This window comes from Myxococcus faecalis, assembly GCF_050039385.1.
GTDB classification, from domain to species: Bacteria; Myxococcota; Myxococcia; order Myxococcales; family Myxococcaceae; genus Myxococcus; species Myxococcus fulvus.
Map to the genome: position 1 here is coordinate 8,343,907 of NZ_CP144336.1, position 55,188 is coordinate 8,399,094.

General features: G+C 69.5%; 52 protein-coding genes and 1 tRNA gene (2 of these 53 cut by a window edge). 29 read left to right on the forward strand and 24 right to left on the reverse strand.

All coding sequences use genetic code 11. From position 1 onward, the window contains the following. The 3 genes from serC to VZQ01_RS33725 all read left to right on the forward strand — a co-directional run. Positions 1-1,045 carry the 3' portion of a 3-phosphoserine/phosphohydroxythreonine transaminase gene (gene serC, locus VZQ01_RS33715; RefSeq protein ID WP_267700234.1) on the forward strand. It extends 44 nt beyond the left edge of the window, so 1,045 of the gene's 1,089 nt are visible here — the last part of the coding sequence; its start codon lies off the left edge, out of view; it ends in the stop codon at positions 1,043-1,045. Positions 1,046-1,086: 41 nt separating this feature from the next. Next, positions 1,087-1,662, forward strand: a complete 576-nt coding sequence (locus VZQ01_RS33720) for a chalcone isomerase family protein (RefSeq protein WP_046715011.1) — start codon at positions 1,087-1,089, stop codon at positions 1,660-1,662. A gap of 174 nt (positions 1,663-1,836) precedes the next feature. After that, positions 1,837-2,085 (forward strand): GlsB/YeaQ/YmgE family stress response membrane protein, encoded by a 249-nt coding sequence (locus VZQ01_RS33725; protein ID WP_046715010.1) that lies wholly within the window; start codon positions 1,837-1,839, stop codon positions 2,083-2,085. 6 nt (positions 2,086-2,091) lie between these two features. On the opposite strand, the gene VZQ01_RS33730 is transcribed toward VZQ01_RS33725, so the two are convergent. Both VZQ01_RS33730 and VZQ01_RS33735 read right to left on the reverse strand, forming a co-directional pair. Continuing rightward, entirely contained in the window at positions 2,092-3,129 is a 1,038-nt protein-coding gene (locus VZQ01_RS33730; protein ID WP_426745683.1) for a PA0069 family radical SAM protein, read from the reverse strand. 86 nt (positions 3,130-3,215) lie between these two features. Then, entirely contained in the window at positions 3,216-3,680 is a 465-nt protein-coding gene (locus VZQ01_RS33735; protein WP_426745684.1) for a hypothetical protein, read from the reverse strand. 155 nt (positions 3,681-3,835) lie between these two features. Between VZQ01_RS33735 and VZQ01_RS33740 the strand changes: the two genes are divergently transcribed. From VZQ01_RS33740 to VZQ01_RS33750, 3 genes are all read left to right on the forward strand, one after another. Further along, positions 3,836-4,360, forward strand: coding sequence for a hypothetical protein (locus VZQ01_RS33740; RefSeq protein WP_426745685.1), 525 nt, complete (start codon positions 3,836-3,838; stop codon positions 4,358-4,360). A 163-nt stretch (positions 4,361-4,523) separates the two neighbouring features. Further along, the gene (locus tag VZQ01_RS33745; RefSeq protein ID WP_426745686.1) at positions 4,524-6,182 is read left to right on the forward strand and encodes a hypothetical protein; all 1,659 of its coding nucleotides are present in this window, start codon (positions 4,524-4,526) and stop codon (positions 6,180-6,182) included. A 9-nt stretch (positions 6,183-6,191) separates the two neighbouring features. After that, positions 6,192-7,616 (forward strand): hypothetical protein, encoded by a 1,425-nt coding sequence (locus tag VZQ01_RS33750; protein ID WP_426745687.1) that lies wholly within the window; start codon positions 6,192-6,194, stop codon positions 7,614-7,616. A gap of 96 nt (positions 7,617-7,712) precedes the next feature. Here the strand turns inward: VZQ01_RS33750 and VZQ01_RS33755 are convergent, their stop codons facing one another. Next, on the reverse strand, positions 7,713-9,776 hold the full coding sequence (locus VZQ01_RS33755; RefSeq protein WP_223784076.1) for a M36 family metallopeptidase: 2,064 nt from the start codon (positions 9,774-9,776) through the stop codon (positions 7,713-7,715). Between the two features lie 341 nt (positions 9,777-10,117). On the opposite strand from VZQ01_RS33755, the gene VZQ01_RS33760 reads away from it, so the two are divergent. Beyond that, positions 10,118-10,190 (forward strand) — tRNA-Gly (locus tag VZQ01_RS33760). Between the two features lie 59 nt (positions 10,191-10,249). Here VZQ01_RS33760 and VZQ01_RS33765 read toward each other — a convergent pair. The 4 genes from VZQ01_RS33765 to VZQ01_RS33780 form a co-directional block, all read right to left on the reverse strand. Further along, entirely contained in the window at positions 10,250-10,525 is a 276-nt protein-coding gene (locus tag VZQ01_RS33765; protein WP_267700237.1) for a hypothetical protein, read from the reverse strand. Positions 10,526-10,554: 29 nt separating this feature from the next. Continuing rightward, positions 10,555-10,794, reverse strand: a complete 240-nt coding sequence (locus VZQ01_RS33770; protein WP_052771173.1) for a hypothetical protein — start codon at positions 10,792-10,794, stop codon at positions 10,555-10,557. Between the two features lie 276 nt (positions 10,795-11,070). Continuing rightward, entirely contained in the window at positions 11,071-11,823 is a 753-nt protein-coding gene (locus VZQ01_RS33775; RefSeq protein ID WP_426745688.1) for a tetratricopeptide repeat protein, read from the reverse strand. Positions 11,824-11,933: 110 nt separating this feature from the next. Beyond that, positions 11,934-12,845: a LysR substrate-binding domain-containing protein gene (locus tag VZQ01_RS33780; RefSeq protein WP_267700238.1), complete on the reverse strand. Its 912-nt coding sequence runs from the start codon at positions 12,843-12,845 to the stop codon at positions 11,934-11,936. 112 nt (positions 12,846-12,957) lie between these two features. Here VZQ01_RS33780 and VZQ01_RS33785 point away from each other — a divergent pair, with 112 nt between their 5' ends. Both VZQ01_RS33785 and VZQ01_RS33790 read left to right on the forward strand, forming a co-directional pair. Beyond that, complete coding sequence (locus VZQ01_RS33785; RefSeq protein WP_223745672.1) at positions 12,958-13,311, forward strand: cupin domain-containing protein; 354 nt, start codon at positions 12,958-12,960, stop codon at positions 13,309-13,311. Then, positions 13,308-14,156 carry an MBL fold metallo-hydrolase gene (locus tag VZQ01_RS33790; RefSeq protein ID WP_223745673.1) on the forward strand — a complete coding sequence of 283 codons (849 nt, stop codon included), beginning with the start codon at positions 13,308-13,310 and terminating at the stop codon, positions 14,154-14,156. The genes VZQ01_RS33785 and VZQ01_RS33790 overlap by 4 nt, the downstream gene beginning before the upstream one ends. Positions 14,157-14,182: 26 nt before the next feature. Here the strand turns inward: VZQ01_RS33790 and VZQ01_RS33795 are convergent, their stop codons facing one another. Beyond that, positions 14,183-14,617: a hypothetical protein gene (locus VZQ01_RS33795; protein ID WP_426745689.1), complete on the reverse strand. Its 435-nt coding sequence runs from the start codon at positions 14,615-14,617 to the stop codon at positions 14,183-14,185. An 8-nt stretch (positions 14,618-14,625) separates the two neighbouring features. Next, positions 14,626-15,075 carry a hypothetical protein gene (locus VZQ01_RS33800; RefSeq protein ID WP_408889798.1) on the reverse strand — a complete coding sequence of 150 codons (450 nt, stop codon included), beginning with the start codon at positions 15,073-15,075 and terminating at the stop codon, positions 14,626-14,628. A gap of 171 nt (positions 15,076-15,246) precedes the next feature. On the opposite strand from VZQ01_RS33800, the gene VZQ01_RS33805 reads away from it, so the two are divergent. Beyond that, positions 15,247-16,122, forward strand: a complete 876-nt coding sequence (locus VZQ01_RS33805; RefSeq protein ID WP_426745690.1) for a hypothetical protein — start codon at positions 15,247-15,249, stop codon at positions 16,120-16,122. Between the two features lie 9 nt (positions 16,123-16,131). On the opposite strand, the gene VZQ01_RS33810 is transcribed toward VZQ01_RS33805, so the two are convergent. Continuing rightward, positions 16,132-16,800: a Vgb family protein gene (locus VZQ01_RS33810; protein ID WP_426745691.1), complete on the reverse strand. Its 669-nt coding sequence runs from the start codon at positions 16,798-16,800 to the stop codon at positions 16,132-16,134. Between the two features lie 27 nt (positions 16,801-16,827). Then, complete coding sequence (locus VZQ01_RS33815) at positions 16,828-18,162, reverse strand: helix-turn-helix domain-containing protein (RefSeq protein ID WP_426745692.1); 1,335 nt, start codon at positions 18,160-18,162, stop codon at positions 16,828-16,830. A 113-nt stretch (positions 18,163-18,275) separates the two neighbouring features. On the opposite strand from VZQ01_RS33815, the gene VZQ01_RS33820 reads away from it, so the two are divergent. After that, entirely contained in the window at positions 18,276-18,983 is a 708-nt protein-coding gene (locus VZQ01_RS33820) for a DUF899 domain-containing protein (protein WP_223784084.1), read from the forward strand. A gap of 299 nt (positions 18,984-19,282) precedes the next feature. Here VZQ01_RS33820 and VZQ01_RS33825 read toward each other — a convergent pair whose 3' ends face one another. Further along, positions 19,283-19,528 carry a hypothetical protein gene (locus tag VZQ01_RS33825; RefSeq protein ID WP_223745680.1) on the reverse strand — a complete coding sequence of 82 codons (246 nt, stop codon included), beginning with the start codon at positions 19,526-19,528 and terminating at the stop codon, positions 19,283-19,285. Between the two features lie 407 nt (positions 19,529-19,935). Between VZQ01_RS33825 and VZQ01_RS33830 the strand changes: the two genes are divergently transcribed. The 4 genes from VZQ01_RS33830 (at position 19,936) to VZQ01_RS33845 (ending at position 23,398) form a co-directional block, all read left to right on the forward strand. Beyond that, the gene (locus tag VZQ01_RS33830; protein ID WP_223784085.1) at positions 19,936-20,286 is read left to right on the forward strand and encodes a hypothetical protein; all 351 of its coding nucleotides are present in this window, start codon (positions 19,936-19,938) and stop codon (positions 20,284-20,286) included. A gap of 603 nt (positions 20,287-20,889) precedes the next feature. Continuing rightward, positions 20,890-21,423, forward strand: coding sequence for an SMI1/KNR4 family protein (locus tag VZQ01_RS33835; protein ID WP_408889801.1), 534 nt, complete (start codon positions 20,890-20,892; stop codon positions 21,421-21,423). Positions 21,424-21,473: 50 nt separating this feature from the next. Next, the gene (locus VZQ01_RS33840) at positions 21,474-21,866 is read left to right on the forward strand and encodes a hypothetical protein (protein ID WP_426745693.1); all 393 of its coding nucleotides are present in this window, start codon (positions 21,474-21,476) and stop codon (positions 21,864-21,866) included. 110 nt (positions 21,867-21,976) lie between these two features. Continuing rightward, complete coding sequence (locus tag VZQ01_RS33845; protein WP_426745694.1) at positions 21,977-23,398, forward strand: hypothetical protein; 1,422 nt, start codon at positions 21,977-21,979, stop codon at positions 23,396-23,398. 3 nt (positions 23,399-23,401) lie between these two features. Here VZQ01_RS33845 and VZQ01_RS33850 read toward each other — a convergent pair whose 3' ends face one another. Both VZQ01_RS33850 and VZQ01_RS33855 read right to left on the reverse strand, forming a co-directional pair. Continuing rightward, the gene (locus VZQ01_RS33850; RefSeq protein ID WP_426745695.1) at positions 23,402-26,146 is read right to left on the reverse strand and encodes a YncE family protein; all 2,745 of its coding nucleotides are present in this window, start codon (positions 26,144-26,146) and stop codon (positions 23,402-23,404) included. 156 nt (positions 26,147-26,302) lie between these two features. Next, positions 26,303-28,045, reverse strand: a complete 1,743-nt coding sequence (locus VZQ01_RS33855) for a SulP family inorganic anion transporter (RefSeq protein WP_426745696.1) — start codon at positions 28,043-28,045, stop codon at positions 26,303-26,305. A gap of 233 nt (positions 28,046-28,278) precedes the next feature. Between VZQ01_RS33855 and VZQ01_RS33860 the strand changes: the two genes are divergently transcribed. The 7 genes from VZQ01_RS33860 to VZQ01_RS33890 all read left to right on the forward strand — a co-directional run bounded on the left by VZQ01_RS33860 (position 28,279) and on the right by VZQ01_RS33890 (position 34,708). Next, complete coding sequence (locus VZQ01_RS33860; RefSeq protein ID WP_223745687.1) at positions 28,279-29,787, forward strand: HAMP domain-containing sensor histidine kinase; 1,509 nt, start codon at positions 28,279-28,281, stop codon at positions 29,785-29,787. Further along, positions 29,784-31,205, forward strand: a complete 1,422-nt coding sequence (locus VZQ01_RS33865) for a sigma-54-dependent transcriptional regulator (protein WP_426745698.1) — start codon at positions 29,784-29,786, stop codon at positions 31,203-31,205. Before VZQ01_RS33860 ends, VZQ01_RS33865 begins: the two co-directional genes overlap by 4 nt. 74 nt (positions 31,206-31,279) lie before the next feature. Continuing rightward, positions 31,280-31,675, forward strand: coding sequence for a hypothetical protein (locus tag VZQ01_RS33870; protein WP_223745689.1), 396 nt, complete (start codon positions 31,280-31,282; stop codon positions 31,673-31,675). Positions 31,676-31,774: 99 nt separating this feature from the next. Beyond that, positions 31,775-31,939, forward strand: a complete 165-nt coding sequence (gene rpmG / locus VZQ01_RS33875; RefSeq protein ID WP_046714983.1) for a 50S ribosomal protein L33 — start codon at positions 31,775-31,777, stop codon at positions 31,937-31,939. Beyond that, a complete protein-coding gene (gene zigA / locus VZQ01_RS33880; RefSeq protein ID WP_223745690.1) occupies positions 31,936-33,180 on the forward strand; it encodes a zinc metallochaperone GTPase ZigA in 1,245 nt (414 codons plus the stop codon). Before rpmG ends, zigA begins: the two co-directional genes overlap by 4 nt. Further along, positions 33,180-33,830 carry a DUF1826 domain-containing protein gene (locus tag VZQ01_RS33885; RefSeq protein WP_223784090.1) on the forward strand — a complete coding sequence of 217 codons (651 nt, stop codon included), beginning with the start codon at positions 33,180-33,182 and terminating at the stop codon, positions 33,828-33,830. Before zigA ends, VZQ01_RS33885 begins: the two co-directional genes overlap by 1 nt. Before the next feature lie 92 nt (positions 33,831-33,922). Further along, positions 33,923-34,708, forward strand: a complete 786-nt coding sequence (locus VZQ01_RS33890; RefSeq protein WP_426745699.1) for an endonuclease/exonuclease/phosphatase family protein — start codon at positions 33,923-33,925, stop codon at positions 34,706-34,708. A gap of 22 nt (positions 34,709-34,730) precedes the next feature. On the opposite strand, the gene VZQ01_RS33895 is transcribed toward VZQ01_RS33890, so the two are convergent. Further along, a complete protein-coding gene (locus tag VZQ01_RS33895) occupies positions 34,731-35,051 on the reverse strand; it encodes an FHA domain-containing protein (RefSeq protein ID WP_223745693.1) in 321 nt (106 codons plus the stop codon). Between the two features lie 185 nt (positions 35,052-35,236). On the opposite strand from VZQ01_RS33895, the gene VZQ01_RS33900 reads away from it, so the two are divergent. Then, entirely contained in the window at positions 35,237-36,823 is a 1,587-nt protein-coding gene (locus VZQ01_RS33900; protein ID WP_426745700.1) for a DOMON domain-containing protein, read from the forward strand. A gap of 14 nt (positions 36,824-36,837) precedes the next feature. On the opposite strand, the gene VZQ01_RS33905 is transcribed toward VZQ01_RS33900, so the two are convergent. Next, positions 36,838-37,608 carry a DUF695 domain-containing protein gene (locus VZQ01_RS33905; RefSeq protein WP_223745695.1) on the reverse strand — a complete coding sequence of 257 codons (771 nt, stop codon included), beginning with the start codon at positions 37,606-37,608 and terminating at the stop codon, positions 36,838-36,840. After that, complete coding sequence (locus VZQ01_RS33910) at positions 37,605-39,614, reverse strand: ABC transporter substrate-binding protein (protein ID WP_426745702.1); 2,010 nt, start codon at positions 39,612-39,614, stop codon at positions 37,605-37,607. Before VZQ01_RS33910 ends, VZQ01_RS33905 begins: the two co-directional genes overlap by 4 nt. Positions 39,615-39,776: 162 nt before the next feature. On the opposite strand from VZQ01_RS33910, the gene VZQ01_RS33915 reads away from it, so the two are divergent. Further along, entirely contained in the window at positions 39,777-40,607 is an 831-nt protein-coding gene (locus VZQ01_RS33915) for an NADase-type glycan-binding domain-containing protein (protein ID WP_223745697.1), read from the forward strand. A gap of 22 nt (positions 40,608-40,629) precedes the next feature. On the opposite strand, the gene VZQ01_RS33920 is transcribed toward VZQ01_RS33915, so the two are convergent. The 4 genes from VZQ01_RS33920 to prfA all read right to left on the reverse strand — a co-directional run bounded on the left by VZQ01_RS33920 (position 40,630) and on the right by prfA (position 44,419). Further along, entirely contained in the window at positions 40,630-41,019 is a 390-nt protein-coding gene (locus tag VZQ01_RS33920) for a zf-TFIIB domain-containing protein (protein WP_223745698.1), read from the reverse strand. Positions 41,020-41,160: 141 nt separating this feature from the next. Beyond that, positions 41,161-42,432 (reverse strand): UDP-N-acetylglucosamine 1-carboxyvinyltransferase, encoded by a 1,272-nt coding sequence (gene murA / locus VZQ01_RS33925; RefSeq protein WP_223745699.1) that lies wholly within the window; start codon positions 42,430-42,432, stop codon positions 41,161-41,163. Positions 42,433-42,446: 14 nt separating this feature from the next. After that, on the reverse strand, positions 42,447-43,328 hold the full coding sequence (prmC, locus tag VZQ01_RS33930) for a peptide chain release factor N(5)-glutamine methyltransferase (protein ID WP_223745700.1): 882 nt from the start codon (positions 43,326-43,328) through the stop codon (positions 42,447-42,449). Beyond that, positions 43,325-44,419, reverse strand: coding sequence for a peptide chain release factor 1 (gene prfA, locus VZQ01_RS33935; protein ID WP_141329943.1), 1,095 nt, complete (start codon positions 44,417-44,419; stop codon positions 43,325-43,327). The genes prmC and prfA overlap by 4 nt, the downstream gene beginning before the upstream one ends. A 164-nt stretch (positions 44,420-44,583) precedes the next feature. On the opposite strand from prfA, the gene VZQ01_RS33940 reads away from it, so the two are divergent. Further along, positions 44,584-44,706, forward strand: coding sequence for a hypothetical protein (locus tag VZQ01_RS33940; protein ID WP_013941470.1), 123 nt, complete (start codon positions 44,584-44,586; stop codon positions 44,704-44,706). A gap of 8 nt (positions 44,707-44,714) precedes the next feature. On the opposite strand, the gene VZQ01_RS33945 is transcribed toward VZQ01_RS33940, so the two are convergent. After that, positions 44,715-45,914 (reverse strand): CapA family protein, encoded by a 1,200-nt coding sequence (locus VZQ01_RS33945; RefSeq protein ID WP_426745703.1) that lies wholly within the window; start codon positions 45,912-45,914, stop codon positions 44,715-44,717. A 63-nt stretch (positions 45,915-45,977) separates the two neighbouring features. Here VZQ01_RS33945 and VZQ01_RS33950 point away from each other — a divergent pair, with 63 nt between their 5' ends. The 3 genes from VZQ01_RS33950 to VZQ01_RS33960 are packed head-to-tail and all read left to right on the forward strand — an operon-like array spanning position 45,978 to position 49,575. Continuing rightward, positions 45,978-46,793 carry a tetratricopeptide repeat protein gene (locus VZQ01_RS33950; protein WP_223745702.1) on the forward strand — a complete coding sequence of 272 codons (816 nt, stop codon included), beginning with the start codon at positions 45,978-45,980 and terminating at the stop codon, positions 46,791-46,793. A gap of 3 nt (positions 46,794-46,796) precedes the next feature. Further along, positions 46,797-48,221 (forward strand): hemolysin family protein, encoded by a 1,425-nt coding sequence (locus VZQ01_RS33955; protein WP_223745703.1) that lies wholly within the window; start codon positions 46,797-46,799, stop codon positions 48,219-48,221. Between the two features lie 19 nt (positions 48,222-48,240). Then, positions 48,241-49,575, forward strand: coding sequence for an ATP-binding protein (locus VZQ01_RS33960; RefSeq protein WP_223784096.1), 1,335 nt, complete (start codon positions 48,241-48,243; stop codon positions 49,573-49,575). An 11-nt stretch (positions 49,576-49,586) separates the two neighbouring features. Here VZQ01_RS33960 and VZQ01_RS33965 read toward each other — a convergent pair whose 3' ends face one another. Continuing rightward, positions 49,587-50,297, reverse strand: coding sequence for a TapB family protein (locus VZQ01_RS33965; protein WP_223745704.1), 711 nt, complete (start codon positions 50,295-50,297; stop codon positions 49,587-49,589). A gap of 338 nt (positions 50,298-50,635) precedes the next feature. Here VZQ01_RS33965 and smc point away from each other — a divergent pair, with 338 nt between their 5' ends. Then, entirely contained in the window at positions 50,636-54,235 is a 3,600-nt protein-coding gene (gene smc, locus VZQ01_RS33970; RefSeq protein ID WP_223745705.1) for a chromosome segregation protein SMC, read from the forward strand. Positions 54,236-54,367: 132 nt separating this feature from the next. On the opposite strand, the gene VZQ01_RS33975 is transcribed toward smc, so the two are convergent. Next, positions 54,368-55,188 carry the 3' portion of a hypothetical protein gene (locus VZQ01_RS33975; RefSeq protein ID WP_223745706.1) on the reverse strand. Its footprint extends 388 nt past the window's final position, so the window shows 821 of its 1,209 coding nt (coding positions 389-1,209); its start codon lies off the right edge, out of view; its stop codon occupies positions 54,368-54,370.

A 55,188-nucleotide genomic window follows, 5' to 3' on the forward strand; every position in this document is an offset into this window, starting at 1 on the left:
TCCCGCCCTGGAGCGCGCCCGGGACGAGCTGCTCGACTTCCAGGGCTCCGGCATGTCCGTCATGGAGCACAGCCACCGGGGCAAGGAGTACGAGGCCGTCCACGATGAGGCCATCGCCCTGCTGTCGGAGCTGACGGGCCTGCCGTCCACGCACCAGGTCCTCTTCCTCACCGGCGGCGCGTCGCAGCAGTTCGCCCAGGTGCCGATGAACTTCCTCACCCCCGACACGAGCGCGGACTACCTCATGACGGGCGTGTGGAGCGAGAAGGCGCTCGACGAGGCGAAGTACTACGGCAAGCCCCGCGTCGCGGCGACGACGGTGCAGCCCGACAAGCACTACACCCGCGTGCCGCGCCAGGACGAGCTGTCCCTGGACGCGAAGGCCGCGTACGTCCACGTCACCACCAACAACACCATCTACGGCACCCAGTGGCACACGCTGCCGGACACCGGGCCGGTGCCGCTGGTGGCGGACATGAGCTCCGACTTCCTGTGGAAGAAGATGGACCTGTCGCGCTTCGGGCTGGTCTACGCGGGCGCGCAGAAGAACCTGGGGCCCTCCGGCGTCACGCTGGTGGTGGCCCAGAAGGACTTCATCGCGAAGGGCCGCAAGGACATCCCGAAGATCTTCCGGTACGCCGTCCACGCGGAGAACAACTCGCTCTACAACACGCCCCCCACGCTGGCCATCTACCTGGTGCGCAACGTGCTCGCGTGGATGAAGGACGTGGGCGGGCTGGGCCAGATTGAAGCGTGGAACCGCCAGAAGGCGGACCTGCTCTACGGCGCGCTGGACACGCACGCGGGCTTCTACCGGGCCCCCGTGGAGCGCGCGTCGCGTTCAGTGATGAACGTCGTGTTCCACCTGCCCACGCCGGAGCTGGACGCGGCCTTCGTCGCTGACGCGAAGCGGCAAGGAATGGTGGGGCTCAAGGGCCACCGGACCGCTGGAGGAATCCGGGTTTCCACGTACAACGCGGTGACTGTGGAGAATGTGCGCACCCTCGTCACCTTCATGGAGCATTTCGTGAAGACGCGTGGCTAGTGTGCGTCGGAGCACGTGAAACAACCCACTTGGAGGGATTCATGAAAGCCACCCTGTCCGCCGTCGCGCTCTGCCTGCTGTTCGCCCTGCCTGCTTCCGCCGCTCCGGGAGAGGCCCAGGAGGTCGCCGGGGTGAAGTTCCCCGGAACCGCCAAGGTGGAGGGCAAGGAGCTGAAGCTCAACGGCGTGGGCCTGCGCAAGAAGATGATGTTCAAGGTCTACGCGGTGGGCCTGTACGTGGAGACACCGAGCCAGGACGCCGCGGCGCTCGTGTCCGCGGACGAGTCCAAGCGCGTGCGCATGTACATGCTGCGCGACCTGGACAAGAAGAGCATCACCGACGCCATCGTGGAGGGCTTCAAGAAGAACGCGGGCGACAAGCTGCCCGCGCTCCAGGAGCGGCTGAACACCTTCGCCAACGCCATTCCGGACGTGAAGAAGGGCGAGGAGATCATCCTCACCTACGTCCCGGGTTCCGGCACGAGCGTGCGGAGCACCAAGGTGACGGAGCCCATCTCGGTGGAGGGCAAGGACTTCGCCGACGCGCTGTTCTCCGTGTGGCTGGGCAAGTCGCCGGTGGACGGCGGCCTGAAGGACGGCATGCTCGGCAAGGACTGAGCCGCGCCTTCGTGTCGTACACGCGCCCCATGTCTCCCTCGGGAGGCGTGGGGCGTTTTCGTGAGGGGGTGTGGGGCCTTGAAATACGTGGGCACGTGGGCCGTAGTGGCCTGTGTGGGCCCGGGTGCACGGCGACGCCGGGTCTGATAGCAACCCGCCGGTCAGGAGGATGACATGGGAATCTGCTCGTGGCTGGTGCTGGGAGGGCTCGCGGGGTGGATCGCGAGCATCATCAAGGGAACGAACGCGAGGATGGGAATCTTCGCCAACATCGCGACGGGCATCGTCGGCTCGATGATTGGCGGCTTCCTGTTCAGCCTGCTGGGCGGGCGCGGCGTGACGGGGTTCAACCTCTACTCGTTGGCGGTGGCCACGGTGGGGGCGGTCATCCTCATCAGCATCGTCCAGGCGATACGCAAATAGGCGCGCTCAGAAGAGGCTGAGCTGGGGCGAGGGCGGTGGCTTTCGCGGCGGGCGCTGGAAGGTGTCCGGTGCCGGCTCGGTGATGTACGAGGTGCGCAGGCCCACCCTGCGCGCCGTTGTCTCGAAGAGGCGGTGGATGGTCTGGGCGTAGAGCCCCTCGCCTCGCATGCGGTGCTTGAAGCGGGAGTCGCTGAGCTCCCCGCCGCGCGTCTCCCGGATGCGGTGGAGCACGCGCTCGGCGCGCAGGGGGAGCCTGGCGCGAAGCCGCTCCTCGAAGACGTCCTTCACGGGGCCGGGCAGGCGCACCAGGGTGTAGTGGGCGCGGCGGGCGCCGGCCTCCTTCGCGGCGGTGAGGACGCGGTGGATGTCCTCGTCGTTGAGGCCGGGGATGATGGGCGCGAAGGAGATGGCCACGTCGATGCCCGCGTCCGCGAGGCGGCGGATGGCGAGCAGCCGCCGCTGGGGCGAGGCCGCGTAGGGCTCCATGGCGCGCGCGATGTCCGCGTGGTGGAAGGGCAGGCTGATGCTGACCCACAGCCGCGCGTCGCGGGACAGGCGCTGGAGCACGTCGAGGTCGCGCTCGATGAGCACGCCCTTGGTGACGATGCCGACGGGGTTCTTGTACTCGGCGCAGACCTCCAGGCACGCGCGCGTCAGCCGCATGGAGGCCTCGAGCGGCTGGTAGCAGTCGGTGACGCCGCTGAAGACGACGGTCTCCCCCTTCCAGGAGGGGCGCTCGAAGGCGTCGCGGAGCAGCTCCGCCGCGCGCGGCTTCATCACCAGCTTCGTCTCGAAGTCGGTGCCGGCGCCGAAGTCGAGGTACTGGTGGGTGGGGCGCGCGTAGCAGTAGGCGCACGCGTGCAGACAGCCCCGGTAGGGATTGACGCTCCAGTCGAAGCCCACGTCCGGGCTGTCGTTGTGGGAGAGGACCTGGCGGCTGTGGTCCTCCCAGACCTCCAGCTTCGCGGGAGGAATCTCGTCCAGGTACTCCACCGCGGTGCTCGCCCAGGGGTTGGGCGGATTGTCGACGGGGCGGGCTTTCACCGTCCCAGAGTGGGACTGAAACTCCGTTCAGTCAAGTCCCATGTCTTTCAGGTCGGGATGTCTGTCATTCCAACACGGCTTCGGCTTCATGCGCCCAGATGGGCGAGCATGACGTCCTTGTCGCCCGTGGCCAGGGTGTACGGGGTGCCGGGAGGGATGACGCCCTGGCGTGCCGCGACGCCCTCCACCGCGTCCTGGGCATGGACGAGCTGTACCCCGGCGCCGCCTCCGCCGAGCACGAGCGGCGCGCCCATCTTCAGGTCCAGCACCACCACCTGTCGTCGGGCGGGGCGCGGCTCCGCCATGTCCACGACGACGAAGTCCCCCGCGAAGCGGCGCTGATCGCAACGGAAGACCCAGAGGTTGCGCTTGCGCTCCAGCAGCGCCTTCACGAAGGGCTTCTCGTTGCTCTTCAAGGCGTAGCGCTCGGAGAGCACGGCGGCGGTGGAGAGCGGATAGCCCTCCTCCTTCACCAGCAGCAGCGCCCACGGGTTCGCGTGCCGGAGCAGAGGCAGCAGGACGGGCAGGACGATGGGCGGCTCGCGGGGCATGCGCGGACGGGCTCGACGAGCCACACAGCTCGTGTCGGACGGACATTCGAACACACCACCGCGTGTCTCGACGATGGCGGTTGTCTCAGGACTCCCTCAGAATCCACGGCTCTGGTAGAGGGGCGACGCTGTCAACCCACTCCTGGAGTCTCCGCATGTCCCGGTTCTCGCGCCACGCGCTCGTACTCTCCCTGTTGCTCACCTCCACCTCGGCGCTCGCGGGCTCGCAGTGGGTGCAGGCGCGCACGGTGCTCAACACGTGTGGCTACTTCAGCACCTCGCAGGCGGAAATCACCCTGACGTACCGCAACGACGATTTGCCCTGGGGCACCCGCGTGTTCCTCATCTACGGCTGGGGCGGCAGCTCTGGTCCGTCGAGCACGTTCGACTGGGCTCCGGCGCCGCAGACCGTGGAGGTGCCCGCCGTGGCGCCTTGGCACTGGGGCACCACCGTGACGGGGGTCATCCGGTCGCGCTCGTCCACGCAGTACACGAGCCTCAACTACGTCTGGAAGGTGGTCCTCCCGGACGGGCACGAGTTCTACGAGAAGGGCAACGGCTCCACCTACGGCTACTACGCCGCGGACTTCTCGCAGGTGCCCATGCCGTGCACCACCACCGCCGGCACCTTCGTGGGCAACGCGACGCCGCTGACCATCACCACCGTCGTCAAGGACTGACGCCGCTCGTCCCCGCTCGCGCCACGGGGCCTCATGAAGGAAACCCTCGCTTGACGTTGTGAGTCACCACGGGGGGACCTTCTCGAAAAGGGGCCCCCAAGGTAGACCCTGTCCCCGAGGCGGCCACTCGGGGCGGCCGGCAGGAGAGGGGGACGTCTTCGTGTTGAGCGAACGTGGTGCCGAGCGGGAGTACCTTCACGACAACCTCCGCAGCGGTCTGAAGACCGACACGCGCCTGGATGGCGTGATGCCCCACCTCGGGGTGGGGTGGATCGCCTGGGACAGCGGGTTTCGGGGCTCGGGCCTGCGCGTGGGAGACCGCATCGTCGCGGTCGACGGCGAGCCCATCGTCACGCCTCCGGACATGCCCACCCGGCAGCGCACCGGCCCGTATCTGCTGGGCCAGCACGCCGAGAGCCAGACCTGGGCGCGGCAGGGGCGCAAGGAAGGGGACCTGGTCCGCTTGCGAGTCCTGCGCAGGCGCGCGCCAGGGGACGGCTGGGAGACGCTCGAGCTCAGCGGCACGCTGCGCCATGAGCGGCTCTGGAGCATCGGCGAGACGACGAAGCGAATCCTCGGGCCGGGTGGGCCCGAGCAGCTGGGCCGAGACGGCTTCGACGAGTCCTGGTCGGGCTGGGTCGACAAGCGTGTCTCCGAATGGGAGCGCCTCCTCGACGGGACCTTCGGCGTCTGGCGCACCGCGCGCGGGACGCGGATGGAGCTCGCCAACCACCTGGTGCACAAGGCGCGCGTGGACTACCTGGTCGAGCACTTCCCCGGTCCCCTGGCGACGGCGATGCGCGACGACTGGGAGCGGGTGCGGGACTGTCTCGACGGCGACCTCGTCTCGCTCCCCGAGGGCGCCCTCGACTTCCGCAGCCGGGGCGAGGAGCAGGTCAGGGCCATCGGCCTGCGGGCCACCGCGGCCTGGAAGGCCCTGCTGGAGTCGCGCGTCGCGGAGACCCTCGGCGCGTTCCCCGTCGTCGACCCCTTCCGCGGCGACCGCTCGGTGGTGACGGGCAAGCTGGTCGCGCTGCCGCAGGTGAGCCAGCGCGACTGGATTGTCGACATGGGCAATGCCTATCTGGCCTGGAGCCAGTCGGGGGCGTGGGTCTTCTGTCCCGTCAACACCCCGGCCATGGCCCGGGTCTTCGCCGCCATGCATCGCTATCAGCGGCTCGTCTCTCCCTCGCTTCGGGTCGACATCGCCCTGCTCGGTCGCATCCTGCCGGATCCGCGTCTGCTCGCCGGCTCGGGGCGCACCGCCGCGGGGCTGGAGGTGGAGCCCGTCGCGGCCCTCATCGGCGGCGCGGTCTGCGTCGACGTCACCGACACGCGCGAGGGTGGGCCCCTCTTCGCCGGCGAGGAGTCGCTGAGGCAGGAGGCCTCGGGGCCCCTGTCCGACGACGCGAGCCCGCGCGAGGTGCTGGAGGCGATGATTGCCGCCGTGAAGCGCGGCGACCAGGAGACCTGGAACGGCCTCTTCGCCGACTGGCGCGCCGTGCCGGACGAACAGCGGCCCATCTACTACCCGGTCTACACCTGGAACGGCCGCGACAGCGAGTGGGTGCGCTCGCGGCGCCTGCTGCTCGACAAGGTGCTCGACGCGCGGGTGCACTGGTGTGGCGACGCGCGCACCGTCATCCGCGGCGACGAGGCCCCGGGCCTGCCGCGCATCGAGCAGGTGGAGCTGGAGGTCGACCACGTCGGCCTCTTCGAGGGCCAGACGCGCACGTTCAATTCGGTCGAGGTGCACCGGCGCTGGGAGCTGCAGCGCCGCGCTGGCGGCCCCTGGCGCATCACCAGCCAGCAGAGTCTGTGAGGAGCACCCATGGGTGGGTATTCGAGCCGAGTCGCCGAGCTGCAGGACCAGATGACCCGTGCCGCCGAGGGCGCTCCGGACACGGTGAAGCGCGCCTTGGCGGAAGGCCTCAAGCGGGCGGGGCGCGCGGCGGAGGACGCCCTGTCGGCCCTGCTCGACGCGAGCGAGCGCGCCAGCGCCGGCAACCTGGGCACCTGGCGCAAGTGGCAGGACCGCTGCGCCACGGCCCGGGCGGAGATCAGCCGGGCCTTCGGTGATGCCGCCAAGGACCACCTGCTGACGCCGCCCCTCCAGCTCTTCTGGTACCAGGCCCTCGAGCACGAGATGGCCTTCTTCGACTCGCTCGCCAAGGTCCAGACGCCCCAGCTGCACGACGACCTGCTCGTGCATCAGGACGTGCTCAACAAGATGCTCGGGGAGCTGTGGGACAAGTGGACCTTCCTCCTGTCCAAGGACGTCGCGTTCGAGAACGACCAGCGGCAGGTGGTGCAGCAGGTCGCGCAGATGGCGCAGAAGATCGTCGACGACCTGGCCCCCGGCGCCGTCAAGCGCCTCTCCGAGGGCGTCGCGCGCGCCACGTCGAAGTCGCTCGACAAGGCCCGTCAGCTCGATGACAAGCACCTGGGCGGCAAGGGCATCGACCTGGCGAAGTTCATCACCTCGCTGTTCGACATCGACATCCCCGACGGCATCGACCGGGATCTGCTCGACGCCGTGCAGGGCGGCTCGGACGTCTACCAGACGCAGAAGGGCCACTACCGCGCGCTGGTGGCGACCTACCAGAGCCTGGTGCAGGCGGAGAAGGGCAGCGTCCTGTTGCTCTTCAACTCCACGCGGGCGGAGGTGCTCACGTACTACGACAAGAACGACCTGGGCAAAGCGCGCGTCCTGCTCGACCAGGCCAAGGGGTACCTCTCCGACTGGGCCTCCCGCGTCGCCACCTCCGCGCAGCGTGGCGAGGCCTCGGGCTTCAAGGACAAGGTCTGCGCGGCGCTCGACACCGACTGGAAGCTCACCGAGGAGCTCGACGGCAAGTTCCGCGACAGGTTCAAGGGCATCTTCATCCAGTCGCTGGGCAGCGAGACCATCGAGCAGCTCGCGGAGTCCTATCTCTTCAGCAAGCACCTGGAGGAGGTCACCCGCAGGGGCGCGGCCAGCACGCTCAAGGCACTGCCGGGCCGACTCCAGAGCGAGGTGGACCGGGCCGTCGACCAGGGGCTGAGGCCGCTGGATGACCTGGTGGGCCGTGTCCCGGAGGAGGTGCGTGCGCTGGCGCGGATGGAGAACCAGGGGTTCAAGGAGCACGTGCGCGCCCGGCTCAAGGACCGCATCCAGACGCTCCTGCCCATCATCATCGAGCTCGCCGAGTTCCTGGAGCCGAGCAACCTCTCCCGGGACTTCAGCCGCGACGAGCTGACGCGCGGCCTGCGCTGAGAAAACACGAACCGGGAGGCCTCGACAGAAGCCCCCGGTCCGGTGTGTCACTCACGAGGGACGCGGAGCGAGTGCCCCGCTACCCGGCATGTCGACTCAGAGCGCCGCGCAGGTGGACGGCACCTGGAAGCCGTTGGTCGGCGTGGTGCTGGCCGAGCCACCGGAGACGGCGTTGCTGCCCAGGCCGAAGGCGGCGAAGGCCGTCCACAGGCGGCACACGTCCTCGCCGTTGTGCAGGGTGGTGGCGGCGCTGATGATGCCGTCGCGCACCTGGGTGAACGTCGGGCTGCAGGGCGTGCGCTTCAGGCCCTCGGTGAAGTACAGCATCATGCGCTGGTTACCCGCGTTGCCCTGGGCGTTGTAGAGGTTCGCGTCGAAGCCCCAGTGGTTGACGAGCGCCCAGTAGGCCTCCCACATGCCCTGGGTGAACACGGAGCCCACGCCGTGCGGCACGGCCATGCCGTTGATGCTGGCGTACGTCCACGTGTTGCGCGTGGAGTCGAGCGTGTACGGCTGGGTGCGGATGCCGTTGCCCGTGGTCGCCTGGTTCAGCGCGTAGGTGCCCACGCCGCGAATCTTGTTCGCCGTGTCACCCGTGCGCGCCGTGTAGAACAGCGAGAGGAAGTCGCTGATGCCCTCGCCCGGCTGCTGACGGTTGGAGAGGCAGGACACGTTGCTCGGACCGCCGACCAGGCGGTTGGAGATGCCGTGGCCGTACTCGTGCACGATGATGCCGCTGTCGAGGTCGCCGTCCTTGTCCGGGGTGGGCGCCGTCCAGATGTACATCTGCATGCGCGGGGGCGAGCCGTCCGCGGGCGTGGAGAAGTTGGCGTTGTTGGTGCCGCTGCCGTCCTGCGCCTCGGCCCGGACGTAGTCGTTGCCCGCGCCGCCGCGGCCGTAGTTGTTCTGCTGGAAGTTGCCGGCCACTTCGTTGAAGCCGTACTGGTACTGCACGTCGTGGATGATGTTGTTCCAGTAGAACAGGTTGGTGACGGCCGCCGGGATGTACGTGGAGGGCGCGCCGGTCAGGTTGATGGTGAAGACGCAGTTGATGGCCGCGCCGCAGTCCGGCTGGGAGGCGGGCGCCGCGTTGTTGGCGTCGCGGTCCTCGTAGGCGTGGACGTTGTTGCCGCGCGGGATGGTGTACTCCGCGCCAGCGACGCCGTTGGTGTCATGCCAGCCGTAGGGCGAGGCGACGGCGTTGGCGGGGTTGGTCACCGTGACGCGGCCATCGGAGGGCGGCAGCGGCGAGGTGTGGTTGGGGCTCTCCACGGGCACGGGGTAGACCTTGTACGAATCCGCGGCCACCCAGTCGAAGCGCGTGAGCACCTCGCCCGTGTTGGCGTCCACCGTCACGTCGTAGTCGTGCTGCGAGTCCAGCGTGGACACCTGGAAGTGCCACACCAGGCGCGCCTCGCCGCGGCGCATGGGGAGGATGGCCAGCTGCGCGTTGATGGGCTCGCGCGACAGGCCGTCCACCTCGACGCCCGTGCGGCGCTGCACGCCCGCCTCGGCCTGCAGCGCGCGGGGCTGGGCCGCCAGCTCCACGCCCAGGTGCCGGGCGAGCCCCGCCACGGCCTGACCCGCGTTGATGCGCGGCTCGGTGCCCGCGAGCGCCTTCTCGATGGAGGGCAGGAAGTCGCTGTGCACGCCCAGCACGCTGCCGTCCTTGGCGACGTTGACCTGGAGCTGCGCGTTGTAGACGGGCAGGCCCTTGAAGGTCTGGCGCAGATACAGGTGCGTGGCCCCGCTGACCTCGGAATAGACGCGGTCCGTGACTTCGAACGTGGACACGTCGCTGAGGCTCAGCCCGAGCGCCTCGTGGTGCTTCTGGACGAAGTCCAACGCGATGGACATCGGGTCACCGCTGCTGGGGCCCGTCAGCGCGCCCACGGGGTTGACCAGCGAGCGCACCAGGCCCGTGGACTCGTCCGTCTCGACCATCAGGTCCGGGATGCTGCGGCGCAGGGACTCGACGTGCGCCTTCTGCGTCGTCGAGAAGCTGAAGCGCGCCTGCGCGTTGTAGCTGGTGCGCGCGTCGAAGTGACGCTCGCCACCATGTGCGTGCTCCGGCGCCACTGCGAACGCCGTGGACCCCGAGAGGGTCGCCGTGAAGACCACCGCCTGGAACAGCCGCCTTCGGTATGCACCTACGGACATGTCGTGCTCCTGCGCTGCGGGTGAAGTCGCCCCGTGCGGGGCGGGACTGGCAGTATGAGGAAACACGCATTTCTGGTTTAATGCAAATCAACGGAAATACGTGAAAAATACGCTTAAATTGTAGATGTGGTATTGGCGCCGCCGCGCGTCGGGTGACGGATGCGGCGCGGACGGGCGTGCGTCCGTGGGTGCGGGAGGACCTTGGGAGGTGTTGGTGGCGCGTGTCGGGGTGGCAACTTCCCCAGCAATTTGGCGCTGTTCAGGCGGCGCGGGAGGGAAGGGAGCAGTCGCCAACGTCCTTGACGCTCCCGGGGGGCTGCGGTACACCGGCCGGGTCGCTCGCGGTGGTAGCTCAGTTGGTAGAGCACGAGCTTCCCAAGCTCGGGGTCGAGGGTTCGAATCCCTTCCGCCGCTCTTGAAGGCCGGTAGTCCTCGAGGAGACTCGGGACTACCGGCCTTCTTGTTTCCAAGGGCTACATCGCGATGCAGCCGTAGACCTTCTCGTAGTGGACGGTCTGGGTGCCGGTCAGCACCCGCTCGGGCACGCTGCAGCCGCACTGGAGCTCGCCGACCTTGGTGAGCTTCGCGGCCTCCGCGTAGTACGTGATGACGTAGTCGCGTCCCGTGATGTCACGACACGGAATGGCCTGGGCCTCCGTCTCGGATTCGACGCTGACGTCGTCCTCGACTCCGCCGCAGCCCGTCATCAATCCCATCGCCAGCAGTCCCGCCATGATTCCAGCGCGCATGTGTCTCTCCGTTCGGGGTGTGGTGGGGGTTACATCGTGCAGGTGTACCGGACGAGGCAGCCGCCCGAGTACACCGGGGTGATCGTGCCGAACTCGCAGAAGCCGGGGCCCGGGTAGACGATCTGGGGACAGTTGGCCTTGGCGGCGCGGGGAACACACTCGAAGCCGATGAGGCACGTGCCCGAGTAGATGGGGTAGAGGTCGCCGTCCTCGCACAGCGGAGGCATCACCTCCGGGCAGATGGGAGGCGGCACGCGGCCACCCGCCATGCTGGTGACAGTCTCTTCCGAGGTCTCCGCAACGGGTGCTTCCGGACCGCAACCAACCAGCGCCAACAGGCCGCACATCGCGGCAAGACGTCCAAGGGTGTTCATCCAGGCTCTCCGTGTCAGACCCGCCAAAGCGGCGGGTGTACGGAGCCTCTACCAGCCGCGTCTGACGCCTTCAAACCCAGCACACGCCGAGTGCGGATGTCGCAAGGCTCACGCCGCCGAGAACAGCTTTGTCTCGTGCGACTGCAATGACACACCGTTGGACGGCGGACGTTACAGGCAGTCACCGCTCAAGGGGCCAAGGCTCAGCGGCCCCGTGCTCCAGCCATACTCCGCGGGCTGCGGCCCTTCACCCGGCACGAGCTGCACCTCGAAGAAGAAGCTCCTGCCCTGGTCGAACGGATACTTGCCGGCCTGCAGCTTCCAGGGGCGCGCGGGCTCCTTGCCGGCCGTGATCTCCACGCCACCGCTCAAGGGACGCCAACGGCCCGCGGGCTGCTCGGTCATGCCCTGGAGCGTCTCCACGACGCGCTGGTCCCCCGCGAGGGTGATGCTCTTCGGCAGCTGCCCCGGCCGGAGGAACCACCAGTCCGACGTGGCTCCCAGAAGCTTCTCCCGGATGCCCTTCTCCTCCACCAGCACCGAGATGGCCTGACGCCACTTCTTGTACTCGTCACGCGCCTTGAGGGCCTTGAGTCCCTGGGTGTCCTCTTCGATCTTCGGCAGGATGGCCTTGGCGTCCAGCTCCACGGCCTTCGACAGGTCGCCCAGCGCCAGGTAGATCCAATTGCGCTCGTAGGCGCAGGAGTCGAAGTCGTCGGCGTCCTCCTGGCCCTGGTTGAGCAGGGTGGTCGTCCTCGCCCGGTTGAGCCGCGCATAGGCGTTGGACGGGTCCTGCTTCAGCGCCTTCTCGAAGAGGGCGTGGGCTTTCTTGTAGTCGCCCTTGCCATACGCCGCGAAGCCCTGGGCATTGGCCTCCGGGGCCTTGGCGAGCACGGGCTGGCTGATGCCCAGACAGAGCATCATGAGCAGCGGACCTCGGGTGGGTTTGCACAGGGAGATGGGTATCACGCTCACGGCTTCTAGCACATTCCGTGTGGGCTGGGATTCGCCGGGGCGGGGCCTGTGGTCGGCGCTCAGCCCACGCGAGACGAAGCGCCCTTCCGTGCGCTTGTCCGGAATCGCTGACTCAGCAGCTCGATGAATCGCGCCAGTGGTGCGGAGCGCTGGCGTGAGGCGCGGGTGACGGCGCTCCAGCGGCGTCGGATTCCCCGAGGGGTGAGTCGGACGGTCCGCAATCCCTGACGTTGCGTCGGCAGCATCCACTCGGGTAGCGCCGTGACACCGATGCCGCCGCGCACCAGCTCGATCAGCGCCTCGGTGAGGGGCACGGGGGAGACACGTTGCGGCTCGAGCCCCGCGGGCCACAGCACCCGCGTGAAGACATCGAGCTGTTCCCGGGGCGCGGCGTAGGTGAGCAGGTGTTCGCGCACCAGGTCCTGCGCCGTGACATGTGCACGCTGCGCGAAGGCGTGCGCCTCGGGGACCACCAGCATGAGCTCGTCCTCGAAGAGGGGCGTTCGTGCGAGCCGTGCCTGCTTCGGGACGTCGGGAGTCAGGGCGAGGTCCAACTGCCCATCGAGCAGCGCTCCGAGCGGCTGACGCGTGGCCTCCAGGACGATCCTCAGCTCGACGCGAGGGTGCTCCGACTGCCACTGCCCGAGGATGGGCGGCAGCCAGCCATACACGGTGTAGCAGCCCGTGCTGAGCCTCAAGAGGTCATCCTGGGGATGCGCGCGGCACACCGCCTCCGCCTGGGCGACTTCACTCAGGACCCGCCGCGCGGAGAGGAGCAGCTTCTCGCCCGCGCCGGTCAGCAGCAGACGCCGCTGGCGACGCTGGAAGAGCTGCACGCCCAGGCGCTCCTCGGCATCGCGGAGCTGGTGGCTCAGGGCCGAGGACGTGAGATGGAGCTGCCGGCTCGCGGCGGCCAGACTTCCCGTGTCGGCGACCGCGGCAACCAACTTGAAGTGACGAAGCTCGAGCATGGCCGGGGCAGCTTCACATGAAAACGGTTCAGCATCTTGGAGAAATCGTTTCGCTGCGCTCAGCTCGTGGTGCTCCTTAACGTGGGTGCACCACAGCCAGAGGAGCGGATGGATGCCGCGAACAGACAGCTTCCCGAGAGTGCAGGGCCCCTTCGTCCCCGTGAGGCTCGACGACGTCGAGCCCGTCATCGTGGGGCCCGGCTGCCTGCGGAGGGACTTGCCGAGCACCCGTGACGTGAGGGTCTGGGTCGTGGACATGGCCCCGGGGAGTCAGTGGCCCTTCGTGGACGTCCATGACACGGGGGAGGAGGTCTTCGTGCTGAGCGGTGAGCTCATCGAGGGAGAGCAGCGCCTGGGCCCGGGCTCGTACCTGTTCTTCCCACCGGCGAGCCGTCATCAGCCGAGGACGGAGACGGGGGTGCGTCTCTTCGGCATCAACCCCGTGCGTGCTCCGGAGGCGCGATGAGCCGCCGAGGCTTCTTGCGCGCGGCGCTCTCGCTCTCGGCGGGAGCGGTCCTGTTTCCTCCTGGTCTGGGTCGGGCGGCGAAGCCCATGGAGACCGAGTCGCTTCGCGCCCAGCGCCTGGCCTGGGCCGGAGTGCGGTTGCAACTGGGGAAGGACACGCTCTTCCTGGACCCGTTGAGCGACCCCTCCGTGTGGGGCGCGGCGCTGAAGGACCCGCTGGTCCCGATGGAGGTGGGGGAGGGCAACCGCTACGTCCTGGTGACGCATCGTCACCCCGACCACTTCGACCGACAGGCGGTGCGACAGGCGTTGGGGGACACGGGGACGCTGGTGTGTGGGCCGGACATGGCGGCGACGGCCGCTGCGTCGGGCTTCCGGGTGCGGCCCGCGCCGCTCCACGAGCCCGTCCTGCTCAATGAGTTCACCGTGACGGCCGTTCCTGCGGTGGACGGCTACGGAGACCCGCAGGTGTCGTGGGTCGTCTCCGGGGGAGGGCGTCGCATCATCCACTGCGGAGACACGCTGTGGCATGGCTCCTGGTGGAGCATCGGCCGGCAGCTCGGGCCCTTCGATGCGGCCTTCCTGCCCATCAACGGCGCACGCTTCGGGTGGCGCAAGCCCGTCAGCGACGTGCACGGCGTCCTGACACCGGAGCAGGCGGTGGCCGCGGCGAAGGTGTTGGGCGCGAAGCTCCTCGTGCCCATCCACTACGGCGTCGCGCCCTCCGAGGACTATCGGGAGGTGCCCGATGCGGAAGCGCAGCTCCTCGCCGCCGCCCGTGCGCGGAAGGTGGACGTGGAGCTGGCGCGTCCTGGCGAGTGGCTGACCTGGCGACCCAGGACCTGAGACCGCCGGGCCTCGCGCCGCTCGCGCTACACCGGGCGGAGCGAGGCGCGGTCGATGTCGATGGAGTCCTCTTCATCCCCGAGGTCGACCTCGGTGCCCCGGAAGCGCTGGCCATCCGGCGTCACCAGGTACCAGGTGACGGCGATGGCGGGGTCGCCCGAGGGGGGAGACACGAGGACCTCCTCCCCGAGCAGCACGGCCACCCTCGCGGCCAGCTCCTGCGAGGTGAGCGCCTCTCCGCCGCGGACGCGAGACGCGTCGACGTACAGGCTCACGTCCGTGCGGAACCCCGCCGGCCGCGACGTGGTCGTCACGAGGACCATCTCATTCCCCGGCCGGTCGACGTCGAACAGCGACACCTCTCCGACCTGGATGCCGAGCGCCCGAGCGATGCCGTCGAAGAGCCGCTCGTCGCTCATCGCGGCGCGGACGAGGAACCCCAATGGAAGTCTGTCGGCCATGTTTCCTCCTACCCGGCCTTGAAGGCCTTGAGCGCGGCCTTCCTATCAGCTTCGGGGACCTTCATTTTGTCCAGGACCTCCTTGGCGCGGGGCGTGTCCTTCATCTCGTTGTAGATGCCCAGCGCCTTGAACGCCCCACGGTTCAGTTCGTGGATGCCATCGCCGCGCATGGGGTACAGGGTGCCATCGTGGCTGCCATAGGTCCGCCGGTTGATGGTCCATGTCTGGACCCCGGACTCGTTGCCCTTCTTGGCCTTGCCTTCGTTGATGTCCTGCACGTCCCGGTGGATGTTCACCCGGGACTCCACGACGCTGTTGTCTTCACGGACGTAGGACTTCTGGGTGACCTTGCGGATGGAGTGCCGATCGGCGGGCTTCTTCAGCGGCTTCGCCGGCATGTCACCCGCCCAGGCGGGCATCCCGCCCAGCAACACCCCGAGCACCAACAGCAGGGTCATCGGGAGCGGGACTCGCGAGGTCGTGGAGCGATGCATCGGGTTCCTCCTGCGCAGATGGACGAGCGTCGTTCTGGACCAGTCTGGCTCGACGCGCGAGATTCGAGGAGTGGGTATTCATGAGGCCAGGCGGGTGGAAAGCACCCTCCCGAGGACTCCAGGAAAGGTGCATCCGTGACCGCCGCTCCGACACTCCGTTTCGAACGCTATCGCGAGGTCCATCGCGGGGATGCCCGCCCCGTCATCGAGCGGTGCGAGCTGGTTGCGCCCCAGGGCGTCGACCCGCTGGCCTTGAAGCTCACCTTCCTCCCGTACTTCGGCGAGACGAAGCCCGACACCACGCTGGGCGCGTTCCTGGAGGAGCAGGAGGCCCACGCAGGGAGCGCTCAGCGAGCGCTGTTCCCGTCGAACCTGGAGGGTTGTCTGCGCCACCCGGCCGAGGAGCGCCGCCAGTTCCGCACGCTCGTCGAGCCCCAATCCCAGTACACCGACCTGCTCGTCGTGAGACGCGGCGATGCGCGGTGGTACGTCGACGAGGTCTTCTACCGCATCGAGTCGCTGTCGGGCTGGGCGCCAGGGGCGCGCACGGACGTCGTCGAAGGTCGGTTCGAGGACTTCCGCCGCTTCTCCCCGCTGGTCCAGTTGCGGCTGCACGAAGGGCTTCCGTGGCTCGCGCATCCGGAGGCCGCGCCCGCGCGCTCCGCGGAGGACCACGTCCTCGAGCTGTCGAAGTCGCCCGGCCTCCCCAACACGCGGAGCTTCTCGCTCACCGTCTTCCGGGACGGCCGCTTCCTGCGCCGCTCCACCCTCGAAGGTGAGCAGTCCGGTGCCGACGTCCATCGGCTCACGACCTTGCTCATCGCCGCGAGTCGGCTTGCGCCCATCCAGGCGTTTCCAATGCCGCCGGGCTTCGCCCACGATGCCCAGACGCTGTCGGTCTCCTTCCCCGTGGCGAGGGGGCTGGAGCGCGTCACGTTGGACGAGAACGCGCCGGCCGACGTCCTGGCCTTCGCACGGCAGGTGGCCGCGGCCTACGGCCTGGAGTCCTGAGCCGGCGGCTCAGCGGCGCGAGCGTCGGGGCCGCCGTACGGCGCGCACCTTGCCGCTCGTGCCGCCACCGGCGTAGAGCACGTCACCGCCGTCGGACTCCAGCCCGGTGACGCTCACGCCCTCGGGCAGCGTGAGCCTGACGAGCACGCGTCCATCCACGGGGTCGAGTCGCCGGAGGTCGCTCGCGCCATCCTCCAGCGTGCCGTGCCACAGCTCGTCCTGGGCCCAGGTGACGCCGGTGACGAAGCGGTTGGATTCGAGCGTGCGCAGGATGGCACCCGTCTCGGGGTCGATGCGATGGATTCTCCGGGCGTGGTACTCGCCCACCCAGAGCGAGCCCTCGGCCCAGGTGAGCCCCGAGTCATCGCCCTTGCCGGGCGCGGGAATCGTCTTCAGCACCTGTCCCGTCTCCGGGTCCACCTTCCGGATGACGCCACCGCCGAGCTGGTAGAGGTGTCGCCCATCGAAGGCGGTCCCCGCGTCACAGGCCACCGCGAGCGTGCGCACGGGCTCGCCGCTCGTGGGGTCGAAGGCCCGGAGCCCCTCGTCTCCCGCGAACCAGACCCGCGCGCCGTCATACGTGACGCCATGGATGCGCGGCGCGCCGTCGAAGGGGCCGTATTCGCGGAGGACCTCCGCCGGCTGCGTCTCCTCGACTTCGTCCCGATGTTTGTCCATGGCCCGCTCCATCCCCTTCGGTCCGCTCTAGCCCGGCAGGGACAGGGCGGGGAGTAACAATGTCGTCGTGAACCCGCTGAGCGGAGGTGCCACCCAGCGCCTCGCCCGGCCTCGTCCCAACACGCGGACCTGCCCGGCCGCTTCCAGGGTGGTGAGCACGCGCTGCACCGTGCGCTGGCTCGCGCCGAGCGCGAGTGCGAGCGCGGAGGTCGACCAGTGCTCCCCATCCGCGAGCAAAGCCAGGACGGCGCCGCCCGCGCCCTCGACGGGGGGCGCCAGGACACGGACCTCGACCGCGCCTCGAGGCTCCAGGACGAAGCCTCGGGGCGTGGCCTGGATTCCCGCCACCTCGCGCACCTGGGCGCGCAGCCTGCCCAGCTCGACGCGCAACCGCGCGCGATGCGAGGCGTTCATCCTCCGCGCTCCGAACACCTGTTGAACGAGCTCCTCGCGCGCAGCGTCTTGAGGCCAGGCCTCGGCCAGCACCCGCAGCAGCGAGAACAGGATGGGACGCGTGGACAAGGTCACGACCCGCGGGCCCGCGCGGAGCACCCGACGGCACGCGTCGATGACCAGGTGCTCCGATTCGAGGAGGGCTTCGACCTCGTCGAGCACGACGGGGCGGGCCTCGCCTCGCGAGACGACCCGCGCGGCGGGGAGGTCCAGGGCGCCTGCTGCTTGTTCCACCTCCGCGACGAGCGCGGGGATGTGGGCGCGCCGCGCGGCGATGCGGGCACGCTCCAGGGCGGCGCGCGCGGTGCGAGGCGTTCCCCTCCGCACGGCCACCTCGAAGGCCAGGAGCCACGCGAGCGTGGACGGCATCGCGGGCGTTCCCTCTGGTACGAGCGGGGCCTGTGTCACCTTGGCCGTAGCGGGCTTCGCGGGTGTTTCCTCCCGTGCGAGCGGGGCCTGTGCCACCTTGGCCGTAGAGGGCTTCGCGGGCGTTTCCTCCCGTGCGAGTGCGAACAGTGCTCCCTCCGCCTCCTCGATGCGTCCCAGCAAGAGGGCATGTCGCGCCCGCAGAAGCCGTGTGTAGCGCGCGTTCTCCACATCGCCGTGGCGTGTGAAGACGCGGACGGCTCCATCGAGCGCGAGGTCGATGCCATCGAGCTCCCGGGTCGCGAGCGCCACCTCCGCCCGCGCGACGTCGCAGCGCGCTCGGGCGAGCGTATCCCCGGAGCCATACGCACGCGCCGCCCGCTTCAGCAGCGCCGCCGCCTGGGCGAACTCACCCAACTGCGCCATCGCGATGCCCCTCAGGGCCAACGCCGGCGCGTCCTCGCGCAGCGCCACGCGCTGGAGAGCCCCCAGCGGATCTCCCTCGCGAAGGGCCCGGGCCGCCACGCTGACGAGCGCATCCATGCGGCGCATCCTCCGTCGCTCCCTCGTCGATGGGAAGCCCGTCGTCTTTGTTACTCCCGACCCACGGGCTCGGACCGTTACGTCTGGGTGCATCCAATCCCTGGAGGAAACCCATGTCCCAGAAACTGACGGAGTCGAGGAGTGAGTGGCTGTCCGCGCGCAAGGCGCTGCTGGCGAAGGAGAAGGCGCTGACCCGGATGCACGACGAGCTGAGCGCCGAGCGTCGCGCGCTGCCCTGGCTGCGCGTGACGGAGCCCTACACGTTCGACACCCCGGATGGGGCCAAGACGCTGTCGCAGCTCTTCGAGGGCCACAGCCAGCTCGTCGTCTATCACTTCATGTTCGCTCCGGAGTGGGAGGTCGGTTGCAAGAGCTGCTCCTTCTGGGCGGACTCCTTCAACGGCGCCGTCGAGCACCTGGCTCAACGCGATGTCCGCTTCACCGCGGTCTCCCGTGCGCCGCTGCCCAAGCTCCAGGCATTCCAGCGACGGATGGGGTGGACCTTCTCATGGGTGTCGTCCCAGGCAAGCCGCTTCAACTTCGACTTCAACGTGTCCTTCCGTCCGGAGACGCTGGCGAGCGGCGAGGCCGTCTACAATTACGGACCGCTGGGGGAGTCCAACACGGAGATGCCGGGGTTCAGCGTCTTCGCGAAGGATGCGCGTGGCGACGTGTTCCACACCTACGGCACGTATGGACGAGGCATCGAGGTCGCCAACGCCGCCTATCAGTTGCTCGACATCTCGCCGAAGGGGCGCGACGAGGATGGGCTGTCCTTCTCCATGAGCTGGGTCCGCTTGCGGGACCAGTATGGACGCTGAGCAAATGTCCCAGGGCCCGACAGCGCGGCGCGTGCCGGCCGTGTCCCTGGTCCTGGGCCTGCTGGCCGCGCTTCTCCCGAAGTGCCCTCTGTGCATTGCCACCTGGCTGTCATTGCTCGGTGTCACGGCGAGCGTCGCGGGCGGAATCGGGACCATGGTGCGCCCCGCGGGCATCTGCGTGGCGGCGGTCTCATTGGGATTGCTCATCGCGCGGCGTCTGCGGCGGCGCAGATAGACGGTCCAGGGCGGAGGTCTGCCGAGGACCGCAGTCGATTCCGCGGCGCGGGGCGGCCCGGGCGCTACTCAGCGCTCGTGGTGGATTCCGCGGGGGGCGCCTCGTCCCCCAGGGCCTGCGAGGTGCAGATCCAGTACTCGAGGTCGCAGTCGTTCTGCTTCGCGTCGCGAGCGCGTTCGTCCGACTCGAGTGAGGCCAGGTAATAGCAGTAGGCGTATTCCTCCTCGCAGGTGTTCGCCAGCGAGGGAGGCGCCCACAAGGTCGATGCGGCAATCGGCGCTACCAGGAATCGCATCCACTTGAATGACATGTACGGCTCCTTTCCGGAGGCGCTGACTCTGTCAGTTTCCAACAGATAGGACTAGCGCCTGGCGCAATCGCTCATGGGTGCGCACAAGGAGGGACTCCGCGCACACCTGCGACTCATCTGAACTCCGTCATCTTCCGCAGTCCGAGTCTCTTCATGGCGGCGATGCGTGTCTGGCCTCTCTGCTGGGGCACCGCCACCGCCGTGTACGATTGGTGCGATGCGCAGCCGTCGGGAGGGACCACGCCCCGCACCGCACCCCGCGGACACTCGTCCTCTCGGGCTCTCACAAATGCGCATCAATGACAAACACATCGGACATCGGGCGCGTTGACGGGTTGCGCGAGGATGTCTAGACAGCCCATCGCCTCCTGGAACCTTGTGCCCCAGGATGGCTTGAAGGAGCTGTCATGAAGCAACCTGTCGTTTGGCTGGCCATCCTCGCCGTGCTGGGTTCTGGTTTCGTGGGCTGCGGCCCCGGGACGGAGGCCCCCGAAGTCCCTGTGGATGAGACGTCGCAACCCCCACCCTCGGAGGAGGTCTCGTCCGAGGACAGGCCCGTCGAGGCGTTCGCGCGCAACTGCAAGACGACCTGCTCGGGCTTCACCGCGAGCGGCGGCACCTGCAACGTCGTCGGCTTCGGCGCCACCACGTTCCTTGGGGGCTGCAAGAAAGCGTGCCGGTTCGCGCGCCAGGACGCCGATGCGAAGGCGGCCAGCTACGGCTGTCAGCTCGCGCAGTGCAGCGATGCGTGTAACTGACGACTGAGTTCCACCCCCGGCCGGGGACCTCGGGTGTGCTGCCTTCCGTCTCCGGCCTTCTTCTTGGACACGGGCGTGCTGGGCCCTGCTCGCGTGGCACCGTACACTCCCGTGCGTGACGTTCGCTCCCGACGACCTGGCGGCCATCTCCCCTGAGACGGACACCCTTCGCCTTCGTCGCGTGGCTCCCAGAAGACCTGGCGCTGCTCCTCGCGGTCGAGGGGCTACCCGCCTTGCGTCAACTCGAACTGCGCAACCGCGTGTTCGGCGATGCGCAGTGCCGTGAGCTGGTCCACCTGTGGCACGCCCCCAACTGGAGGTGTTCGAGCTGACAGGTGCTGCTCTCTCGGACGAGGGTTCCCCTGCGTCATCGAGACCACTTCCCACGATTGCGGCGGCTCAGCTGTGGCCCCGGGGGGCTCTCCGATGCCCGGTGGACCGAGCTGCGAGGCGAGTACCCCGTCGATTCTTGAACTCCAATGGAGTGGGTGGCGGAGCGTCGAGTCGGCGGGCTGTGGGTGGCTTTACTCCGCATGACATGGCTGGAGGCGACGGCTAGCGTCCGCGCACCAGGCATCTTCCTGGCTCGTGGTCGGAGCAAGCATGTCGACGCAGTCGAATGAGAGCGCGGTGACGCAGGCGGTGGAGCGGCTGAAGTCCTTCGTGGAGACGAAGGAGGGCATGTCCGTGGAGTTCGCCGCGCCGGTGGACGCCGCGGCGGTGGCGGGTCTGGAGGCGAAGTACAAGCTGAAGCTGCCCCCCAGCTACGTGCGCTTCATCACCACGCTCGGCACCTTCAAGGTGGTGTACGGCGGGCAGGAGCTCATCGGGATGGAGGAGCCGGGACTGCTGCGCGCCGCCGCGCCGGACCCGTCGGACGCCGTGGATGGCGAGGACGCCGAGGTCGCGGAGGCCATCAACCAGGCCCTGTTCTTCCAGCGCCGCGATGACGACTCGGTGGAGAACTTCTGGTGCTTCAACCCGCGCGCCCGCTCCCCCGAAGGCGAGCTGGCCGTCGTCGCCTACAGCCATGACGAGGCCTTCAGCCTCTCCGACGGCGAAGAGGACTTCCGCGACTTCTCGACCCACATCGTCAAGGTCATCGACGACTTCATCGAGACCTACGCGGAGGCGTAGTCCTCGGTACCCGGCGCGGGCGGGGCTCCCCGCCGCGCCCTGGGGGGCCCATGAAGGTCTGCACCGCCATGCTTCGCTACCACCTGGGCCAGGTCACCCTGACCTGCTTCGTCGACCACAACGAAGTGCCGGAAGACCTCGGTGAACTCGACAGCGACATCGAGACCATAGGCCACGGGGCACAGGCCTCGGGAGACTTGCCCTGGCGGCTCCTGGGCTTGCGGCAGCTCCTCCATGACCCGCGGGCCGACCTCGCGTCCTACGGTGGCGGTGTGTTTCCCCTCGAGGACGGCGACATGCGGGGCATCATCATCATCCACGTGCTCAGCAGGCTCGATGCCCGCGGTGGATTCTCCTCCTCGCCCGATGTCCCCGTTCAGCGCGAGAGCATGGGCGGCGAACTCTGGCGGACGTACCGCGACCGCTGGGGCGCCTCGTCCTGAGGGACTGACTGCTCGGAATCCCACCGCGACGTGGTCTCGCGCTTTCGTGCCCACTTGAGGGGCACCCTCTCGCTCCCTACCTTCCGCCGCTGCGTTTGGAAGGAGCGGTCATGCGTGTCAGGAATGGTGGTGCCCTGGTGTGGTTGGCTTTGCTGGCCTCGGGCTGCGGGGGCCTCGCGATGGAATCCCATGCGGTGACGGCCCAGGCCTGTCCGCCAGGCGCCGCGTCGAGGACGCGGGTGGTCAATCCTCCGGGAGCATCCGTCAACACCCACCTGGAAGGACTCACCGACGTCCAGGGGATGCTCTACTTCGCGCTCGCCGCGCCTGGAGGTGGCACGGGATTGTGGCGCAGTGATGGCACCGAAGCCGGCACCGTGCAGGTGCGGAGCTTCCCCGCGGGCGTCTTCGCCGAGGGCACTCCGGCGGCGGTGGGCAACACGCTCTTCTTCCAGCTCGCCGACTCGGCGACGGGAATGGTCCACCTCTGGACCAGTGATGGGACGTCGACTGGAACCCGCTTCATCAAGGCCTTCACGCCGGACGTCAACGGCCCCGCGCTGCGCGCCGTGACGGCCCTCCATGGCCGACTGGTCTTCTTCCACCTGGGCGCCTCGGGAGGTCCGGCGCTGTGGAGCTCGGATGGGACGAGCGCGGGGACGGTGCTGCTCGCGAAACTCCCCGGTGTCCTCGGGCTCTACTTCGACCAGACCCTGCGCGTCGGAGATGCGCTGTTGTTCTTCCGCTCGCAGGGCGGCGCCACGACGCTGTGGCGCACGGATGGCACCCAGGCGGGGACCATGTCCCTCAAGCAGTTGGATGCGGGAACCGTGAGCATCCAGCAGGTGGGGCGGGCAGGGGACCGGGGCTTGTTCGTGCTCCGGGACGGGCCGAACGACGAGGTCTGGAAGACGAATGGCACGGCCGCGGGCACGCTGCGATTGGACACGTTCGGTCAACGCGTCCGTCTGGTGGGCGGGCTGGGCTCGAAGGTGTACGTGGCCCAGTCGGCGCGGCTCTACAGCCTCTCCCTGGGGGGCGGTGGCAGGACACTCGTCACCACCTTGCCGCGCGACAATCCCGACCAGCTCCCCGCGGTGCTGCGGACCGCGGCCTCCGGTGACTCGCTCTACTTCTCGGTCGGCCTCAACGGCCTGAGCCCCGTGCCCGACGACGTGCGGCTCTGGGTGACGAACGGCACGGCGACGGGGACTCGCGAGCTCTTCCGCTCGCTGCACCGCAATGACACGTCCTATTCCCCCGTGTTCGCCACGGGGACGGGGGCCGTCCTCTTCACCGGCTCGCCGGACGGCACGGCCAACAGGCCCTGGTTCACGCGAGGCACGACGGCGACGACGGGACAGCTCGCGAAGGTCACCGTCCCGGTGGTGCTCGGACTGGGGCCCGAGCCCTTCGTGCGCGCGGGCGGCCGCGTGTTCTTCCCCGCCACGGATGACACCGGCCTGGAGCAGCTCTGGTCCGTGCCGGCGTCGTTCTCGTGTCCTCCGGGAGTGGCGGCCGAGTCCCTGTGAGCGCTATCGGCTCAGCGGGTCATCGGGCCGGGTCCCCCGGTCCAGCTCATCGCGGTCGAAGACGCCGTCCAGGTCCCGGTCGATGCCGATGCGCACCTCCGAGCCCTTGGGCACCACCGTGAAGGTCAGCTCGTTGCCGGGCAGCGCCATCGTCTGGAGCTGCGCGGCGGTGACGGTCTCCGCCGCGCGGTCGGCCTGGAACAGACCCCCGCCCACATAGGTCGCGCCGCGCGCGATGCCGCCCTGGTTGCCCTTCGCCACCAGCCCCACCTTGCCGCTGTCGGCGAGGGCCTGGAACGAGGCCAGGGTGCCGGTTTGCGCGGGCGTGGGGCTCGCCGTGGTCAGCGTCACCTGCCTGCCCACCGCCGCGTGGGTGTCCTTGCTGTCCGGCCCGGGCGGCTCCGCGACCGTCGTCGTGGTGCCCTTGGGCAGGTCCGAGCCCGAGAACGCGAGCATGAACGCCACCATGTCCGCGACCTCCTGGTCGCTCTGGAGCGTGAACACCGGCTCGGTGATGAAGCGGGCAATCGAGTCCACGCTGCCGTCATGCGAGAAGCCGAAGCCCGCCAGGTTCGACGTCTGGGTGAACTCCATGCCCACCTTCTCGTAGAGGTTTCGCAGTTGTGAAATCTTCATCGTCACGTTGGTGAAGCCATCCACGGAGACGAGCCCCGTGTGACGCTCGCCGTTGGGGCCCGCGTTGACGGGCAGGAACTGGCTCCCGTTCCAGCGCACGTCCGCGCCCAGGCCCGTGGGCAGGGTGTGGCACGTCGAGCAGGCGAAGACGCCCGAGTCCAGCAGGCGCGGCGGCCGGTAGATGCGCAGACCGTTGACCGCGTTCCCGTTGGGCAGCGGCTGTCCCGCGGCGCCGAAGCGCCCCGTGGTGAAGTGCCCGGGCAAAGGCAGGCTCGTGGGCAGCGAGTTGTCGAGGTTCCGGAAGGGATTGGGCGGGAAGGTGAGCGTCGCGAGGAAGTCCTCGAACTGCTGCATCTCGATGACGGTGAGCTGGGTGTCGTCTCCCTGGAGGCTGGTGAAGGCGCCGTTGAACTCCTCGATGCCCGCGCGGTCTCCGCGCCAGTGTAAAGGCTCCTTGCCGATGAGGTCCTGGAGCGTCTGTGTCGTCATCGGACCCTTCATCGCGTGCCACGGCTGGAAGTTCGACGTGAGCCCGGGGATGCCCATGCCCAGGTTCTGCCCGGTGACGGCCTTCATCTCGCCGGCGGGGTCTCCCAAATCCCACGCGAGCCGGTCGAGCCGGCCGTCGATGTGGCATGACGCGCACGACACGTGTCCCAGGCCCGAGCCCGTGTGCGTGTCGTAGAGGTGCCTGCGGCCGACCTTGATGGCGCCGGGGGAGGGGTCGAAGAACGGCACCCGCGCGACCTCGGTGTTCGAGGTGGTGTCCACCAGGGAGATGCTCGCGGCGAACTTGTTGAGCACGTAGAGCCGCGTCCCGGAGAGCACCACGCCCGTGGGGCCCTCGCCCACCGTCACCTGGGTGATTCTTCCGCCCGCGTCGTCCATGACGGCGACGTTGTTGGAGCCCATGCCGGTGATGTAGACGCGGCTGCCGTCCACGTTCCAGGCGAGCCCTCGCGGGTCTCCCAGCGCGAGCCGCCGCGTCGCCAGGGGCACCGTGCCCGTGGTGTACGTCAGGTGCGGATTGAGGTCGAAGCGGGAGACGACGGAGGGATTGGTCGGGTCGAACGCGGCGGCGAGCACGCGCAGGAAGCGGCCCTTGAGGTTGGGCTCGAAGCGGACCTCGTTCACCGCGTCCGTGCCCACCACGACGACGTGGCCGCCCGGGTGGACCGCCAGCGCCATGTTCAGGTTCATCGCCCCGCTGGCGTACGTGACGGCCAGCGTGGACGCGTTGATGATGGCCACGTCCCGGTCCGGCAGATCCCAGCCCGGGCGACGTCCGGACGCGGACGCGTTGCTTCCCGAGACGACGCTCGTCCAGTCACGGCTGTTGTCGTCCATCCACTGGCCGCTGGCGTTCTTCTTCACGATGAGCGCCACGGGAGGAGGCGTGGGCGTGCCGCTGCGCCTGGGCGGGTTGAACGCGTTGCCGGCGTTGGGGGGCGGGTTGACGCCGCCGTAGGGGCCCAGCCCGCTGCTCACCACGTTGGGTGGGAAGCCGCCGCCGCCCATCGTGTTGCCACCGCCGAGCACCGTGCTGCGATTGCCGGACTCGAAGAAGGCGACGTAGACGTGGGTGCCCGCCGCGTTGGTGGCGAGCGCGCGAGGCTCTTCTCCTTGCAGCGCGAGCCGCGTGGGCGTGGCGAGGGGATTGGCGGGGTCCAGCACCAGCACGCGGTTCACCTGCGAGCAGGAGATGAACGCGCGCTGCGGCGAGCCCGCGAAGATGACGTCCGCGGGCTCGTCATCCGTGGGGAGGGTGGCCCTGACGTTGAGCGTGGTGAGGTCCACGATGCTGACGCTGTCGGAGACGTGGTTGACGACCCACGCCTCGGTGTTGCTCCGGGCGCGCACGGACACGGGGTCCAGGCCCACCGGGATGGAGGCCGTGAGCACCGGCGCCCCGCCCGTCACGGAGAACACCATGAGCCGGTTGTCCGCCGTGTTCACCGCGAGCAGGCGCGTGCCGTCCGGCGTCAGCTCCAGCGGGTGGACGTGGGGGTGCTCCCAGTTCACGAAGGTGCTCGGTGACTGGGCCCGCGCAGCGCCCGCCACCAGCACCACGCACAGCAACAACGAGAGCCGCACCTCTCGGACACAGGGCATGGAGCCTCCCGCGCGACACCCTCGTTCGCGCGTGGGTGGAGAATTCAGCGATGACTGCTAAATCTGACTATCCGTAATTGGATGGGTCTTTAGCATGAACCGCTGACGCGCGCTGTGGGGAGGGGGCGCCACCTGGGGGGCAGGTGGCGACGTGGCTCAGGTGGGCTGCGGTGCCCCCGAGGTGTTCGTCACCTTCGCGGGGGCCTGCTGGGTGCTCTCCTGTTGGATGTGTTCCAGCACGTCCTCCATCGTCGCCATCATCGCGTGCGGACTGGTGTCCGACCACGTCCCGTCCGTCTCCATCATCTTGGCGACGCCGTTGCGCGCGCCCGCCACCAGCACCCGGCCCCTGCGGACGGCCAGCGCATCGGACAGCTCGCGCAGGGTGCGAAGCCCCGCCGCGTCCATGAACTTCACCTCGGAGAGGTCCAGCACCAGGAAGTCCGGCCAGGGCGGAGCCTGCAGCGCCGCGCTCACGTTGGCGCAGGAGCGCACATCCAGGTCGCCGCGCACGCGCAGCAGTTGCACCGGAGGCCGCGCGTAGGCGTCCTGCCCCTCGGCGCCGAGCGGGCGGAAGAGCGGGCGGCCATCGGGGCGCAGCAGCAGGCTGCGCACATGGGCCCTGGGCCGCGAGAAGAAGCCCCACGCCAGCGACAGCAGCACGCCCGCGACCAGGCCCGGCAGGAAGCCCACCGTGGCGATGAGCAGCGCGGTCGCAACGGACACCGCCCCCTTGCCCGCGTTCTGCCGCATCAGCGCGCGCAGCCCGCGCAAGTCCAACAGCCGCGTGGCGACGACGAGCAGGATGGCGGCGAGCGCGGCCATCGGAATCAGCGCGACCAACGAGCCGGCCAGGATGCAGGCGCCCAGCAGCATCACCGCGTGCAGCACGGAGGCGGCGCGCGTGCGGCCCCCCGCCTGGACGGACACGGACGAGCGGACGATGGCGCCCATCACCGGCATGCCGCCGAACATCGCCGATGTCGCGTTGGCGAAGCCCTGCGCCACCAGCTCCTGGTCTCCGTCCGTCCGGTGGTTCTCCAGCCCGGGCAGCTGGTCCAGCGCCCGCGCGGACAGGAGCGAGCCCAACGACGCCAGCACCGTCAGCGCCAGGATGTCCGGCAGGAGCGCCTGGAAGTCCAGCCCCGCGAAGGAGGGCATCACCGGCATGGGCAGGCCCGTGGGCAGCGCGCCGACGCGCGCCAGGCCCTCGGAGAGCACACCCAGGCTGGACGCCGCGGTGGCGACCACCAGCCCCACCAGCACCGCGGGAATGGAGCGGTGCAGCCTGGGCATGAGGAGCATGCAGGCCACCACCAGCATGCCCACCACCACGGAGGCGCCGTGCACGGACCAGGTGGACCAGTTGGAGGGGAGCACCAGCGCGCGCGCGGAGGACGGGCCCTGCGTCACCGCGCCGAGCAGCCGGGGAAGCTGACCGTCGAGCAGCAACAACCCGATGCCCGCGGTGAAGCCACGGGTGACCTCGGAGGGCATGAACTGCGCGAGCCTGCCCGCGCGGGACAGGCCGAGCACCACCTGGAGCGCGCCGCACGCGAGCGTGGCCACGATGACGCCCGCCACGCCGTGCTTCATGGAGATGAGCAGCACGGTGGGCACGAGCGCGGCCTCGGGGCCCGTCACCTGGAGCCGGCCTCCGCCGAGCATCGCCGCGACGACACCGGCGACGGCGCCGCTGATGAGGCCGACCTCGGGAGGTAGCCCCGAGGCCACCGCCAGCGCCAGATTCAAAGGAAGCGCGACACACGCCACTGTCAGTGCGGCGCTCGCGTCACCCGGGAGCGTCCGGCGTGACACCATCTGCTTCCAGTCCGTCCACAACCGCTTCGGACCTTCAGTCCATCCACGGGGCGTCTTGAGCGTAGGAGTCTCGACCATGATGCCCGGGCCATCTACATGGACCGTGCCGACGGCCTCTCCCCTCTGAATGCTGATTCAGCTGTCGGCCGAGGCCGACGCTTCGTCGTCACCTGTCGGCCGACACCTGTCTGTCGGAACCGACAGGAAGATTCACGAGGGAACACCCGCTCGAAATTGCTGCGCGACGCTCGTCAGCTCGGTAGTGAGACTTCCGGAACAAGCGCGCCCTCACATGCGTATGAATCGGCCTCATGCGACTCGCTCACCGACTGCTCATCTCCCACGCACTCATGACCGCCGCGCTGCTGGGCGCGGCTGCCTTCTCGGGGGTGGCCATCGTCCGGATGACGTCCCTGCTGACGGAGGTCCGTGAGGAGCAGCTCGGCGGAGTCATCAAGGAGGAGGCCGTCCATCAGGCCGCCTGGGCCGTGGAGGTGGCCGCCCGTCAGGGCCTGTTCGCTTGTGAGCACAGTCCCCAGGAGGTGCCCGCTGCCGCGGCGACGCTCGGGCAACGGCTCACCCACCTGGACGCCCTCCTGAAGCGTCACGGCGCCGCCACACAGCCGTTGCTCCTGCGCGCGGCCGAGGGCTTCAAGAACTACGCAAGCCACATCCTCCAGGGCGACACGTGCGAGCGGCTGCAGAACGCGGCGCTGCGCAACCAGCGCCTGCACCTGGCGGAGCAGCTCACCGACGCGTGGATCAACACCACGCTCGCGCTGCACTCGGCCATCCGTCAGCGCGAGATGCGGGCGCACGACATCGGCTCGTCCGCCATCGCGGTGGGGCTCATCCTGGGGGCCATGGCGGTGGTGGCGGCGTGGGCGGTGGCGCGGTGGGTGGCTCAAGGGGTGACGCGCCCGCTGGGGCAGTTGTCCGCGCTGGCGCACCGGGTGGGGGACGGCAACTTCGCGCCGCTGCCCGCGGTCTCCGGGCCCAGTGAGATTCGCGCGCTGTGGGCGGACCTGGACCGCATGCGGGGCCGGCTGTCGGAGCTCGACCAGCTCAAGGACGCCTTCGTCGCCTCCGCCTCTCATGACCTGCGCACGCCGCTGGCGCGGCTGCGCACGGCCATCGGTCTGTTGGCGGACGGCACCGCGGGCCCCTTGACGGCGCAGCAGCAGCGCGTGGTGGCGCTGGCGCAGGTGGCGTGCGAGCGCGAGATCCGGCTGGTCACCGCGCTGTTGGATTTGACCCGGGTCCAGGCGGGCAAGGCCGTGCGCCGGGACGAGGGGTGTCGGTTGGATGACGTCATCGCGCGCGCCGTCGAGGAGGTCAACGAGCTGGCGGAGGAACGCGGTACGAAGCTGGTGCTCCAGGCCGAGGGCACGACGCCTCCGGCCTCGCTGGATGCCGCGCTGGTGGAGCGCTCGTTGGTGAGCCTGATGACGAATGGTGTGCGCGTCTCCGCGCCCGGTCAGACTGTCTACGTCACCCGCACGCTCATGCCCCGGGGGCCGGATGGCCAGCCCGGGACGTGGGCGCGGATCGAGGTGCGGGATGAAGGCCCCGGCGTGCCCGACGACGTGCGCCCGCGGGTCTTCGAGCCCTTCTTCACCCGCGCGGTGGGCGCCGCCGCCGCGGATGGGTTGGGGTTGGGGTTGCCCCTGGCGCAGCGGATGATGCGGGCGCTGGGCGGTGATGTGCTGGTGCTGGAGAACGCGAACCCCGGCGCGCGGTTCGTGCTGGTGTTCCCGCTGGGGTTGGGAGCACCCGCCCCGGTGGCGACGGAAGCGATGTCCAAGAGGATGGAAGGATGAAGCACCCCCGCGGTGGACATGTGTTGGTGGTGGACGACGACGCGGAGCTGTGTGAGCTCATCTCGTTGAGACTGGAAGCGCGTGGGATGAAGGTCACCACCGCGCTCACGGCGGCCCGCGGGCTGGAGCTGCTCGAGCAGGAGGAGGTGGACGCCGTCGTGCTCGACCTCCGGCTGGAGGGGGCGGATGGGCTGGAGGTGATGGGACAGATGCGGGCCCGCTCGCCGGACCTGCCCGTCGTCATCCTCACCGCGCACGGCACCATCGAGACGGCCGTGGAGGCGATGCAGCGGGGCGCGTATGGCTTCCTCACCAAGCCCTTCCAGGACCACGAGCTGGTCCAGAAGCTGTTGCACGCGACGGAGCGCAGTGACTTGCGGCGGGAGCTGGCCGACCTGCGCCGCATCGTCGCGGGCACCACGCCCGAGCGGCTGCTGGGCACCAGCTCCGCCATCGCCGAGGTGAGGGACCGCATCGCGCGGGTGGCCCCGTCCGAGGCGACGGTGCTCATCCTGGGCGAGTCCGGCACGGGCAAGGAGCTGGCGGCGCGGCAGGTCCATGCGCTGTCGCGGCGCGCGAGCGGGCCGTTCGTCGCGGTCAACTGCGGGGCGCTGCCGCCGGAGCTTCTGGAGAGCGAGCTGTTCGGCCACGTGAAGGGCGCCTTCACCGGGGCCACGCAGACGCGCGAGGGGTTGTTCGGCGCGGCGCGCGGCGGGACGTTGTTCCTCGACGAGATTGGCGAGGCGGCGCTCCGGGTCCAGGTGAAGCTGCTGCGCGTGCTCCAGGAGCGGCGCTTCGCGAGGGTGGGCAGCACGGTGGAGGAGGAGGCCGACGTGCGCATCGTGGCGGCGACCAACCGCGACCTGCGTGAGGAGGTCGAGGCGAAGCGCTTCCGCGAGGACCTCTACTACCGGCTCGCGGTGCTCCCCATCGTGATGCCTCCGCTGCGCGAGCGGCTGGAGGACATCCCGATTCTCGCCACGCGGCACCTGGAGCAGGCCGCCGCGCGCAACGGGCTGCGGCTGCCCCAGCTGGCGCCGGAGGTGATGGACCTCTTGCGCTCGCACTCGTGGCCGGGAAACGTCCGCGAGCTGGTGAACGCCATGGAGGCGCTGGTGCTGCTGGCGCCCGAGGACGACATCCGCTTCGAGCACGTGGCGCGCATGTTCGACCCGCCGACGTCCTCCCGCGCGCCCGCGGACGCCGTGCGCGAGGAGGAGCAGGACTGGCTGAGCGCGGAAGGGGAGCTGCCCACGCTGCGCGAGGCGAGAGACCGCTTCGAGCGGCGCTACCTGTCCGAGGTGCTCCGCCGCTCGAAGGGCAACGTGGCCGCGGCCGCGCGCACCGCGAGCCGCAACCGGACGGACTTCTACGAGCTGTTGCGAAGGCACGGCCTGTCGCCCGCGGAGTTCAAGTAGCGCCGGGGACGGAGGGACGACGGGCTTGATTGGTTTTTGCAATCGAGTTACGTAAGCGTCCGATGCTCCGCCCCATGTCCCTTCCAGCGCGCGCCTGCGCGGCCACCCTCGCGGTGTTGTGGCTGACGTTGCCGCTGGTGGGGGTGCTCCATTCGGACGAGCACGCGCACCGCTACTGCGCCGAGCATCGGGCGTTCGAGGAGTTGGACGACGCGGGGCTCCTCGCGTCCGCCGTGCGACAGGGGCCCGGGGCCGAGGTCGCGCTCACGGATGGCGAGGAGGATGGAGATTCGCATGCGCGGTGTGCCCTGGCCTGGGCACAGGCGCGTCAGGCGGTGTTCCTGCCTGCTGGACTCCTGCTGACGGTCCCGTCGTCGCGGCCGCTCCTCACGCTCGAGGAGTCCGTGGGGAATGGCTCCGGAGTTCCGTTGCTGGCGCTCGCACCGAAGGGCTCTCCGCCCGGTCGCTGAGCCGTCGCACTCCGTCTCGTGTCGCGGGCCTGGGCCATGGCGCCCAGCGCCTCGTCGCGCGCGTTTCCTTCAATTCCTCTCTCTCTCAATGGATTCATCATGCCCAAGGGCAATCGGACCATCGTCCATCTCGTGTCGACCGCGAAGACCGGCTACTTCTACACGACGACGAAGAACAAGCGGAAGTCGCAGGACAAGCTCCAGCTCAAGAAGTACGACCCTCGCGTGCGCAAGCATGTGCTGTTCGTGGAGGGCAAGCCATGAGCGAGCCCGCCGTGAAGCGCCGCCTTCCCACCACCGTCCTCTCCGGTTTCCTCGGCGCGGGGAAGACGACCCTGCTCAATCACATCCTCAACAACCGTGAGGGTCTGCGCGTCGCCGTCATCGTCAATGACATGAGCGAGGTGAACATCGACGCGCGGCTCGTGCAGGGCGGCGCCTCGCTCAGCCGGGTGGACGAGAAGCTGGTGGAGCTGTCCAACGGCTGCATCTGCTGCACGCTCCGGGAGGACCTGCTCGAGGAGGTGGGGCGGCTGGCCCGTGAGGAGCGCTTCGACTACCTGCTCATCGAGTCCACCGGCATCTCCGAGCCGCTGCCGGTGGCGGAGACCTTCACCTTCGCCGACGAGTCCGGCCGCAGCCTGTCCGACGTGGCGAGGCTGGACACGCTGGTGACGGTGGTGGATGCGCTCAACTTCCTGCGCGACTGGGAGGGCTCGCAGGGGCTGGCCGAGTGTGGCCTCGCCATCGCCGACGAGGATGAGCGGACGGTGGTGGACCTGCTGGTGGAGCAGGTGGAGTTCGCGGACGTGCTGGTGCTGAACAAGACGGACCTGGTCTCCTCCTCCCAGTTGGAGGAGCTGGGCGAGATTCTGCGCAGGCTCAACCCGGAGGCGCGGCAGGTGCTGGCGGAGCGGGGCAGGGTGCCGCTCGCGGAGGTGCTCGATACCCGGCGCTTCGACTTCGAGCGCGCGAGTCGTGCTCCGGGGTGGCTCAAGGAGCTTCGCGGCGAGCACGTGCCGGAGTCCGAGACGTACGGCATCCGCAGCTTCGTCTTCCGCGGCCGCGTGCCGCTGCATCCCCAGCGCTTCTGGGACTTCATCCATGGGAGCTGGAAGGGCGTGCTGCGCAGCAAGGGGTTCTTCTGGCTCGCCACCCGGATGGACATCACGGGCGTGTGGGCCCAGGCCGGTGGCGCGTGCAGCTTCGAGCCCGCGGGCCTGTGGTGGGCCGCGGTGCCACGCGAGGAGTGGCCGGAGGAGCCCGAGGCCCAGGCGGAGCTCGAGCGCGAGATGACGGGGCCGTATGGGGACCGGCGTCAGGAGCTGGTCTTCATCACCCGGGATGCGGACCCAGAGGAGGTCCTGGGGCAACTCGAGGCGTGTCTCTTGACGCCCGCGGAGCTCGCGCTGGGCCCTTCCGGATGGTCTGCGCTGGAAGACCCCTTCCCGGCGTGGGAGGTGGTGCGCGACGAGGACGCGGCCGCCGAGGAGCGGAGCGCCTGATGGAGCCCGCCTCGCGGTGGGAGTCACGCGCTCCCGAGTCATGGTCCGCCTCGCACGTCCTCGTCTGGCAGCCCTCGGAGCTGACGGAAATCTATCGCGAGGGTCTCAACCTCTGCGTGTGGCGCCGGGGCCTGGGCTCCGAGCTCAGCCGGTGGTTGGGGACTGTCTGTGCCCGGCACACCCTCCACGTCGTCGAGCGCGTGGATGCAAGACGCCTGGACTTCCGAGGGACACTCGCGGAGCTGTCGGGGGTGGAGGAGCGCGAGGCCTGGTGTGAGGACCTGCGCCAGCTCTGCCAGGTGTACGCGGACCTCCTCGAGTGCCGGTGGCTGGGCGTGCGGCTCACTACGTTGGAGCGGGAGATGTGTCCGCGCTTCCACGTGGACCGGGTCGGCGTGCGGTTGCTCTGCACCTACGCGGGCCCCGCCACCGAGTGGCTGCAGAACGCGGACGCGCTGCGAGAGGGGCTGGGGCCGAAGGGCGAGGTGCTCCGCGCGGGCGGGCGCGTGCAGCGATTGGAGCGCTTCGACGTGGCGTTGTTGAAGGGAGAGTCGTGGCCCGGGAACGCGGGGAACGGTGTCGTCCACCGCTCCCCGGCGCTCGTGTCAGGGCAGCGGCGCATCATGCTCTCCATCGACGCCGTCGACTGAAAGGGCATGGCCTGCGATAACGGGCGGGCCCTGTCCTCCGAGGGGCGGGCACCTGCACCCGGCCCGAGGCGGGGGCGTCAAAGGAGTTGCCGATGGCGTGGGGACTTCGGGTGGCCTCGTACAACCTCCTCGCGGATTCCTACATCCGACCGGAGTGGTTTCCGAACACGCCCGCGCACCTCTTCGAGCCGCGAAGGCGACAGGAGGCCCTGGCCCGACGCATCCTGTCGCTGGACGCGGACATCGTCTGTCTCCAGGAGGTGGAGGCCTCCACCTTCGACGCGCTCCAGCGGTCCCTGTCCTCGCAGGGGTACTCCGGTGTGCTGGCGTTGAAGCAGCAAGGCAAGCCCGACGGTTGCGCGGTGTTCCATCGCGTGGAGCGCTACGTGGGGCACCGGGCCCACTACTTCAAGGACGTGCTGGAGGACGGGCGCGTCTCGGGGCACCTGGCGCTGGTCGTCGACTTCGCGGTGGGGCAGGACCGCTTGCGCGTGGCGTGTACGCACCTGCGATGGGACCGGCCCGACAGGCCGGTGGCGCTGCACCAGGGGATGCAGCAGGCCACGGAGCTGCTCGGGGAGGTCGTCCAGGCGGACCCAGGCGCGCTGTGGGTGGCTTGCGGTGACTTCAATGCGCGCCCCGGCGAGCCGCTGGTTCGCGCGTTCACCGAGGCGGGGCTGGAAGACGCCTTCCAGGGCCAGCACGCGCCCACGTGCAACGCGAATGGCGAGGCCAAGGCCATCGACTTCATCTTCCACTCACGGGGCCTGAGCGCCCGCCCCGTTGCTCCGCCGGTCATCGATGACCTGACGCCGCTGCCCTCGGAGCAGGAGCCCTCGGACCACCTACCCCTGGTCGCGACGCTGCGGCGGGCGTGAGGCAAGGCCAGTCCGTTCCGCGCTAGATGCTGATGATGAAGGGGCCGATCTGGAAGGGGCGATGGTCGACACGCAGCGTCTCCCCGCCGCGGTACGGGTCGCCTCGGGAGTTGTTGATCACCGCGTCCTCGTCGAGGAGCAGGACGAAGCGGTGGTAGCCGCCGGGATACCACCGGGCATGGTGTGCGCAGACCTCGGGTGACGCGAGCACGATGTCACAGTCCTCGGCGGAGCCGATGACGATGCCCGTCTCCCGGGAGCAGCGCGCTTCCAGGTTGTCGACGTGGCGTGTCTCCACCTGCCCGGTCCGGGTGTCTTCGATGTGCACGGCAATCTGGCTCATGTGAGGGATTGTAGAGGAACTCCTGGGAAGCCTTCAGTCAGGGGCGGAGCGCCCCGTGGCTGGCGGCCCTCTCCTTGTGGTCCTGGAGCCGCGTTCTCGACGCGCCATGTCGCGGGCCCGTGTGTCCCTCCAGTCGGAAGACGAGGCATGCCGTCTGCAAACCCATGGTGCATGAAGAGGAATCCATGAACGACCGAGTCCACCGCGCCGCATCCTCTCCGTCCCGGGCGCCCCGGATGCGACGGCACCCTGGCCGAGCCCTGGCGCTCGGGCTGTGGCTCGGGAGCACGACGGCCCTGGCCGCTCCCACCGAGCCTTGGTTCGACAGGGGTGCGGTCCTGGTCGAGACGCCCGAAGGTGGCGCGTACTACGGGTTGGATACGCAGAAGCGGATCGCCTGCGAAGGTCGCCTCTGTCTTTGGCGCGTGGTCCAGAGCATGGGGCCCTGCTTCTACGGACTCTGCACGAGCCAGCAGATGGTCATGTCGGACCGGGAGGGGAGATTCCTGGGGGCGGCACATGACCTCGACGCGTGGTCCCCGAGCACCCTGCGCTTCATCGACGCGGGGCATGTCGAGGTCGTCACCACGAGCAGGAATGAGCCCTTCAGCATCCCCGCCAATGCATTGGACCCGACCGCCGTATCCCGCCAGGTCCTGAAGGTCGCGCCGGATGGCTCGCGATTCATCGCGGCCCCCCTTCGAACGCCGAAGTGGACGAAGCCCGCGGCGCGGCGTGGGAAGGCGCCAGTCGACCCGAAACCTCCCAGGTCCCTGCCCGTGGATGACGCGCTCCTCGCTCGGGCTCGCGCCCTGTGCCGCGAGGACCTGCGCTTCAATCCCGTGGACCATGCCTGTCGGGACGGGACCTGTTTCCTGCTGCTCTCCGGCGTCGAGCCCTCGTCCGAGGCCGATACCGAGGACGCCTCCCCACCGGCGGAGGCCGGCCTCAAGGGACCTTTCTGTGGCCTACTGGTGAGGGGGGGCGACCTCCAGTCGCTCGGGTTCGACGAGGACGGGGTCGAGGTCCAGGTGTCATCCACCGCGTACGCCTTGTCGGGACCTGTCGGCGCCCGCGGCTCGATGGAGCACATGGAGACGCTCTCCCGCAGCCGGCCGGGCTACATGGTGTTCAGTGACACCGTGGGCGCGGTGGTCGACGGAATCAGGCCGTACCCCGTGCGGTCGGCGCAGTCCACGGAGGCCGCGCTCGCGTTGGCCCCCACGGCCCAGGCCTATACGTCCGCCCATATCACCTGGGGGCTCGCGGGTTGGAGGGACGCGGAGGACCTGGCTTTCGCCTGGCGGCTGGCGCGCGTGGGTGGGGCGCTCGCCCTCCACGTGGAGGTGCACGATGACAGGGTTGTTCCTCTGGGCACCGGTACCGGTGTGCACTCGGACCACGTGGAGTTCACCGTGCACCGGATGCGCACGCCTGGAGCGTTCTCCGAGCTCAAGCTGGGCCTCCTGCTCGCGGCGGGAGGAAAGGTCGAGGCGCGTGACTGGACGGGAGAGGCGAACACCCCCCTTCCCGCCATCCAGGGCACCTGGCGCAAGCGTCCTCGGGGATACGAGATGACGCTCACGCTCCCGCTGGCGGACCTCCTCGGCGCGGCGGAGCCGAATATCTCCCTCGGCGTCTCGCTCGCGGTCTCCGATGCGGACGCGCGAGGCAAGCAGGAGACGCTGATGAAGCACAGCGGAACCCTGATGTTCTGGACCGAGTACCCGCCGAGCATCGACGAGTACCGGCGCCACGGCGCCATGGAATGACGCGCGGGCGGGGGCTACTGCATCGTCGTCAGCACGCAGCCCCAGCCGTCGTAGTCACCCTCGTGGGCCTGGAGGACCTCCAGGATCTCCACCGTCACCTCGTCCGCGCGCCCCTCCGCCAGCGAGTCCTCTCGGGTGAAGGACACGGCCCACCGCGTATCGGGAGGCTCGGGCGCGCGCGGGGCGGAGACCTTGAACCCCTTCTTCGCGAGCTGCCCCCCGGCGCGGGTCGCCTGCTCCTCGCTGGAGAAGTGCGCCAGATGGTCCACCTCGCGCGCCACTTCACTCCGGTCTCCTTGCTTCGCCAGCAGGTCGAGCAGGCTCCGGTTCGACATCAGGTGGCGGTGGAGCTCCGGCGGATAGAGCCAGTCGAAGTACACGGCCCACTCCGGGTCCTCCTCGAGCTCCAGCTCCAGCGTGTAGTCACCCTGCACGGGGGTCACCACGCGCTGGACCTCGGACTGCGAGACGCCGCGCGGGCCGAAGAAGAACGCCTCCGTGAGGCCCTGCCCCACGCTGCGGCCCACGAAGAGGAACCCCAGCGCCCCGAGCGCCGGGACGAACGCGTCCTCCAAAGCGAAGAGGGCGTCCGACTCCTCACGCGAGCGCAGGCCGTCCGGCCGGGGCGACTTCATCGCCACGCGCACGGTGAGCCGGAGCGGATGGCTCGAAAGAGGCGCCTGGGACGCCGCCTCCATGTCCAGGAGGAACGACGTGGGGCCGTCCTCCAGCTCCATCAGATACGTATCGAAGTTCTCCTCCCAGGCCTTCACCGCGCTGCTCACTGCTCACCTTCCTCCACCGTGAGCTGGTACGAGTCCTGGAAGTTGGCCTCGCGGTTCTTCGCGTCGCGCACCTCGAAGATGTAGACGCCGGGCTCCGCGCTGAAGCGGATGCTCTCCGGCTGGTCGCCCTTGGCCCGGTCCGCCGTCTGCACCAGCGACAGCTTCCCGTCCGGCTGCACGCGGTGCAGGTACAGGCCCACGTCCACCTTGAGGATGCCCAACAGCGTCGCCTTCAGCGGCGTACGCACCGGACGGTCCGACAGGTCCAGGCGGTAGAAGTCCGTGTCCTTCACCGGGAACACCGTGCCGCGCACCGCCTTGCCGAGCGTCAGCTCCTGCGCGCGCTCCAGGTTGTTGTTCGGCTCGCGCTCCTCGCCGCCGTTGTCCGGCACCGTGGTGATGCTGATGCGGTAGGGCTGCTCCGCGTTCTCGAAGTCCTTCACCCACTTGCCCTCCACCTTGCGCGACGCGCCCTCCACCCGGAACCAGCACGAGCCACTGCACGCGACGTTGTTCAGGCGCTCGGGCTCCTTCAGCGCGCCGTCGTTGGCCCGCAGCAGCACCGTCTCCTGCTGACCGTCACCCTGGGGCGGCTCCACCATGGAGAGCACCAGGTCCAGCCGCTCCACGCCCGACAGCTCCACCTTCGCCAGCACCGGCTCCGTCGTGCGCAGCACGAAGTGGTCCACGTCGCCCTTGGGCGAGATGAAGCCCTCGCGGTAGCCGCCGGCCGTCAGCGGCGTCGCCTTGTACAGCTCGTCGTTGGGCTCCAGCTCCGCGTTCGCGCCGGCCTCCTCCTGCGTCACGGTGAGCGTGTACGGCGTGCCCGAGTTGAACGTGCGGCGCGCCTCCTTGCCCGTCCCCGTCCAGCCGCCCTTCACCACCACGTAGACCACCCGGTCCGTCGCCCGCACGCCGATGTTGCGCAGCGACAGCGCCTCGCCCTCCTTGCCTCGCAGCGAGAACAGCGGCGCCTCGGCCGCCGACAGCACGGAGAGCTCCGGCCGCACGCCCTCCACCGCGGACAGTTCGATCTTCAACGCCACCGAGGGAGGCTCGGGCGGCACGGCGATGCCCGCGTCCGTCGCCTGCGCCACCGCCGCGCCCTGGGGCCGAGGCGCCGCGGGGGGCTCTCCTCCGGCGAAGGTGCCCGAGGGGGCGGGCGGCGTGTCCAGCGGCGCCGCGCCTTCCTCCGGCGTGCCCGTGGCCGCGCCGCTCTCCGAGCCCGGAGCGGGGGAGGGCGCCTCACCCTGCGCGGCGGCCGCGCCCTGCGCCACGGCGCCCTGGAGCGCCTCGGCTCCCTGGGGCGCGGCGCCCTGCGTCGGCGTGGCCCCCTGCGCGTCGTCCGGCGCGGGGACGCCCTCGCCCGGCGGAGGCGTGGGGACGGCGGCCTCGGGCAGCTCCACCCGGTACCAGTCCTCGTCGCCCGCGTGGCCCAGGAACGCCGTCACCGTCTGCCCCAGCGGCAGGGGAATCGCGTCCACCGCGCGATCATTCGGCTCGTGCTCCTCGCCGTCGTTGGGCGCGCGCATCTTCACCGTCAACGTGTACGCCCCGCCCACGCCCTTGCGCGCGGGCGCCACGCGCACCCAGCGCTCCTTCTCCACGTAGAGGTTGGGGAAGCGCTCCGGCTTGCCGTCGCCCTCGCTGTTGATGGCGGCCAGGCGGTTCCTGTCCCGGTCATGGACCTCCAGGGTGATGTCCCCGCCGGGCAGGCCCGACACGGTGACGTCCACCACCCGGGGCGCGGAGGGCGCCAGCCGGTACCAGTCCTCGTCGGCCTTGTTGGGCTGCGCCGTCAGCTCCGCCGTCACCGTGCTGTCGCGGGTGATGTCGAGCGCCTGCTCGGGCCGCTCATTGGGCTCCTGCTCCGTGAGCGCCGCGGGCCCTGTCTCCACGGGCCCCGCGTCGGGCACCTCGGCCGGCTTGTCGTCCTTGCAGGCGACCAGCGTCGCGGCCAGCACACAGACCCACCCCCAGCGTCGCGTCACGTTCATTCTCCGCATCGTGCCGCATCACTTCCTCGCGGCGTCCGAGTGTCAAGCACCCCAACATCGCGGCGGGCGCTTTCATCCCCCCGGGCCGGGGATCCGCTGTCGCTGGATTCACCGCGAAGACTTCCAGCCAGGGACTGGAGCCGTCGACGCGGGGCGATCCAAGATGGCGCCATGAGCCGCCTCCCCCTCGCCCTGCTGCTGCTCTCGAGCGCCGCGCCCGCCGCGTCCACCGCCCCGCCGGGCTACGCCCAGGCCTCCGACTACCTGGAGCGCGAGCGCCAGCCGGAGCGCTACTCGCCCCTGCACCTGTTGGATGGACGCGACACGACGGCCTGGTGCGCCACGGGGACGCCGCCCGCCGCCGTCACCATCGGCTTCAAGGACGTGGTGACCATCGACGAGGTGCGCGTCTACACGGGCGACGGCACCGACAAGGCCGCGTACAAGGCCCACGCGCGGGCGAAGAAGCTCACCCTCACCACCGTGGACACGTCCAAGAGCCTCAAGGTGGAGGACAAGCGCGGGCTCCAGGTCGTCCCCATCAGCCCCGCCATGACGGGCAACCGCTTCACGCTGGAGGTTTCCGAGCGCTTCCCGGGCACGGCGGAGGACGGCCCCGTCTGCGTCACCGACCTCATCTTCTACTCGGGAGGCAAGGCGCTCAACGGCACGTGGCTTGCGCCCCGGCTGCGCTACGACGCGCGGCTGGCGCCCCTGTTGGGCACGTGGTTCAGCGGCCTGGAGGGCGCTCCGGACCGCTTCCTCTCGCTCTACGTGGACGGGACGTACCGCTTCGCGCACGAGCCGCTGGAGGGCGGCGAGCCCAGCGCCGTGACGGGCACGTATGCCCTGTCCGGTTCCCGACTCACGCTGGAGGTGCCCAAGCGCGGCAAGGTGACGCTGCGGCTGCAGAAGGGCGGCTCGGACGATGCGGGCGCCACCCTGGAGCCCGAGGGGGCCCTGGCCGAGGAGTGGGGCCGCGGTTTCCGCGGCCAGCCCTAGGTCCGTCCGGCGTGCCGCCCGTCTAGAGGGCGGCCACCTTCTTCTTGGCGCTGAAGCGGCGGAAGAAGTCGATGATCTCCTTCTCCGCGACCTTCACGTCGGTGGCGTCCTGGAATTCCGACTCCAGGAAGATGCCACCGCAGGACTCGCAGGTGTCGTAGTGGAGCGGGTGCTGGCGGTCGCCGCCGTCCACGCGGACGAGGTCGACATGGCACTCGGGGCACTGGCCGGTCAACGCCTCCGCGTCCACCTTGCCTCCCTGATGCTCCAGCCCTTGGAGGTTGTTGTGGAGCAGGACCCGGTTCAGGTCCGCGACGTCGATCCAGAGCCCGCCGCAGTCTCCACACTTTCGCAACGTCTGGTCATCCCCCTCGAGATCGGCCATCTCGACGTTGCAGCTGGGGCAATCCATGGGACGGTTCATTCTCCTGCAATGGGGGACGCACGTCCCCAGTGGTCCGAGAATGATAGGTCGCGCGAAATTTGGGATGCAACCCACGTTGCCGCTTCTGTTGGCAACGCGCCGTCTGGGGGTCGAAAGGCCCCGTGCTCCTCAGGCCTTCGCCTTGACCCGGCGGATGTCCGCGCCCAGGGCGCGCAGCTTGCGCTCCAGCCGCTCGTAGCCGCGGTCCAGGTGGTAGACGCGGCTGACGTCCGTGCGCCCCTCGGCGCGCAGGCCCGCCAGGATGAGCGAGGCGCTCGCCCGCAGGTCCGTGGCCATGACGGGCGCGCCGCTCAGGTGCTTGACGCCCTTCACCACCGCGGTGTGCCCCTGGATGGTGATGTCCGCGCCCAGACGGTGCAGCTCCGGCACGTGCATGAAGCGGTTCTCGAAGATGTTTTCGCTGATGACGGATGTCCCCTGGCTCACACACATGAGGGCCATGAGCTGGGCCTGCATGTCGGTGGGGAAGCCCGGGTGCTCGGTCGTCGTGATGTTGACGGAAGTCAGGGTGCGCGGGGCCTTGCAGCGGATGCCGCCGGCCTCGGCCGTGAGGGTGCACCCGGCCTCGCGCAGCTTGTCCATGACGGCGTCCAGGTGCTCGGGGACGGCGTGCTTCACCAGGACGTTGCCGCCGGAGATGGCCGCGGCGACGAGCAGGGTGCCCGCCTCGATGCGGTCCGGGAGGATGGCGTGCTCGACGGGCTTGAGGCCCTCCACGCCCTCCACGGTGATGACGGAGGTGCCGGCGCCTTCGATGCGCGCGCCCATCTTGTTGAGCACCCGCGCCAGCTCCTCGATTTCGGGCTCGCGCGCGCAGTTCTCCATGATGGTGCGGCCCTTGGCCAGCACGGCCGCCATCAGCACGTTCTCCGTGCCGGTGACGGTGATGACGTCGAAGTTGACGGTGCCGCCCTTGAGCTGCTTGGCGCGGGCCTCCACGTAGCCCTCCGTCAGGTGGATGTCCGCGCCCAGCGCCTTGAGGCCCTTGAGGTGCTGGTCGATGGGGCGCGCGCCGATGGCGCATCCGCCCGGCATGGACACCCGCGCCCGCCCGAAGCGCGCGACGAGCGGCCCCAGCACCAGCACGCTGGCGCGCATCGTCTTGACCAGGTCGTACGGCGCCTCCGGGGTGATGTGGCCGTTGACGCCCACCTCGCAGACGTCCTTCTTGCGCGCGGTGAGCCGCTCCGCGCCGCAGCCCATGGTGCGCAGCACCTTGAGCATGGTGGCGACGTCGGCCAGGTCCGGCACGTTGCGGAAGGTGGAGGTGCCGTCCGCCAGGAGCGCGGAGGCGAGGATGGGCAGCGCCGCGTTCTTCGCGCCCGAGACGACGACCTCGCCGTGCAGCTCCGCGCCGCCCTTCATCACGATCTTGTCCATGTTGCTTCCGGCCCTCAGCCCTGTGGCCCGCTGACCGCGGGCTGTGTCCCAAATGCCATGCGCTCCCGCCGCTCGAGGTCCTTCTCCACGCGCGCGTCCTCGTAACCGGCCGCGCGCAGGAGCTCCAGGACGGCGGGGCCCTGCGTCTCCCCCATCTCCAGTGCAAGCAGTCCGCCAGGCTCCAACCACTTCCGGGCCTCGCTGACCACGCGCTGGAGGGCGACCAGCCCGTCGGGCCCTCCGTCCAGCGCCAGCCGGGGCTCGCGCCGCACCTCGGCGGACAGCCCGGCAATCTCCTCCGACGCGATGTAGGGCGGGTTGGACACGACGACGTGGAAGCGGGCGTCGGCGGGCAGCGGGGAGAACAAGTCCCCCTGGAGCACCGTGACGCGCTCGGAGACCTTGAGCGCCTCCGCGTTCTCGCGCGCCAGCGCGCACGCGTCCGGCGACAGGTCCGTGGCCGTCACGGACAGCAGGGGCCGCTCGGCCGCGAGGCTGATGGCGATGCAGCCGGAGCCCGTGCACACGTCCAGCGCGCGCGCGGGCGCGTCCTTGGGCAGCTTGCGCAGGGCGGCCTCCACCAGGAGCTCCGTCTCCGGGCGGGGGATGAGCACGCGCGCGTCCACCTTGTAGGCGCGGTTGTAGAACTCGCGCGTCCCGGTGAGGTACTGCGTGGGCTCACCCGACAGGCGCCGGGCGATGAGCGCCTTGTAGGTGGCCAGCTCGTCCTTGGAGAGCGGGCGGTCCAGGTCCACGTACAGCCGCACGCGCCCGGTCTTCAGCACGTGCGACAGGAGGATTTCCGCGGTGAGTCGCGGCGCGTCCACCTGCCGCTTCTCGAAGTGCTGCGTCGTCCAGGTGAGGACCTTGCGGATGGTCCAGGTCTCGCTGCTCATGCTTCGGGCTGTGGCCTCGGACCGCCGCCCGTCTGCGCCTTGAGGGCCTCGGCCTGGTAGAAGGTCCGGCAGGCGGTGATGATGTCCTCGATGTCGCCCATCATCACGGCCGGCAGGTTGTGAACCGTCAGGCCGATGCGGTGGTCCGTCAGCCGGTCCTGCGGGAAGTTGTACGTGCGGATCTTCTCGCTGCGGTCGCCCGTGCCCACCTGCGAGCGGCGGGTGGAGTCGCGCTCGGAGCGGATGCGCTCCTGCTCGATTTCGTAGATCTTCGCGCGCAGCATGCGAAGGGCCATGTTGTAGTTCTTCAGCTGGCTCTTCTCCTGCTGGCACTTCACCACGATGCCCGTGGGCCGGTGCGTCAGGCGCACCGCGGAGTCCGTGGTGTTGACGCTCTGGCCGCCGGAGCCCGTGGAGCGCATGGCCTGCCGGTCGATGTCCGCCTCGTTGATCTTCACGTCCACCTCCTCGGCCTCGGGCATGACGGCCACCGTGATGGTGGAGGTGTGGATGCGGCCCTGCGTCTCGGTGGCCGGCACGCGCTGGACGCGGTGCACGCCGGACTCGTACTTGAGGCTGCTGAAGACGGCGTCGCCCGACAGCGTCACGGTGGCGTCCTTCACGCCGCCCGCGTTGCCGGGGCTCATGTCGATGATGTCCGACTTCCAGCCGCGCGTGTCCGCGTACCGGAGGTACATCTGCATGACCTCCTCGGCGAACAGCGCCGCCTCGTCGCCGCCCGCGCCCGCGCGAATCTCCAGGATGACGTTCTTGTCGTCATTGGGGTCCTTGGGCAAGAGCAGCACCTTGAGGCTGGCCTCGAGCGCGTCGCGCTGCTCCTTCAGTCCGGGCAGGGCCTCGCGCGCGTAGGTCTTCTCGTCGGCGCTGCCGGCGTCGAGCCAGGCTTCGACCTCCTTGAGGTCCGCGAGCACCTGGCGGTACGTCCGGAACGTCTCCACCAGCTTCTCCAGGCCCGCACGCTCCTTGGAGACCTTCTGGAGCCTCGCCGAATCGGCGAGCACGTCCGGGTTGGACAGGTCCGCGGTGAGGCGCTCGAACCGGCGCTCGACGTCTTCGAGTTTGTCAATCATCGTCGTTCCAGGGGGTATTGCCCCTTTGTCCGGCTGCTGGCAAGGGAGGACGGAGTCAAGAAATTCCTTGGCCGCTCGGGCGGTAGCATGAAAGAAGGGCCGCCCTCACCGCCGAGCCTCGTGCCCGAGCGGTCGGTCTCACATCACCTACACGGAGTCCTTCCATGCCCGCCCAGAAGGGAAATCGTTCCAAGAAGAAGGTCGCCAACCGCGCCAAGGGCCGGAAGGCCCAGCTGAAGCGCCGCCGCAGCCGCGCCAAGAAGGGCCAGTCCAACAACAAGGTCTGACGCGCCGGTTACTCCCTCCCGCCTGTCGCGGGGGAGGGAGTCGGCCCGGCCCACGGCTCCAGTTCGGGGAGCATCTTCCCCAGGGAGCGTGAGCTTTCGGCCAACAGGCGCAGCACCTCCTCGGCCGCCGGCCCCGTCACGGGCACCGGCTGGAAGGGGAGCTCCGGGAAGCGGTCCGTGCGCAGCGGCAGCACCTCGCTCTTGAGGTAGCCCTCCGGTCCGAAGGTCCCCTTCCACAACGCGCCGCGCTTGTCGCGCGGGTTCCAGTTCCCCCCGAAGACGAAGTTGCCCAGCGAGTACACCACGGGCCTGCCCTGGAAGAGCTCCATGCCCTGGAGCACGTGGGGGTGGCTGCCCAGCACGCCCGAGGCGCCCGCGTCGATGGCGGCGTGCGCCAGGCGGACCTGGTAGGGCTCCAGCACCTGGGTGCCCTCGCGGCCCCAGTGGAAGTAGGGCAGCACGACGTCCGCCTGGGCCTTGGCCAGGGCGATGTCCTCGCGCAGCATCCGCTCCATCACGTCCACGTCGGAGAAGTGGCCCGCGACGCCCGGCGTGGTGTCGGTGGCGTAGACCTCCGGCGGCTCGATATTGCGCTCGCCCAGGAAGAAGTAGCCCAGCAGCGCCACCCGCAGGCCGCCCACGGTGAGGACTGCGGGACGGCGCGCCTCGGCCAGGGTGCGCCCGGCGCCGAAGTAGGGGATGCGCGCGGCCTCCAGCGTCGCCAGGGTGTCGAGCAACCCCTGGGCGCCGTAGTCCATCAGGTGGTTGTTGGCCAGGCTGACCACGTCCACGCCGCCCGCGGTGAGCGCGCCCACCAGCTCCGGACGGGCCCGGAAGTTGAAGTTCTTGGGCAGCTTCTCGCCCCCTTCGGTGAAGGGGCACTCCAGGTTGATGACGAAGAGGTCCGCCGCGTCACCCAGGGCGCGGACCTCCTTGAAGCCATAGGCGAAGAGCTCCTCCCGGGAGCGGCCCTTGGCCAGCTCGTCGTCGAAGAACTTCTGGTGGTTGTGGCCGAGCGTCACGTCCCCGCCGAACAGGAGGGTGATGGGGCGGGGGACGGCGGGCGGGGAGGGGGGCGCCAGGGCGGCGGGCGTCCCGGCGTCCTCGGTTTGTCGGGTCGGGGCGGGAGGGGTGGGGTCCACCGTCACCGGGACGGGGCGAGGATGACAGGCGGAGAACAGGAGGAGCAGCAGGGCGGCGTGGCGCATGGACGGAGGGAAACTCTACCTTGCACCCGTGTTTGCGCGGCGCGTAGATTGCCCCGCGCGCTCATGGCCCGGGAAAAGGACAACATCGCGCTCTCCGACGAGCACAACACTCGCGGAATCGAGCTGGCGGACCGGGGTTGGCTGGACGAGGCCATCAAGGAGTTCAAGAAGGCCATCGAGCTGGACCCCAGCTCCGCGCACGCCCACGACAACCTGGCCACCGTCTACGCGGAGAAGAAGCTCTTCCGCGAGGCGCTCACCGAGTACCTCACCGCCCTGAAGCTGGAGCCGGAGAGCGCCACGGCGCACTACAACCTGGCCTGCTTCCTCTCCACGCACGCGGGGGAGATGGCGGTGGAGGAGTACAAGGAGGCCATCGAGCTGGACCCCGAGTACCCGGACGCGCACCTCAACCTGGGCCTCACGTACGCGGACCAGGGCCGGGTCGAGGAGGCGATGCGCGAGCTGCAGGCGGCCATCGAGTTGGATCCGCAGGACGCGTTCCCCCGGCACGAGCTGGCGGCGCTGATGATGGACGAGGGCGACTACCGATCCGCCATCACGCTCCTCAAGGACGTGGTGCGGCTGGAGCCGGACAACTTCGAGGCCCAGTTGGATTTGGGCATCTGCTACGCGCAGAAGGGCTTCTACGCGGAGGCCGAGCGCGCGTACGAGCGGGCCCGGGCGCTCAACGCCGAGGACCTGCTGCTCAACTACAACCTGTCCGCGCTGTACGCCCTGTGGGGGCGACCGAAGGACGCGGTGACGTACCTGAAGTCGGCGCTCACGGCGGACCGGCAGAAGGTGATGGGGTGGTTGTCGACGGACCCCATGTTCGACGCCCTCAAGGGCGACACCGACTTCGAAGCCTTGTTCTGAGCCATGGGCATGGAATGGGTGTTCCTGGGGCTGGCGATCCTCCTGGTCTTCGCCAACGGCTTCTTCGTGGCGACCGAGTTCGCCATCGTGAAGATTCGCGCCACGCGGCTGCAGGCGCTGGTGGACGAGGGCCAGCCGGGCTCCACGCAGGCGCTGAAGATGGTGGAGCAGTTGGACGCGTACCTGTCCGCCACCCAGTTCGGAATCACGCTGGCGTCGCTGGGGCTGGGCTGGCTGGGTGAGCCCGCCTTCGCGAAGCTGTTGGAGCCGGTGCTGACGCGGGTGGTGCCCGAGGGCGCGAGCCCCACGGTGGCGCACACCGCGTCGGTGGTCATCGCCTTCAGCATCATCACGTTCCTGCACATCGTGCTGGGGGAGCTGGCGCCCAAGAGCCTGGCCATCCAGCGCGCGGAGGCGACGACGCTCGCGGTGGCGCTGCCGATGCGGGCCTTCTACCTGCTGTTCTACCCGGCCATCGTGCTGCTCAACGGGCTGGCGGCGTGGGTGCTGCGGGTGGTGGGGCTGCAGACGGTGGGCGAGGCGCACGAGGCGCACAGCGAGGACGAGCTGCTCGTCATCCTCCACAGCTCCGCGCAGGCGGGGGCGATCACGACGGCGCGCGCGGAGCTGCTCGAGCGCGCGCTGGAGATGGCGCAGAAGACGGCGCGGCAGGTGATGGTGCCGCGCAACCAGGTGAAGTTCCTGGACGTGGAGGAGCCGCTGGAGAAGTGCATCGCGGACGCGCGCGCCGCGGGGCACACGTGGCTGCCGGTGTGTCGGGGCAACCTGGACGAGGTCGAGGGCGTGGTGAACGCCAAGGACCTCTTCTTCCTGTTGTCGCGCGGCGAGCTGCGCAGCCTGGCGCAGGTGCAGCGGCCGGTGCTGTTCATCCCGGAGAACGCGACGCTGGAGCAGCTGCTCGCGGAGTTCCGGCGCCGGCGTCGTCAGACGGCGCTGGTGGTGGACGAGCACGGCGGTACGTCGGGCCTGGTCACCATCGCGGACGTGGTGGCGGAGGTGGTGGGCGACGTGGCGGAGCTGGGCCGGCGGGTGGAGGAGGTGCGTTCGCTGCCCGGTGGACGCTTCGAGCTGCCCGGCACCGCGCAGTTGGACGACCTGGAGGAGCGGCTGGACGTCAGCTTCGACCTGGACGAGGACGAAGAGGGCGAGGTGACGACGATTGCCGGCTTCCTGATGTCGAAGCTGGGGCGGGTGCCGGAGAAGGGCGACTCGCTGCGGCTCGACATGTGGCGCATCCTCGTGGAGGAGGTGGACGGGCCCCGCGTGGTGCGCGTGGTGGTGGAGCCCCAGTCCCGCGCCGCGCCCAGGACGCCCGCGGATGGCTCCGCGCCGGCGACGTCGACGGACGGCTCCCCGGGTGAGCCTCCCCCGACGGCTTCCTCGGGCTCGGGCGGCGAGTCCGCCTGACAACGTGAGACGTGCTTGTATGGACGTTCTGGGTGAGGGAGCAGCAAGCGTCAGAAACGCCAGGGATGATTCGCTAGGTCAGACCGAGTCCCGCCCGTTCAAGAGGAATGTGATGACGCCTGTGTCCCCACCGACGAGGGTCGAACTGCCTGATCCGGCGCCGCTATTGCGTTGGTTGGCGCACGATCCCGTAGGGCTCCCGCTCGGCTCTGTCGACCCCATCGAGATGTGGGGTCTGGTGGCGCTCGCGGCGCTTGCGAGGATGGACGGGGCGACTCCGCTGCGTGTGACGCTCGACTCCAACTCGCGCTCATGTCAGTTCGCGCGCGCGGTGGGGTTCGAGGATGTCCTTTCCACGACGGGGCAACTCGCCACCGCGCCTGCGGAGCAGGGCCGTACCGTCAAGCTCACTCGCATCCGCAGGCAGGACTCGACGGAGCCTCCCTCCGACAAAGTCTCTCGACTGCTGGTTCCCGACAGCCGCTTCGAGGACACCCGCCGCACGCTGTACTACGTACTGAACGAGCTGCTGAGGAACATCGTCCAGCACAGCCATGACCCCCTAGGAGGTGTCGTCGGGGCGCAGCTCAACCGGGGCGGACGCAATGCTGCGCAGCCCATGGTCCAGGTTGCGGTCGCCGATGCGGGAATCGGGATTCCCCAGAGCCTCGTGGGCCGACACCCGAGCCTCGTGGATGCCGGAGCCGCGCTGGAGAAGTCGCTGTGGCCTCATATCTCCAGCGCGTTCGACGAGGGAGAGACTGGCAGCGCCCAGAACGCTGGCATGGGCCTGTTCTTCATCTCGGAGATGACCAAGCTGGTCGGTGGTCGCCTGCTCATCGCGACGCGGGGGGTCACACTGACGCTGCAGGGGGATGAGAACTTCGAAGACCCCCACGGCATCCAGCACGTCCTGAGAGACGTGGGGTTCCCTGGGACGTTGGTTGCGTTCGAAATGCCAGCGGAGGCGGAGCAGGACTACGACGGCATGATCGAGACGATTCGTCAGCGCGCCAAGGACCGTACGCCAAGGCGGGCGGTCCACAAGTGGCTCACGTTCGATGCGCCTCCACCCCAGAGCTTGCGGGTCATTGTCCGCTCTACGGGTGTGGAGGACGCGAGGGCGGCTCAGCGCTACTCGGAGGATGTCCTCCTCCCCAGGCTCATCAAGCGGCAGCCCGTCGCGCTGGACTTTGTTGGCATCCCGACGTGCACGCAGAGCTACGTGCACGCCTTGCTCTACGAGGCCCTCCGCCTTGCTTGGGCGCGCAAGACGCCCATTTACGTCCTCAACGCTCAGCCCGCGGTGCGCAGTACGTTGGAGCTCCTGGAGAACTACGCCCTGGGCGGGTAGCTCCAGCGCGCTCAGGGCGCGGACGTGCCCTTCTTGTCGGCCGCGGCCTTCTTCACGGGCCGCTTCTCCTTGCCGGAGGACTTGGCCTGTGCGGGCTGGGGCCTTTCAACCTTGAGCAGCTCCAGATCCGTGCTCTCCGGCGTGGCGAACTTGATGATGCCCACGCCCGGCGCGAACCAGATGTAGCTCTCCATGGAGCGGCCCTCGGAGCCGGGGCGGCTGGCGCGCGCGGTGACGATGTTCTTCACCTTCAGGGCCTTGAACGTCCCGGCCGCGACGGTGACCTCCTCCTCGCCCACCACCGTGGACTCCTTGTCGAACGTCGTCGCGATGATGGGGCGGATGCCGCCCGTCTTGCCCACGGGAGGCTGGAGCTTCACCGACAGGCTGTTCTTCCAGGTGCCACCCAGCACCATGCTCGACGGCGCGGGCACGGCCACGCCCTCGGAGCTCACCACCTGGACATCCATGCCGGACGCCGACAGCAGCGTACCCTCCAGGCCACCCAGGCCCGTGCTCATGCCCAGGCTGCTACAGGTTGCATCCGTCTCGCCCTGTCGGCCCTTGAGCTTCACGGCGACCTTGCCGGTGAGGCCCTCCGGCGTGGGCGTCACGCCGTGCGTGCTCAGCACCATCTGCGAGGACCTGCCCGCCCGGTAGGTGAGCGTCAGCCCCTCCTCGAGGGGGAAATACGGGTTGGGGCAGGCAGAGACCGCCTCCACCGCTTGAGTGTCAGACCGGGGTGCTACCTCCGGCGTAGGAGACGCTCCCATGAGGAGCGTCATGGCGAGAAAGGGCTGGAACGTATGCAACCTCCGGAAAAGTCAATGGGAAGGTAGGGTGGGGCGCCCAGGGTGCAAGTCCGAGAGAGGACCCTGCTGGCCGACTCCTGTCCGACCGAAGGGCAAGCAGCCGAACGTATGGCCACGCGTGGCATGGTCACGCTTGATCGCCTGGGAGGCGGCTGGTAGTCCTCGGAGAAATCGTTCCGAGGCCGATTTCTAGGCCTCGCGCTCACTTTTCACTCAGTACCTCGCGCGTCTCCCGGGAGCCCGCTGGCATGCGTATCAAGCGGTTGGACATCACTGGCTTCAAGTCCTTCATGGAGCGCAGCGTCTTCACGTTCGACGAAGGCGTCACCGGCATCGTCGGCCCCAACGGCTGCGGCAAGTCGAACGTCGTGGACGCCATCCGCTGGGTGATGGGTGAGCAGAGCGCGAAGAACCTCCGTGGCCGTGGCATGGAGGACGTCATCTTCAACGGCTCGGAGAACAAGCCGCCCCTGTCCATGGCGGAGGTGTCGCTGACCTTCCTGGTGGACGACACGGACCAGCTCGCGCCCCAGTACCAGGGCTTCTCGGAGATCACCGTCACGCGGCGCCTGTTCCGCAACGGGGACTCGGAGTACCTCATCAACAAGACGCTGTGCCGCCTGCTCGACATCACCGAGCTGTTCCTGGGCACGGGCGTGGGAACCAAGGCCTACTCCATCATCGAGCAGGGCCGCGTGGGCCTCATCGTCTCCAGCAAGCCGGAGGACCGCCGGCACCTCTTGGAGGAGGCCGCGGGCGTCACCAAGTACAAGGCGCGCCGCAAGGCCGCCGAGCGGAAGATGGAGGCCACCGAGGCCAACCTCCTGCGCGTCACCGACATCACCAGCGAGCTGGAGAAGCGGCTGGACGCGCTGTCGCGTCAGGCGAAGAAGGCGGAGAAGTACAAGAAGCTCAAGGCGCGCATGCGGGACATCGACCTGCACGCGGCCAGCCACCGTCACCTGGAGCTGCTCGCGGAGAAGCAGGTCCTCCAGTCGCGCCTGTCCAACCTGGGCACCGAGGAGCGCGACAGCCTGGACCGCGTGAAGGAGCTGGAGGAGACCATCGCCCGGCGCCGCGCGGAGCTGGACGCGGAGGCCGCGGCGCTCCAGGCCCTGGCCGCCGAGGTGCACGCGCTGGAGAGCTCGCTGCAGCGCGACACGCAGGACTTGTCCTACGGCAAGCGCGACCTGGAGGAGACGCAGGCCCGCGTGGCCCAGGCCCGCACGGAGCTGGACGGGCTGCTCGCGCGCCAGGCGGAGATGTCCGAGGCCATGGCCGCGCGCGAGGCCGAGCTGTCCGGCATCGCCGGCTCGTGGAAGGAGGACGAGGTGGCGATGCAGGTGGCGCAGGAGGAGCTGCGCCGCGTCACCCAGCTGCAGACGGAAGTGGCCCTGCGGCTCGAGCAGGAGCGCGCGGGCCTGGTCGCCGTGGCCACGCGGCTGGCCAACCACGAGAGCAACCTGGTGGGCCTGGCCCGTCAGCGCACCGATTTGGAGGGCCGCCGCGCCAAGCTGCAGGCGGAGCTGGCGGCGCTGCGCGAGCAGGAGGCGCAGCTGGAGACGGCGCGCGGTGAGGTGGCGAGGCGGGTGGAGGACACCCGGCACCTGGCCGCGGAGCTGGCCGAGCACAAGGCGCAGGAGGAGGACGCCCTGTCGCGCACGCGCGCGGCCTTCACTGAGAACGAAATCCAGGTCATCGCCCTGCGCGAGGAGCTGAGCGACAAGCGGAGCCGCCTGTCGTCGCTGGAGGACATCCAGAAGAACTACGACGGGTTCGACCGCGGCGTGCGCGCCGTCATGGTGCGCGCGGGCACGGTGGCCCGGGAGCAGGGCATCTTCGGCCTCGTCGCCGACGTGCTCACGGTGACGCCGCGCTACGAGCGCGCGGTGGAGGCCGCCCTGGGTGAGCGGCTCCAGCACGTCATCGTCGAGAGCCGCGACAAGGGCGTGGAGCTGGTGGAGTACCTCAAGGGCCACGCGGAGGGCCGGGGCAGCTTCCTGCCCGTGCCCGCGCTGGACGCCCTGCCGCCCGTGGAGGCGCCGGACTTCGAGCGCCCGGGCGTGCTGGCGCACGCGCTGGGCGAGGTGACGTGCGAGGAGGCGCTGCAGCCCGTGGTGCGGCTGCTCCTCGGAGACGTCGTCATCGTCCAGGACCTGGCGGCGGCGCGCGCGTACTCGGAGGCCGGCGGCCCGGCGCGCACGCTCGTCACGCAGGACGGCGAGGTGTTCCGGCAGGACGGCACCATCGTCGGCGGTGAGCGCGAGGGCGCGGCGGTGGGCGCGCTCCAGAAGAAGCGCGAGATCGCGGAGCTGGCCACCGAGGTGGCCCGGGTGGAGGAGCGCTACAACGAAATCCTGACCCGGCACTACACGCTCCAGAAGCAGATGGGGCACACCGAGGGCGTCCTCAAGGGGCTGGCAAAGAACCAGCACGCCGAGGAGGTGAACCTCGCCAGCCAGGAGAAGGACCTGCACAAGGCGGGTGAGGACCTGGCGCGCGTGCGCGAGCGGGTGCGCTCCCTGGAGCAGGAGGACGGGCAGCTGGGGCAGAGCCACATGGCGCTGGCCCACGAGGAGGAGGCCAGCCGCGGCGAGGTGGCCCACGGCCAGACGGACCGCGAGGCCCGCGAGGAGCGCGTCAAGCAGCTCGCCGGCGAGCAGGAGTCCCTGCGCCAGCGCGCGGAGGCCGCCAACGCGGACCTGACGGGCCTGCGCATCAAGGTGGCCGCCGGCAGCGAGCGCGGCGAGTCCGCGCGCAAGGAGCTGGACAGCCTGGTCACCCAGCGCCGGGAGATGGAGACGCGCGTGGCGCGCCTGCAGGCGACCCTGGCCGAGGGCGGCGCGCGCACGGAGGAGCTGGGCAAGCGCACCACGGAGACCGAGGCGGGCCTGTCCCAGCGCGTGGAGGAGCACCGCGTCGCCGCGGAGGGCCTGGAGTCCCGGCGCGCCGCGCACCTGCTCGCCTCCAGCGAGGTGCGTGAGCAGGACTCCCAGTTCCGCGAGCTGCGCGGCCGGGTGGAGGAGCTGATGCAGGGGCTGTCGCAGATTTCGCTGCGCGAGCGCGAGATTGCCCTGGAGCTCGAGCACCTGTCGGCCGGCATCCGCGAGCGCCACCAGGTGGACCTGGCGCTGGAGCTGCACCGCTACCACCTGCTGCCGTCGCTGACGCCGGAGACGGAGGCGGAGCTGAAGGATCTGCGCGCCCAGGTGGAGAAGATGGGGGAGATCAACCTCACCGCCATCGACGAGCACGCGGAGCTCTCCAAGCGCTTCGACTTCCTCACCGCGCAGAAGACGGACCTGCAGGCCTCCATGGGGCAGCTCAAGGAGGCCATCCAGCGCATCGACGCGACCAGCCGCGAGCGCTTCAAGCAGACCTTCGACGTGGTGAACGAGAAGTTCCAGGCCATCTTCCCCCGCCTGTTCGGCGGTGGCCGCGCCAGCCTGGTGCTCACCAATGACGGGCCCAACGGCGAGCCGGGCGTGGAAATCGTCGCGCAGCCGCCGGGCAAGAAGCTCCAGAGCGTCAACCTGCTCTCCGGTGGCGAGAAGGCCCTCACCGCCGTGGGCCTCATCTTCGGCATCTTCCTCATCAAGCCCACGCCCTTCTGCCTCCTGGACGAGGTCGACGCGCCGCTGGATGAGGGCAACGTGGGCCGCTACAACGACATGGTGAAGGAGATGAGCCGCCAGTCGCAGTTCATCCTCATTACGCACAACAAGCGCACCATGGAGGTCTCCAACACCCTCTACGGCGTCACCATGGAGGAGCCGGGCATCTCCAAGCTGGTCAGCGTGAAGATTCGCGAGGCCAACGCGGCCAACGACGACAAGATCAGCGCGTAGTCGCGCGGGTCTGGGGCCGGGGAGTCCTCCCGGCCTCCCTGCTGGCGGCGGCACACAGGCCAGGAACACGGAAGGCGCGGGCCCCGACTTTCGGGAACCCGCGCCTTCGTGCGTTTCAGGCGGTGCCTGGGGCTACTTCTTGTAGCTCTTCTTCGGGCAGGCCTTCTGGTCCGCCTCGACGCGGGCCTGGGCGGTGCTCAGGTCCTTCTGGGTGTTGGTGAGGGCCGTCTGGCTGGCCGTCTCCACCGGCGTCCAACCCTCGGCGTCGGTCGTCTTCAGCTCCTGCACCAGCGCCACGGAGGCCTGGTCCACGACCTGCTGGGCCTCCAGCGCCTTCACCCAGCCCTGCGCGGCCTCGACCAGGCTGTTGCACTTGCCGGACAGCTCGTCGAAGAGCTTGTAGTCCTTGGTCTTCTGGTACTTGGCCACCACGGCCTCGAAGGCCTCGGCCGCCGCGGCGCGGGCGCCGAACGCGATGGCCGCGTCCGCCGCGCGCTGGTTGCGCACGACCTCCAGCTGGAAGAAGCGCAGCTGCGGGGGCAGCGAGGACGTCGCCTCGGTGGCGTTGGAGTTGAAGTGCACGAAGCGGTGCGGGTAGGTGAGCTTGTCGGTGGACACCTTCGCGGGCACCGCGAGCACCTTCGTCTTGAGGCACGCGGCCAGCTGGTCACCCTCGGTGCTGCCGGAGGCGTCGAACGTCACCTCGGCCGTGGGCTGCCCCTTGACGAGCGTCACGTGCGACGTCAGCACGGGCGGCGTCGCGCCCTTGTAGCCCGCGTAGCAGTCACACCACTCCTGCTGGGCCAGGCGCACCGCGCCGGAGAAGTCCGAGCCGTCGTTCACCCCGAACTTCACCGACGCGCTGCTGCCGGTGTCGTGCTCGAAGGTCGCGGTGGACTCGACGGCCGCGGCGCCCTTGGCGAGCAGCTTCGGCTTGACGAGCTTGTCCACCA

Coding starts and splice junctions, on each gene's coding strand:
- VZQ01_RS33720 (WP_046715011.1), top strand. CDS start 1,087: ATGAAAGCCACCCTGTCCGCCGTCGCGCTCTGCCTGCTGTTCGCCCTG.
- VZQ01_RS33725 (WP_046715010.1), top strand. CDS start 1,837: ATGGGAATCTGCTCGTGGCTGGTGCTGGGAGGGCTCGCGGGGTGGATC.
- VZQ01_RS33735 (WP_426745684.1), bottom strand. CDS start 3,680: ATGCCCCGCGAGCCGCCCATCGTCCTGCCCGTCCTGCTGCCTCTGCTC.
- VZQ01_RS33740 (WP_426745685.1), top strand. CDS start 3,836: ATGTCCCGGTTCTCGCGCCACGCGCTCGTACTCTCCCTGTTGCTCACC.
- VZQ01_RS33750 (WP_426745687.1), top strand. CDS start 6,192: ATGGGTGGGTATTCGAGCCGAGTCGCCGAGCTGCAGGACCAGATGACC.
- VZQ01_RS33755 (WP_223784076.1), bottom strand. CDS start 9,776: ATGTCCGTAGGTGCATACCGAAGGCGGCTGTTCCAGGCGGTGGTCTTC.
- VZQ01_RS33765 (WP_267700237.1), bottom strand. CDS start 10,525: ATGCGCGCTGGAATCATGGCGGGACTGCTGGCGATGGGATTGATGACG.
- VZQ01_RS33770 (WP_052771173.1), bottom strand. CDS start 10,794: ATGGCGGGTGGCCGCGTGCCGCCTCCCATCTGCCCGGAGGTGATGCCT.
- VZQ01_RS33775 (WP_426745688.1), bottom strand. CDS start 11,823: ATGATGCTCTGTCTGGGCATCAGCCAGCCCGTGCTCGCCAAGGCCCCG.
- VZQ01_RS33780 (WP_267700238.1), bottom strand. CDS start 12,845: ATGCTCGAGCTTCGTCACTTCAAGTTGGTTGCCGCGGTCGCCGACACG.
- VZQ01_RS33785 (WP_223745672.1), top strand. CDS start 12,958: ATGCCGCGAACAGACAGCTTCCCGAGAGTGCAGGGCCCCTTCGTCCCC.
- VZQ01_RS33790 (WP_223745673.1), top strand. CDS start 13,308: ATGAGCCGCCGAGGCTTCTTGCGCGCGGCGCTCTCGCTCTCGGCGGGA.
- VZQ01_RS33795 (WP_426745689.1), bottom strand. CDS start 14,617: ATGGCCGACAGACTTCCATTGGGGTTCCTCGTCCGCGCCGCGATGAGC.
- VZQ01_RS33800 (WP_408889798.1), bottom strand. CDS start 15,075: ATGACCCTGCTGTTGGTGCTCGGGGTGTTGCTGGGCGGGATGCCCGCC.
- VZQ01_RS33810 (WP_426745691.1), bottom strand. CDS start 16,800: ATGGACAAACATCGGGACGAAGTCGAGGAGACGCAGCCGGCGGAGGTC.
- VZQ01_RS33815 (WP_426745692.1), bottom strand. CDS start 18,162: ATGGATGCGCTCGTCAGCGTGGCGGCCCGGGCCCTTCGCGAGGGAGAT.
- VZQ01_RS33820 (WP_223784084.1), top strand. CDS start 18,276: ATGTCCCAGAAACTGACGGAGTCGAGGAGTGAGTGGCTGTCCGCGCGC.
- VZQ01_RS33825 (WP_223745680.1), bottom strand. CDS start 19,528: ATGTCATTCAAGTGGATGCGATTCCTGGTAGCGCCGATTGCCGCATCG.
- VZQ01_RS33830 (WP_223784085.1), top strand. CDS start 19,936: ATGAAGCAACCTGTCGTTTGGCTGGCCATCCTCGCCGTGCTGGGTTCT.
- VZQ01_RS33835 (WP_408889801.1), top strand. CDS start 20,890: ATGTCGACGCAGTCGAATGAGAGCGCGGTGACGCAGGCGGTGGAGCGG.
- VZQ01_RS33840 (WP_426745693.1), top strand. CDS start 21,474: ATGAAGGTCTGCACCGCCATGCTTCGCTACCACCTGGGCCAGGTCACC.
- VZQ01_RS33845 (WP_426745694.1), top strand. CDS start 21,977: ATGCGTGTCAGGAATGGTGGTGCCCTGGTGTGGTTGGCTTTGCTGGCC.
- VZQ01_RS33850 (WP_426745695.1), bottom strand. CDS start 26,146: ATGCCCTGTGTCCGAGAGGTGCGGCTCTCGTTGTTGCTGTGCGTGGTG.
- VZQ01_RS33855 (WP_426745696.1), bottom strand. CDS start 28,045: ATGGTCGAGACTCCTACGCTCAAGACGCCCCGTGGATGGACTGAAGGT.
- VZQ01_RS33860 (WP_223745687.1), top strand. CDS start 28,279: ATGCGACTCGCTCACCGACTGCTCATCTCCCACGCACTCATGACCGCC.
- VZQ01_RS33865 (WP_426745698.1), top strand. CDS start 29,784: ATGAAGCACCCCCGCGGTGGACATGTGTTGGTGGTGGACGACGACGCG.
- VZQ01_RS33870 (WP_223745689.1), top strand. CDS start 31,280: ATGTCCCTTCCAGCGCGCGCCTGCGCGGCCACCCTCGCGGTGTTGTGG.
- rpmG (WP_046714983.1), top strand. CDS start 31,775: ATGCCCAAGGGCAATCGGACCATCGTCCATCTCGTGTCGACCGCGAAG.
- zigA (WP_223745690.1), top strand. CDS start 31,936: ATGAGCGAGCCCGCCGTGAAGCGCCGCCTTCCCACCACCGTCCTCTCC.
- VZQ01_RS33885 (WP_223784090.1), top strand. CDS start 33,180: ATGGAGCCCGCCTCGCGGTGGGAGTCACGCGCTCCCGAGTCATGGTCC.
- VZQ01_RS33890 (WP_426745699.1), top strand. CDS start 33,923: ATGGCGTGGGGACTTCGGGTGGCCTCGTACAACCTCCTCGCGGATTCC.
- VZQ01_RS33895 (WP_223745693.1), bottom strand. CDS start 35,051: ATGAGCCAGATTGCCGTGCACATCGAAGACACCCGGACCGGGCAGGTG.
- VZQ01_RS33900 (WP_426745700.1), top strand. CDS start 35,237: ATGAACGACCGAGTCCACCGCGCCGCATCCTCTCCGTCCCGGGCGCCC.
- VZQ01_RS33910 (WP_426745702.1), bottom strand. CDS start 39,614: ATGCGGAGAATGAACGTGACGCGACGCTGGGGGTGGGTCTGTGTGCTG.
- VZQ01_RS33915 (WP_223745697.1), top strand. CDS start 39,777: ATGAGCCGCCTCCCCCTCGCCCTGCTGCTGCTCTCGAGCGCCGCGCCC.
- VZQ01_RS33920 (WP_223745698.1), bottom strand. CDS start 41,019: ATGGATTGCCCCAGCTGCAACGTCGAGATGGCCGATCTCGAGGGGGAT.
- murA (WP_223745699.1), bottom strand. CDS start 42,432: ATGGACAAGATCGTGATGAAGGGCGGCGCGGAGCTGCACGGCGAGGTC.
- prmC (WP_223745700.1), bottom strand. CDS start 43,328: ATGAGCAGCGAGACCTGGACCATCCGCAAGGTCCTCACCTGGACGACG.
- prfA (WP_141329943.1), bottom strand. CDS start 44,419: ATGATTGACAAACTCGAAGACGTCGAGCGCCGGTTCGAGCGCCTCACC.
- VZQ01_RS33940 (WP_013941470.1), top strand. CDS start 44,584: ATGCCCGCCCAGAAGGGAAATCGTTCCAAGAAGAAGGTCGCCAACCGC.
- VZQ01_RS33945 (WP_426745703.1), bottom strand. CDS start 45,914: ATGCGCCACGCCGCCCTGCTGCTCCTCCTGTTCTCCGCCTGTCATCCT.
- VZQ01_RS33950 (WP_223745702.1), top strand. CDS start 45,978: ATGGCCCGGGAAAAGGACAACATCGCGCTCTCCGACGAGCACAACACT.
- VZQ01_RS33955 (WP_223745703.1), top strand. CDS start 46,797: ATGGGCATGGAATGGGTGTTCCTGGGGCTGGCGATCCTCCTGGTCTTC.
- VZQ01_RS33960 (WP_223784096.1), top strand. CDS start 48,241: ATGGACGTTCTGGGTGAGGGAGCAGCAAGCGTCAGAAACGCCAGGGAT.
- smc (WP_223745705.1), top strand. CDS start 50,636: ATGCGTATCAAGCGGTTGGACATCACTGGCTTCAAGTCCTTCATGGAG.